The 56,915-nt window shown below is 71.0% G+C and carries 49 protein-coding genes and 3 pseudogenes (1 of these 52 running past the window's edge); 40 read left to right on the top strand and 12 right to left on the bottom strand.

The features are described from left to right. Both AC3ETA_RS38630 and AC3ETA_RS38625 read left to right on the top strand, forming a co-directional pair. A protein-coding gene (locus tag AC3ETA_RS38630; RefSeq protein ID WP_432197584.1) for an ABC transporter ATP-binding protein crosses the window boundary here: on the top strand, positions 1-1,253 show its 3' portion. It extends 118 nt beyond the left edge of the window; the window shows 1,253 of its 1,371 coding nt (coding positions 119-1,371); its start codon lies beyond the left edge, outside the window; the stop codon is at positions 1,251-1,253. Between the two features lie 63 nt (positions 1,254-1,316). Beyond that, entirely contained in the window at positions 1,317-1,973 is a 657-nt protein-coding gene (locus tag AC3ETA_RS38625; protein ID WP_432197583.1) for a trimeric intracellular cation channel family protein, read from the top strand. Here AC3ETA_RS38625 and AC3ETA_RS38620 read toward each other — a convergent pair. Continuing rightward, complete coding sequence (locus tag AC3ETA_RS38620; RefSeq protein WP_432197573.1) at positions 1,882-3,120, bottom strand: alpha/beta hydrolase; 1,239 nt, start codon at positions 3,118-3,120, stop codon at positions 1,882-1,884. The two genes, AC3ETA_RS38625 and AC3ETA_RS38620, sit on opposite strands and share 92 nt — an antisense overlap. A gap of 124 nt (positions 3,121-3,244) precedes the next feature. Here AC3ETA_RS38620 and AC3ETA_RS38615 point away from each other — a divergent pair, with 124 nt between their 5' ends. Further along, positions 3,245-4,108: a thioesterase family protein gene (locus AC3ETA_RS38615; RefSeq protein ID WP_432197572.1), complete on the top strand. Its 864-nt coding sequence runs from the start codon at positions 3,245-3,247 to the stop codon at positions 4,106-4,108. A gap of 776 nt (positions 4,109-4,884) precedes the next feature. Here the strand turns inward: AC3ETA_RS38615 and AC3ETA_RS38610 are convergent. Continuing rightward, positions 4,885-5,511 carry a TetR family transcriptional regulator gene (locus AC3ETA_RS38610; RefSeq protein ID WP_432197571.1) on the bottom strand — a complete coding sequence of 209 codons (627 nt, stop codon included), beginning with the start codon at positions 5,509-5,511 and terminating at the stop codon, positions 4,885-4,887. Between the two features lie 162 nt (positions 5,512-5,673). Here AC3ETA_RS38610 and AC3ETA_RS38605 point away from each other — a divergent pair, with 162 nt between their 5' ends. The 3 genes from AC3ETA_RS38605 to AC3ETA_RS38595 all read left to right on the top strand — a co-directional run bounded on the left by AC3ETA_RS38605 (position 5,674) and on the right by AC3ETA_RS38595 (position 7,462). Then, complete coding sequence (locus tag AC3ETA_RS38605; RefSeq protein ID WP_432197570.1) at positions 5,674-5,826, top strand: hypothetical protein; 153 nt, start codon at positions 5,674-5,676, stop codon at positions 5,824-5,826. A gap of 55 nt (positions 5,827-5,881) precedes the next feature. Beyond that, positions 5,882-6,160 carry a DUF4190 domain-containing protein gene (locus tag AC3ETA_RS38600; RefSeq protein WP_432197569.1) on the top strand — a complete coding sequence of 93 codons (279 nt, stop codon included), beginning with the start codon at positions 5,882-5,884 and terminating at the stop codon, positions 6,158-6,160. A gap of 126 nt (positions 6,161-6,286) precedes the next feature. Next, entirely contained in the window at positions 6,287-7,462 is a 1,176-nt protein-coding gene (locus AC3ETA_RS38595; protein WP_432197568.1) for a cysteine desulfurase family protein, read from the top strand. Positions 7,463-7,813: 351 nt separating this feature from the next. On the opposite strand, the gene AC3ETA_RS38590 is transcribed toward AC3ETA_RS38595, so the two are convergent. Beyond that, on the bottom strand, positions 7,814-8,479 hold the full coding sequence (locus tag AC3ETA_RS38590; protein ID WP_432197567.1) for an N-acetylmuramoyl-L-alanine amidase: 666 nt from the start codon (positions 8,477-8,479) through the stop codon (positions 7,814-7,816). Between the two features lie 60 nt (positions 8,480-8,539). Here AC3ETA_RS38590 and mnmA point away from each other — a divergent pair, with 60 nt between their 5' ends. Further along, a complete protein-coding gene (gene mnmA, locus AC3ETA_RS38585) occupies positions 8,540-9,670 on the top strand; it encodes a tRNA 2-thiouridine(34) synthase MnmA (RefSeq protein ID WP_432197566.1) in 1,131 nt (376 codons plus the stop codon). A gap of 210 nt (positions 9,671-9,880) precedes the next feature. Here the strand turns inward: mnmA and AC3ETA_RS38580 are convergent, their stop codons facing one another. Both AC3ETA_RS38580 and AC3ETA_RS38575 read right to left on the bottom strand, forming a co-directional pair. Further along, entirely contained in the window at positions 9,881-10,660 is a 780-nt protein-coding gene (locus AC3ETA_RS38580) for an alpha/beta fold hydrolase (protein WP_432197565.1), read from the bottom strand. A 37-nt stretch (positions 10,661-10,697) separates the two neighbouring features. Then, positions 10,698-11,021 (bottom strand): DUF427 domain-containing protein, encoded by a 324-nt coding sequence (locus tag AC3ETA_RS38575; protein WP_432197564.1) that lies wholly within the window; start codon positions 11,019-11,021, stop codon positions 10,698-10,700. A 51-nt stretch (positions 11,022-11,072) separates the two neighbouring features. Here AC3ETA_RS38575 and AC3ETA_RS38570 point away from each other — a divergent pair, with 51 nt between their 5' ends. The 10 genes and pseudogenes from AC3ETA_RS38570 to gatB all read left to right on the top strand — a co-directional run bounded on the left by AC3ETA_RS38570 (position 11,073) and on the right by gatB (position 22,305). Next, a complete protein-coding gene (locus AC3ETA_RS38570; protein WP_432197563.1) occupies positions 11,073-11,636 on the top strand; it encodes an LOG family protein in 564 nt (187 codons plus the stop codon). 18 nt (positions 11,637-11,654) lie between these two features. Beyond that, positions 11,655-12,353: an SDR family oxidoreductase gene (locus AC3ETA_RS38565; protein WP_432197562.1), complete on the top strand. Its 699-nt coding sequence runs from the start codon at positions 11,655-11,657 to the stop codon at positions 12,351-12,353. A gap of 119 nt (positions 12,354-12,472) precedes the next feature. Beyond that, positions 12,473-13,480: a methionine synthase gene (locus AC3ETA_RS38560; protein ID WP_432197561.1), complete on the top strand. Its 1,008-nt coding sequence runs from the start codon at positions 12,473-12,475 to the stop codon at positions 13,478-13,480. A gap of 14 nt (positions 13,481-13,494) precedes the next feature. Continuing rightward, positions 13,495-15,726, top strand: coding sequence for an NAD-dependent DNA ligase LigA (gene ligA, locus AC3ETA_RS38555; RefSeq protein ID WP_432197560.1), 2,232 nt, complete (start codon positions 13,495-13,497; stop codon positions 15,724-15,726). 272 nt (positions 15,727-15,998) lie between these two features. Continuing rightward, the gene (locus AC3ETA_RS38550) at positions 15,999-18,221 is read left to right on the top strand and encodes a putative bifunctional diguanylate cyclase/phosphodiesterase (protein ID WP_432197559.1); all 2,223 of its coding nucleotides are present in this window, start codon (positions 15,999-16,001) and stop codon (positions 18,219-18,221) included. Between the two features lie 59 nt (positions 18,222-18,280). Beyond that, a pseudogene (locus tag AC3ETA_RS38545) lies at positions 18,281-18,460 on the top strand (DUF4267 domain-containing protein); the annotation flags it as partial. 283 nt (positions 18,461-18,743) lie between these two features. Further along, positions 18,744-19,040, top strand: a complete 297-nt coding sequence (gatC, locus tag AC3ETA_RS38540; protein WP_007384860.1) for an Asp-tRNA(Asn)/Glu-tRNA(Gln) amidotransferase subunit GatC — start codon at positions 18,744-18,746, stop codon at positions 19,038-19,040. A 5-nt stretch (positions 19,041-19,045) separates the two neighbouring features. Continuing rightward, positions 19,046-20,539: an Asp-tRNA(Asn)/Glu-tRNA(Gln) amidotransferase subunit GatA gene (gene gatA / locus AC3ETA_RS38535; RefSeq protein ID WP_432197558.1), complete on the top strand. Its 1,494-nt coding sequence runs from the start codon at positions 19,046-19,048 to the stop codon at positions 20,537-20,539. Next, on the top strand, positions 20,536-20,775 hold the full coding sequence (locus AC3ETA_RS38530; RefSeq protein WP_432197557.1) for a hypothetical protein: 240 nt from the start codon (positions 20,536-20,538) through the stop codon (positions 20,773-20,775). Before gatA ends, AC3ETA_RS38530 begins: the two co-directional genes overlap by 4 nt. A gap of 15 nt (positions 20,776-20,790) precedes the next feature. Further along, on the top strand, positions 20,791-22,305 hold the full coding sequence (gene gatB, locus AC3ETA_RS38525; RefSeq protein ID WP_432197556.1) for an Asp-tRNA(Asn)/Glu-tRNA(Gln) amidotransferase subunit GatB: 1,515 nt from the start codon (positions 20,791-20,793) through the stop codon (positions 22,303-22,305). 59 nt (positions 22,306-22,364) lie between these two features. Here gatB and AC3ETA_RS38520 read toward each other — a convergent pair whose 3' ends face one another. After that, the gene (locus AC3ETA_RS38520; protein WP_432197555.1) at positions 22,365-23,171 is read right to left on the bottom strand and encodes an SAM-dependent methyltransferase; all 807 of its coding nucleotides are present in this window, start codon (positions 23,169-23,171) and stop codon (positions 22,365-22,367) included. A 208-nt stretch (positions 23,172-23,379) separates the two neighbouring features. Between AC3ETA_RS38520 and AC3ETA_RS38515 the strand changes: the two genes are divergently transcribed. The 7 genes from AC3ETA_RS38515 to AC3ETA_RS38485 all read left to right on the top strand — a co-directional run bounded on the left by AC3ETA_RS38515 (position 23,380) and on the right by AC3ETA_RS38485 (position 31,273). Further along, entirely contained in the window at positions 23,380-23,736 is a 357-nt protein-coding gene (locus tag AC3ETA_RS38515) for a hypothetical protein (protein ID WP_432197554.1), read from the top strand. 211 nt (positions 23,737-23,947) lie between these two features. Further along, positions 23,948-26,194 carry an MMPL family transporter gene (locus tag AC3ETA_RS38510; protein WP_432197553.1) on the top strand — a complete coding sequence of 749 codons (2,247 nt, stop codon included), beginning with the start codon at positions 23,948-23,950 and terminating at the stop codon, positions 26,192-26,194. Continuing rightward, positions 26,172-26,747 (top strand): GNAT family N-acetyltransferase, encoded by a 576-nt coding sequence (locus AC3ETA_RS38505; RefSeq protein ID WP_432197552.1) that lies wholly within the window; start codon positions 26,172-26,174, stop codon positions 26,745-26,747. Before AC3ETA_RS38510 ends, AC3ETA_RS38505 begins: the two co-directional genes overlap by 23 nt. Before the next feature lie 35 nt (positions 26,748-26,782). Then, the gene (locus AC3ETA_RS38500; protein WP_432197551.1) at positions 26,783-27,355 is read left to right on the top strand and encodes a hypothetical protein; all 573 of its coding nucleotides are present in this window, start codon (positions 26,783-26,785) and stop codon (positions 27,353-27,355) included. A gap of 206 nt (positions 27,356-27,561) precedes the next feature. Then, the gene (locus tag AC3ETA_RS38495; RefSeq protein WP_432197550.1) at positions 27,562-27,753 is read left to right on the top strand and encodes a hypothetical protein; all 192 of its coding nucleotides are present in this window, start codon (positions 27,562-27,564) and stop codon (positions 27,751-27,753) included. 200 nt (positions 27,754-27,953) lie between these two features. Next, positions 27,954-31,010: a helix-turn-helix transcriptional regulator gene (locus AC3ETA_RS38490; protein WP_432197582.1), complete on the top strand. Its 3,057-nt coding sequence runs from the start codon at positions 27,954-27,956 to the stop codon at positions 31,008-31,010. 38 nt (positions 31,011-31,048) lie between these two features. After that, entirely contained in the window at positions 31,049-31,273 is a 225-nt protein-coding gene (locus AC3ETA_RS38485) for a DUF6191 domain-containing protein (protein WP_432197549.1), read from the top strand. 17 nt (positions 31,274-31,290) lie between these two features. On the opposite strand, the gene AC3ETA_RS38480 is transcribed toward AC3ETA_RS38485, so the two are convergent. Together AC3ETA_RS38480 and AC3ETA_RS38475 are read right to left on the bottom strand one after the other, a co-directional pair. Next, entirely contained in the window at positions 31,291-32,430 is a 1,140-nt protein-coding gene (locus AC3ETA_RS38480; RefSeq protein ID WP_432197548.1) for a PQQ-dependent sugar dehydrogenase, read from the bottom strand. A 111-nt stretch (positions 32,431-32,541) separates the two neighbouring features. Further along, positions 32,542-33,540, bottom strand: a complete 999-nt coding sequence (locus tag AC3ETA_RS38475) for an aldo/keto reductase (RefSeq protein ID WP_432197547.1) — start codon at positions 33,538-33,540, stop codon at positions 32,542-32,544. Positions 33,541-33,721: 181 nt separating this feature from the next. Here AC3ETA_RS38475 and AC3ETA_RS38470 point away from each other — a divergent pair, with 181 nt between their 5' ends. The 6 genes from AC3ETA_RS38470 (at position 33,722) to serA (ending at position 43,971) form a co-directional block, all read left to right on the top strand. Beyond that, positions 33,722-34,672, top strand: coding sequence for a 2-hydroxyacid dehydrogenase (locus AC3ETA_RS38470; protein ID WP_432197546.1), 951 nt, complete (start codon positions 33,722-33,724; stop codon positions 34,670-34,672). A gap of 452 nt (positions 34,673-35,124) precedes the next feature. Beyond that, positions 35,125-38,226: a putative bifunctional diguanylate cyclase/phosphodiesterase gene (locus AC3ETA_RS38465; RefSeq protein WP_432197545.1), complete on the top strand. Its 3,102-nt coding sequence runs from the start codon at positions 35,125-35,127 to the stop codon at positions 38,224-38,226. A gap of 243 nt (positions 38,227-38,469) precedes the next feature. Beyond that, a complete protein-coding gene (locus tag AC3ETA_RS38460; protein WP_432197544.1) occupies positions 38,470-40,317 on the top strand; it encodes an acetolactate synthase large subunit in 1,848 nt (615 codons plus the stop codon). A gap of 21 nt (positions 40,318-40,338) precedes the next feature. Beyond that, entirely contained in the window at positions 40,339-40,863 is a 525-nt protein-coding gene (ilvN, locus tag AC3ETA_RS38455; protein WP_007496172.1) for an acetolactate synthase small subunit, read from the top strand. Positions 40,864-40,991: 128 nt separating this feature from the next. After that, positions 40,992-41,990, top strand: coding sequence for a ketol-acid reductoisomerase (ilvC, locus tag AC3ETA_RS38450; protein ID WP_432197543.1), 999 nt, complete (start codon positions 40,992-40,994; stop codon positions 41,988-41,990). Positions 41,991-42,381: 391 nt separating this feature from the next. Next, the gene (gene serA, locus AC3ETA_RS38445; RefSeq protein WP_432197542.1) at positions 42,382-43,971 is read left to right on the top strand and encodes a phosphoglycerate dehydrogenase; all 1,590 of its coding nucleotides are present in this window, start codon (positions 42,382-42,384) and stop codon (positions 43,969-43,971) included. Positions 43,972-43,987: 16 nt separating this feature from the next. On the opposite strand, the gene AC3ETA_RS38440 is transcribed toward serA, so the two are convergent. Continuing rightward, positions 43,988-45,538: an MFS transporter gene (locus AC3ETA_RS38440; protein WP_432197541.1), complete on the bottom strand. Its 1,551-nt coding sequence runs from the start codon at positions 45,536-45,538 to the stop codon at positions 43,988-43,990. A 122-nt stretch (positions 45,539-45,660) separates the two neighbouring features. On the opposite strand from AC3ETA_RS38440, the gene AC3ETA_RS38435 reads away from it, so the two are divergent. The 4 genes and pseudogenes from AC3ETA_RS38435 to AC3ETA_RS38420 all read left to right on the top strand — a co-directional run bounded on the left by AC3ETA_RS38435 (position 45,661) and on the right by AC3ETA_RS38420 (position 47,310). Beyond that, positions 45,661-46,245 carry a TetR/AcrR family transcriptional regulator gene (locus AC3ETA_RS38435; RefSeq protein WP_432197540.1) on the top strand — a complete coding sequence of 195 codons (585 nt, stop codon included), beginning with the start codon at positions 45,661-45,663 and terminating at the stop codon, positions 46,243-46,245. Between the two features lie 15 nt (positions 46,246-46,260). Further along, positions 46,261-46,788, top strand: a pseudogene (locus AC3ETA_RS38430) (FAD-dependent monooxygenase); the annotation flags it as partial. Beyond that, a pseudogene (locus AC3ETA_RS38425) lies at positions 46,671-46,916 on the top strand (hypothetical protein); the annotation flags it as partial. The pseudogenes AC3ETA_RS38430 and AC3ETA_RS38425, both read left to right, overlap by 118 nt. A 13-nt stretch (positions 46,917-46,929) precedes the next feature. Continuing rightward, positions 46,930-47,310 (top strand): FAD-dependent monooxygenase, encoded by a 381-nt coding sequence (locus tag AC3ETA_RS38420; protein ID WP_432197581.1) that lies wholly within the window; start codon positions 46,930-46,932, stop codon positions 47,308-47,310. Positions 47,311-47,319: 9 nt separating this feature from the next. Here AC3ETA_RS38420 and AC3ETA_RS38415 read toward each other — a convergent pair whose 3' ends face one another. Continuing rightward, on the bottom strand, positions 47,320-48,516 hold the full coding sequence (locus tag AC3ETA_RS38415) for a PucR family transcriptional regulator (RefSeq protein ID WP_432197539.1): 1,197 nt from the start codon (positions 48,514-48,516) through the stop codon (positions 47,320-47,322). A gap of 180 nt (positions 48,517-48,696) precedes the next feature. On the opposite strand from AC3ETA_RS38415, the gene AC3ETA_RS38410 reads away from it, so the two are divergent. Together AC3ETA_RS38410 and pruA are read left to right on the top strand one after the other, a co-directional pair. Beyond that, positions 48,697-49,677: a proline dehydrogenase family protein gene (locus tag AC3ETA_RS38410; RefSeq protein WP_432197538.1), complete on the top strand. Its 981-nt coding sequence runs from the start codon at positions 48,697-48,699 to the stop codon at positions 49,675-49,677. Positions 49,678-49,716: 39 nt separating this feature from the next. Further along, positions 49,717-51,348, top strand: a complete 1,632-nt coding sequence (gene pruA / locus AC3ETA_RS38405) for an L-glutamate gamma-semialdehyde dehydrogenase (protein ID WP_432197537.1) — start codon at positions 49,717-49,719, stop codon at positions 51,346-51,348. 76 nt (positions 51,349-51,424) lie between these two features. Here pruA and AC3ETA_RS38400 read toward each other — a convergent pair whose 3' ends face one another. Further along, complete coding sequence (locus AC3ETA_RS38400; protein WP_432197536.1) at positions 51,425-51,631, bottom strand: DUF5988 family protein; 207 nt, start codon at positions 51,629-51,631, stop codon at positions 51,425-51,427. A 93-nt stretch (positions 51,632-51,724) separates the two neighbouring features. On the opposite strand from AC3ETA_RS38400, the gene AC3ETA_RS38395 reads away from it, so the two are divergent. Both AC3ETA_RS38395 and AC3ETA_RS38390 read left to right on the top strand, forming a co-directional pair. Beyond that, on the top strand, positions 51,725-52,282 hold the full coding sequence (locus AC3ETA_RS38395) for a GNAT family N-acetyltransferase (RefSeq protein WP_432197535.1): 558 nt from the start codon (positions 51,725-51,727) through the stop codon (positions 52,280-52,282). A 258-nt stretch (positions 52,283-52,540) separates the two neighbouring features. Next, positions 52,541-52,681, top strand: coding sequence for a hypothetical protein (locus AC3ETA_RS38390; protein WP_432197534.1), 141 nt, complete (start codon positions 52,541-52,543; stop codon positions 52,679-52,681). Between the two features lie 57 nt (positions 52,682-52,738). Here AC3ETA_RS38390 and AC3ETA_RS38385 read toward each other — a convergent pair whose 3' ends face one another. Beyond that, positions 52,739-54,307, bottom strand: coding sequence for a purple acid phosphatase family protein (locus AC3ETA_RS38385; RefSeq protein ID WP_432197533.1), 1,569 nt, complete (start codon positions 54,305-54,307; stop codon positions 52,739-52,741). Positions 54,308-54,449: 142 nt separating this feature from the next. On the opposite strand from AC3ETA_RS38385, the gene AC3ETA_RS38380 reads away from it, so the two are divergent. Further along, on the top strand, positions 54,450-55,493 hold the full coding sequence (locus tag AC3ETA_RS38380; protein WP_432197532.1) for a 3-isopropylmalate dehydrogenase: 1,044 nt from the start codon (positions 54,450-54,452) through the stop codon (positions 55,491-55,493). 269 nt (positions 55,494-55,762) lie between these two features. Next, the gene (locus AC3ETA_RS38375; RefSeq protein ID WP_432197531.1) at positions 55,763-56,851 is read left to right on the top strand and encodes a branched-chain amino acid aminotransferase; all 1,089 of its coding nucleotides are present in this window, start codon (positions 55,763-55,765) and stop codon (positions 56,849-56,851) included. Positions 56,852-56,915: the final 64 nt, after the last annotated feature.

Raw genomic sequence — 56,915 nt, 5'->3', positions numbered from 1 at the left:
TCCAGCGGCAGACCGGCGCGGTGCGCGCGGTCGACGGCCTCGACTTCGAGGTCCGCAAGGGCGAGACGCTGGGCGTCGTCGGCGAGTCGGGCTGCGGCAAGTCGACGATGGGCCGGCTGATCACCAGGCTGCTCGAACCGACCGGCGGCACGGTCGAGTTCGAGGGCCGGGACATCACGCACCTCGGCGTCGGGCAGATGCGCCCGATGCGCCGTGACGTGCAGATGATCTTCCAGGACCCGTACTCCTCGCTGAACCCGCGGCACACCATCGGCACGATCGTCGGCGCCCCCTTCAAGCTCCAGGGCGTCATGCCGGAGGGCGGGGTGAAGAAGGAGGTCCAGCGGCTGCTGTCGGTGGTCGGTCTGAACCCCGAGCACTACAACCGCTACCCGCACGAGTTCTCCGGCGGTCAGCGCCAGCGCATCGGCATCGCGCGCGCCCTCGCGCTCAACCCGAAGCTGGTCGTGGCCGACGAACCGGTCTCCGCCCTGGACGTGTCGATCCAGGCGCAGGTCGTGAACCTGCTGGACGACCTCCAGGAAGAGCTCGGCCTCACGTACGTGATCATCGCCCACGACCTGTCCGTCGTACGGCACGTCTCGGACCGCATCGCGGTGATGTACCTCGGCAAGATCGTCGAGCTCGCCGACCGCGAGTCGCTCTACACGGCGCCGATGCACCCGTACACCAAGGCCCTGATGTCGGCGGTGCCGATCCCGGACCCCAAGCGCCGCGGCACCAAGAGCGAGCGGATCCTGCTGCGCGGCGACGTGCCCTCGCCGATCTCGCCGCCGAGCGGCTGCCGCTTCCACACGCGGTGCTGGAAGGCGACGGAGGTCTGCAAGACCACGGAGCCGCCGCTGCTGGAGCTGCTGCCCGGCCGGCGTGTGGCGTGCCACCACCCCGAGAACTTCGAGGACCAGCAGCCGCAGGAGACCGTCCTGCTGTCGGTGGCCAAGGAGGCGGCGGAGCTGTTGGCCGACGAGGTGCTCACGGAGTCGGCGGCCACGTCGGCGGCGGTCGCGGCGGAGGTCACGGCCACGGAGGCCGAGGACGCCGTGGCCGAGGACACATCGGTCGCTGAGGACGAGGCCTCCGAGGCTGAGGCGACATCCGAGGCTGAGGCGACATCCGAGGCTGAGGCGACATCCGAGGCTGAGGCGACATCCGAGGCTGAGGCGACCTCCGAGGCTGAGGCGACCTCCGAGGAGCAGGCCGGGGAGCCGTCCTCCGAAACCACCGAGAAGTAACCCAAGCCGGGCCCCTGCCTTCCTTTGCAAGGCGGGGGCTCTGTGCTGGGTGAGAATGTACGGGTGTTCCAGCAACTGTTCAGCCCGTCCGTCCAGCACACGCTCGACCTGATCGGCATCTTCGTCTTCGCGATCTCCGGCGCCCTGCTGGCCGTCCGCAAGAACTTCGACGTCTTCGGCATCGCCGTACTCGCCGAGGTCACGGCCCTGGGCGGCGGGCTGTTCCGGGACGTGGTCATCGGGGCCGTGCCCCCGGCCGCGTTCACGGACCTGGGGTACTTCCTCACCCCGCTGCTCGCAGCTCTCCTGGTCTTCTTCCTCCACCCGCACGTGGAGCGCATCCAGACCGGCGTGAACGTCTTCGACGCGGCGGGCCTCGGCCTGTTCTGCGTCGCCGGGACGGCGAAGGCGTACGACTACGGCCTCAACCTCACCGCCTCCGTCGCCCTGGGCCTGGCGACCGCCGTGGGCGGCGGTGTGCTGCGTGACGTCCTGGCCAACGAGGTGCCGTCACTGCTGCGCTGGGACCGTGACCTGTACGCGGTCCCGGCGATCGTCGGCGCCACGATGACCGTTCTGTGCATCCACTACGACGCCCTGAACCCGCTGACCAGTGCGCTCGCGGCCGTCACGGCCTTCGTGCTGCGTCTGCTGGCGATGCGCTTCCACTGGCGAGCTCCGCGTGCCTGGAACCGGCGGTCGACGGTGCGAGAGGAGTAGTCCCGGGCGCCGTGCCGGTGCGGTGCTCGTCGCCCATCACCTCGGTCAGCCAGCGGAAGGCGGGCACGACCTGCGGCTTCCACAGCGCCATGGTGTGGCCGCCGGCGTCCGTCGGGACGAACACGACGTTCACGGTCGTGGGCGCCTTCGCGATCCGCTGGAGGGCCATGGCCGCCTCGTAGCCGTCGTTCGGCTGACCGGACAGGTACAGCGCGACGCGCGGCGGGATGCGGGAGTCCTTCAGCAATTCGCAGGGGTTGTTCGCGGCCCGCAGCGCCGGGGACCTGCCGGCCAGCGACTGGGGCACCGCGGCGGGGTCGTTGTAGCCGGACATGCTGACCGCGGCCCGGTAGCGGTCGGGGTGGGCGACGGCGAGCTTCGCCGCGCAGTGCGCGCCCGCCGAGTACCCGGCCACCGCCCAGCCGTCCGGCGCGGCCTGCGCCCGGAAGTTGTCCCGGACCATCTTCGGCACGTCGACGCTGAGCCAGCTGTCGGCGTTGACCTTGCCCGGGATGTTCGCGCAGCCGGTGTCCTTGCCGGGCAGCAGCGCGGTGCGCGGCGAGACGATGATGAACGGCTCGATCTGCCCGCTGCGCATCAGCGGCGCCAGCTGCTGGGCCGCGTCCATCGTGCCGTACCAGGCCTTCGACGAGCCCGGATAGCCAGGCAGCACCTCGACGACCGGGAACCTGTGGTTGCGGTAGGCGGGCTGGTGGTACTGCGGCGGCAGCCAGACGTGGACCTCGGCGTGCACTCCGGACACCCGGCCCTTGAGGTGCGTGACGAGCACTCCGCCCTCCGCGCGCATGCCGGGCCCCTTCGCCTGCTTGAAGGTCTGCCGGACCTTGGGCAGCTTCTCCAGCGCGATCCCGCCCGTGCCGCTCGCCCCGAGATCGGCGGCCTCGTGCACATGGTCGCTGGAGCCGAGCAGGTCGCCCCAGTTGTCGTACAGCTGGTTGGAGTTGTTGACCAGCGTGAAGACCAGCGCGACGGCCGTGCCCTGGGCGAACAGCACCATCAGCACCCGGGCGGCGCCCCGCACGACCTTGGGGCCGCCCACCCGTGACCACAGGGCGAGCGGCAGCGCCACGGCGACGACGCACAGGACGACGAGTGTGTAGAGGAACGGGGCCCCGGTGAGACTCATGTCCTGATAGAGGGGGAGATCGGGCCCCGGGTTTCGGACGAGCCGGACACTTGCCGAAAAGTTGCCCGGATCTCACCAGATTCCAAAGCTACCGCTTAGTAGTTAGCTGTTGTACGGTTCATCCATGCCAGAAGCAGCCCCCGCCCCGACGGCCCAGCGGGCCACGATCGGCGACAGCGAGTTCGACCGCGACACCGCGCTCACCCGCCGCGAACCCGGCGTCTACGACATCGACCTCTCCGCCGGCTGGACCATCATCAGCGCCGTCAACGGCGGCTATCTGCTGGCGGTCCTCGGCCGCGCCCTCGCGGACGCCCTGCCGCACGCCGACCCGTTCACGATCTCCGCGCACTACCTCACCGCCTCCCAGCCGGGCCCGGCGGTCGTCCGCACGGACGTGGTGCGCACGGGCCGGACCCTGTCGACCGGCCAGGCCTCGCTCTTCCAGTACGACGAGCAGGGCCGCGAGGTCGAGCGGATCCGCGTCCTCGCCTCCTACGGCGACCTCGACTCCCTCCCCGACGACGTCCGTACGACGGCCAGGCCGCCCGTGATCCCGCCGATGGAACACTGCTTCGGCCCCGAGGACGGTCCCGCCCCCGTCGACGGCAGCTCGGCGATCACCGACCGTCTGATGCTCAAGCTCGACCCGGCCACCCTGGGCTGGGCGCTCGGGCAGCCCTCCGGCCGGGGCGAGATGCGCGCCTGGTTCGGCCTGGCCGACGGCCGTGCCGCCGACCCCTTCTCGCTGCTCCTCGCGGTGGACGCGCTGCCGCCGACCGCCTTCGAGATCGGCATCTCCGGCTGGGTCCCCACGGTCGAGCTGACCGCCCACATACGCTGCCGCCCGGCTCCCGGCCCGCTGCGGGTGTCGGTCACCACCCGCAACCTCGCGGGCGGCTTCCTGGAGGAGGACGCCGAGGTCTGGGACAGCGCCGACCGGCTGGTGGCCCAGTCGAGGCAGCTGGCGAGAGCACGGCTCAGCTGAGACGCGCCCTTCGGGGGCGCGGGGAACGGCGCGACAAGCCACGGGTGACCCGCGGCCGCACACGAACCGCGGTGGCAGCCCGGTAGGCGCACAGGCCGCCGACAGCGGATCCTCAGGTGGGCCCTGGCCGGGGTTGGTTGAGTTCCCGCTCCAGGACTTTTCTCATCCTCCATGGAGCGGTCTCTCATGAAGCGTGCGCGTCTCCTCCCCGCCGTGGCCCTGCTGGCGCTCTCGCCCCTGGCCCTGGTGGCCTGCGGGTCCGGCGACTCTTCGTCGACGTCGAACAGCGGCGGTTCCGGGCAGCGGCAGTCGTGCGGGCAGCCTTCGGGCGCGCCCTCGGACATGCCGAGCGGGGCGCCGTCGGGTGCGGCCTCGGATATGCCGAGCGGGGCGCCGTCGGGTGCGGCCTCGGCCGGTGCGGCTGGTGCTCCCGGTGCCTCCGGTGCGCCGTCGGGGGCGCCCAGTGGTGCGCCTTCGGGTGCGCCCAGTGGTGCTTCGAGCGGTGCTCCGGGCGGTGCGCCGAGTGGTGCTCCGAGTGGTGCTCCGGGCGGGGGGCAGGGTGCTCCCGGTGGGGGACCGGGCGGCGGCTGCGGCGGTGGTCCGGGTGGCGGGTCGGCGCCGAGTGGCGCCCCGAGTGGCGCCCCGAGTGGTGCCCCGAGTGGCGCGCCGGGCGTGGCGGGTTCCGCGACCGACGGCTGACGCGCGACGCGGTACGGCACGGATGAGGGCGGTACTCCCGGTTGCCGGGGGTGCCGCCCTGTTCGTGCTCCCCGGGCTCAGTCCAGCCAGTGCTCCCGGCCGATGCTGATCAGCCGCATCCGGCGGGTCGCGGCCTGCGCGACACGGTGCCGCTCGTCCTCCCGGGCCTCCAGCGCGTCCAGGAACAGCGAGGCCGTGATCAGCATCTGGTCGACGTAGAGGTGGGCGAGCATGAGGAGGTCCTCGTCGTTCCAGCCCTCGGAGAGCGGGTCCTTGGCGAGCGCTTCCTTCACTTCGCCCGCGAACCGGGCCAGTTGGTCCTGGATCGCCTCCCGAACGGACTGCACCCCGCCGTGCCGCTCGCGGGCGATGAAGCGCACATGCGCCGGATGCGTCTCGACATGGCCGGCGATCAGCTCGACGGCCCGCTCTATGCGTCGGTCGCTGTCGCCGACCGAGGAGACGATCGTGCGGATCATCGGGTGCAGACTGCCCAGCGCCTCCTCGACGAGGGCGACGCCGAGGTCGGCCGTGGAGCGGAAGTGCCGGTAGAAGGCGGTCGGGGCGACGCCGACCGCGCGGGTGACCTCGCGCAGGCCCAGGCTGCTCAGGCTCTGCTCCTCCAGCAGTCCCAACGCCGCGTCCAGCAGCGCCTGTCGGGTCTTCTGTTTCTGGGCCTGCCGAAGGCCGAGGGTGTGACTCATGCCATGCAGTTAACAACTGTTCTCTGGAATTGAAAAGCCGTGGGACACGCTAGACTTGGAGTCAGTGAACAGTTGTTACTACAACTGTTCACTCAAATGTAACGAGAGAGAGAATGCAACGAGAGAGATCGTCGCAAGAGATCTCGGAGGGGGATCCGACTCATGCTGTTCCTCGTCGCAGCGCTCCTGCTGCTGGGCGTGATGCTGGGCACCGTCGCCCACGCACCGCTCGCCTTCACCGTCGTCGCCGCCGGCGTGATCGCCGTCTGGCTGGCCGTCTTCGCCGCCCGAGAGCGGCACGCCCGTCGCGACTGACTCCACCGGTCGACTTCGCCGGCCGGACCGAACCGACACACAGGAGCTGACACCCATGCATCTCACCGCACCGGCCACCGCCCGCTCCGGCGCGCGCAGCCGCACCCGTGACGCCGACGGCATGGCCGTGGCGTCCTTCATCCTCGGCCTGCTCGGTCTGCTGGTCTTCAACGTGTTCCTCGGCCCGACCGCCATCGTCCTGGCCGCCGCGGCCCTGTGGCGCGGCACCGGCCGCAAGGGCCGGGCGTACCTGGGCATGGGGCTGGGCGTCGCCGACCTGCTGGTCCTGCTGGCGTTCATCCAGATGGACAGCACGCTGTCCTGGAGCTTCTAGGGGCGGTCGTCGCATGGGCGACGAGAGCACCGACTCCAGTGGGGAAGCCGTAGGGGCACCCCCGGCCGCAACCGGCCGACCTTGACACAAGGCCCCTTACCGGCGCCCTTTAGAATCGTGGCCACCATGGCTTACCTCGACCACGCCGCGACGACCCCCATGCTCCCGGAGGCGGCAGAGGCACTGACCGCCCAGCTGAGCGTCACGGGCAACGCCTCCTCCCTCCACGCATCCGGCCGCCGCGCGAGGCGCACCGTCGAGGAGGCCCGCGAGACCCTCGCGGAAGCGCTCGGCGCCCGCCCCAGCGAGGTCGTGCTGACCTCCGGCGGCACCGAGGCCGACAACCTCGCGGTCAAGGGCCTGTACTGGTCCCGCCGCGACGCCGACCCGGCGAGGACCCGCACCCGCGTCCTGGCCAGCCCCGTCGAGCACCATGCCGTCCTGGACGCCGTCCACTGGCTGGGTGAGCACGAGGGCGCCACGATCGAGTACCTCCCGGTCGACTCCCACGGGCGCGTCCACCCGGACGCCCTGCGCGAAGCGATCGCCCGCGACCCCCACGACGTCGCCCTGGCCACCGTGATGTGGGCCAACAACGAGATCGGCACCGTCATGCCGATCCGCGAACTGGCCGACGTGGCAGCCGAGTTCGACGTCCCCCTGCACGCCGACGCCGTCCAGGCCTTCGGCCAGGTCCCCGTCGACTTCGCCGCGTCCGGCCTCGCCGCCATGACCGTCTCCGGCCACAAGATCGGCGGCCCGTACGGCATCGGCGCCCTGCTGCTCGGCCGCGACCAGACCCCCGTACCCGTCCTGCACGGCGGCGGCCAGGAGCGCCATGTCCGCTCCGGCACCCTCGACGTCCCCGCCATCGCCTCCTTCGCGGTCGCCGGCCGCCTCGCCTCCGGACAACGCGAGTGGTTCGCCCGGGAGATCGGCGCCCTGCGCGACTCCCTGGTCGATGCGGTCCGTACGGCGGTCCCGGACGCGATCCTCGGCGGTGACCCGGCACCCGGCGGCCGTCTCCCCGCCAACGCCCACTTCACCTTCCCGGGCTGCGAGGGCGACTCCCTGCTTCTGCTGCTGGACGCCCAGGGCATCGAGTGCTCCACCGGCTCCGCCTGCACCGCGGGCGTCGCCCAGCCCAGCCACGTCCTGCTGGCCACCGGCACCGACCCCGACCTGGCCCGCGGCACCCTGCGCTTCTCCCTCGGCCACACCTCCACGGAGGCCGACGTCGAAGCGGTCGCCAAGGCGATCGGCCCGGCGGTGGAACGCGCGCGGGCGGCCGGTCTGACCTAGGGCCCCGGCCGGGTCCCATGGAGCGTCGACCGGGCCGCATGGTGTGTCGGCCGGGCCCCATGGTGCGTCGGCCGGTGTCGCTTGGAGCGCTGGCCGGTGTGGCGTGGTGCGCTGGACGGTGTGGCATGGAGCGCTGGCCGGTGTCGCATGGTGCGCCGGACGGTGTCGCATGGAGCGTCGGCCGTTGTGGCATGGTGCGCCGGACGGGCCCCATGGAGCGCTGGCCGGTGTGGCATGGAGCGTCGGCCGGTCTCCCATGGAGTGCCGGACTGTCTCCCGCGGAGTGCCGGCCGGTCTCCCGCGGAGTGCCGGACTGTCTTTCGCGGAGCGCCGGCCGGTCTCACGGGAGCGCTATGCGGGCGCCGTGTGCGCCGCTCGTACGAGCTTCATGTACCGGTCCCAGTCCCAGTGCTTTCCCGGGTCCGTGTGGTCGGTCCCCGGCACCTCCACGTGCCCGATGATGTGCTCGCGGTCGACGGGGATGTCGTAGCGCGCGCATATCCGGGCCGTCAGCCGCGCCGACGCCTCGTACATCTCGTCCGTGAGGTCCTGCGGGCGCTCCACGAAGCCTTCGTGTTCGATGCCGACACTGCGCTCGTTGTAGTCGCGGTTGCCCGCGTGGTACGCCACGTCCAGCTCGCGGATCATCTGCGTGATGCGGCCGTCCTTGCGGACGATGTAGTGCGCGGCCGCCCCGTGCTCCGGGTCCTGGAACACCTTCACCGCGCTGTCGAAGCTGCCCTGGGTGACATGGATGACCACCATGTCAATGCCGTAGTCGTCGGGCCGGTCCGCCCGCCGCCAGTTCGCGTCCGACGCCGCCACCCAGCGCGCGCCCGCGAAGTCGACCTCGCCCTCCTTGCGCGGCTTCTCCACGCCCGGCACCCGCCACCACAGGCGCGCCAACTCGTCCCGGGCCAGCACGGCCGAGCCCACCGCGGCCGCCGTCCCGCCGATGAGCAACGCACGACGCCCGACCTTCCGGTCGCCGTCCTTCGGAGCCTTCCGCTGTCCCATGTGATCGTCAACGGATACCCGGGGGCCCTGGTTCCCGCGCCCCCGTACCCTGGAAGGGTTATGACTGACACCGCGCAGCCCTCCCGCCCCCTCCGCGTCCTCGCCGCCATGTCCGGCGGGGTCGACTCCGCCGTCGCCGCCGCCCGCGCGGCCGAAGCGGGCCACGACGTCACCGGCGTCCACCTCGCGCTCTCCGCGAACCCTCAATCCTTCCGCACGGGCGCGCGGGGCTGTTGCACCATCGAGGACTCCCGCGACGCCCGCCGTGCCGCCGACGTCATCGGCATCCCGTTCTACGTGTGGGACCTCGCCGACCGCTTCCGCGAGGACGTCGTCGAGGACTTCATCGCCGAGTACGAGGCCGGCCGTACCCCGAACCCGTGCCTGCGCTGCAACGAGAAGATCAAGTTCGCGGCCCTCCTCGACAAGGCGCTGGCCCTCGGCTTCGACGCCGTCTGCACCGGGCACTACGCCACCGTCGTGCTGAACGACGACGGCACCCGCGAGCTGCACCGCGCCTCCGACATGGCCAAGGACCAGTCGTACGTCCTAGGCGTCCTGGACGAGAAGCAGCTGGCGCACGCGATGTTCCCGCTCGGCGACACGCTGACCACGAAGGACGAGATCCGCGCGGAGGCCGAGCGCCGTGGCCTCGCGGTCGCGAAGAAGCCCGACTCGCACGACATCTGCTTCATCGCCGACGGCGACACCCAGGGCTTCCTCGCACACCGCCTCGGCAAGGCCGAGGGCGACATCGTCGACGAGTCCGGCGCCAAGCTCGGCACGCACGAGGGCGCGTTCGGCTTCACCATCGGCCAGCGCAAGGGCCTGCGCATCGGCACCCCGGCCCCCGACGGCAAGCCGCGCTACGTCCTCGACATCTCGCCGGTGAACAACACCGTGACGGTCGGCCCGGCGGCCTCCCTGGACGTCGGCGCCCTCACCGCCATCAAGCCCCGCTGGTGCGGCGCCGCCCCGACCGGCCCCGGCACCTACACCGCCCAGCTGCGCGCCCACGGCGGCGAGACCGAGGTGACCGCCGAGCTGATCGACGGCTCCCTGGAGGTCACCTTCACCGAGCCCGTCCGCGGAGTGGCCCCCGGCCAGGCGATCGTCCTGTACGCCGACACGCGCGTGGTGGGCTCGGCGACGATCGCGTCCACGGTACGGGCGACACCGACGGCCGTCTGAGGCGACGGCCCGACGCCGGCGGGGCCGCGCGGTCACTCCGGTCGACGGTGCCGCGTGGTCACTTTGTCGGGCGGGTGGTCGGGTCATCTGGGTCGGAGGTGCCGTGCGGTCACTTTGTCGGGCGGGTCGTCGGGTCATCTCGGCCGACGTCCCGCGCGGTCACTTCGTCCGGCGAGTCGCCCGGTCACTTCGGCAGGCCGGGCCTCCGCGTCACTTCGCGAAGAACTCCGTCAGCACCGGCGCCAGCACGTCCGGCTCCACCATGTGGGTCTGCCCCTCAAGGCTCCGGTACGACCCGCCAGGCACCGTCTCGGCGACCGCGCGTGCCGCCTCGTGCATCCACGCGGGGCTCGCACTGCCCGCGACGGCCAGCACCGGCGCGGTGATCGACGCGAGCCGGTCCCGGGGCACCAGACCGTCGCCCATGACGGCGTTGTCGTAGGCCAGACTGGGCGCGATCGTCTCCATGCCGGCCCACATGGGGGACTGGCGGGCGCCCTGGATCATCTGCTCGGCCATCCCGGTCAGCCGCAGGAACAGCTCGACGGCGTCCCCGCGGCGGCCCTCGTCCAGCGCCTCGGTCAGCCGCTCGGTGTACTCGGCGCGCTCCTGCGCACCGCCCTCGTACACGGCGAACGGCACCTCGTAGACGGCGACCTGACGCACCGGCAGCCCGCTCGCCGCCGCCCGGAGCACCAGCGCGCCGCCCGAGGACGTGCCGTACAGCGCCGCCTCGCCGCCCAGCGCGTCGATCAGCGCGGCGAGATCCTCGACCTCGCGCTCCACCGCGTACGGCGACGCCGCACCGCTCGCGCCGCGCCCGCGCCGGTCGTACACAGCCACTCTGAAGTGCTTCGACAGGGGCACGGCCAGCGGCGCCACCGTGCCCCCGGTGGACATCGCCCCACTGACGAGGATCACCGCCGGGCCGTCACCGCTGGTCTCGTACGCGATGGAGGTGCCGTCGGCCGACTTGGTGTTCTTATCCATGTCTGTGGAGATTGCCGTACGGCGCGAAACTAATCGCTCACGACACTTCGACTTCGTAGAAGCAGAGGTGGTCCTTGATCTCTGCCACGTCCGGCTTCGGGTCCGGATAGGACCAGACGAGGTCCGTCGCGCCCGGCAGCGACCAGTAGGACGCCGTTCCCTTGAAGGGGCAGTACGTGTGGGTGTCGGAGGGGGTCAGCAGCTCCAGCCGTACGTCCTCGGCGGGGATGTAGTAGCGCGGGGGACAGCCCGTTTCGCGCAGGACGAGGGCGCGGTCGCTCTCCGCGAGGACCTGGTCGCCGTGCACGGCCCGCACGCGTCGCGTGCCCTGCTCGATCGTGATCGTGTGTCCATCAGCCATGACAGCGAAAGCGCTCGCGGGCGGCCGGTTCTTCCCGCGTACGGTGGCCGCATGCGAATCTGCGTCTTCCTCTCCGCCGCCGACCTCGACGACCGTTACACGCGCCCCGCGCGCGAGTTCGCGAAACTGCTGGGCAAGGGGGGTCACACGCTCGTCTGGGGCGGTTCCGACGTCGGACTGATGAAGGTCGTCGCGGACGGCGTGCAGGAGGCGGGCGGCAGGCTCGTCGGGGTCTCCGTGGAGTTCCTGGCCGCCAAGGTCCGCCCGGGCGTCGACGAGATGGTGGTCACCAAGGACCTCGCCGAGCGCAAGCGGCTGCTGCTGGAGAAGGCCGACGCCGTGGTGATCATGGTCGGCGGCACGGGCACGCTCGACGAGGCCACCGAGATCCTGGAGCTGAAGAAGCACGGCCACACGGACAAGCCGGTGGTCCTGCTCAACACCGCGGGCTTCTACGACGGCCTCAAGGAGCAGTTCCGCCGCATGGAGGACGAGGGCTTCCTGCCTCGTCCGCTGGCCGACCTGGTGTTCTTCGCCGAGGAGCCCGTCGGGGCGCTGGCGTACCTGGAGGCTGTGACGTCAGGGGCTCCCGCCGCGGACCGGGGCGTGGAGTGAATCCCCGCTGATGCGAGCATGGCGGGCATGGCTACACATGTGATCACCGGAGCCGGATCCGGCATCGGCGCGGCCGTCGCCCGCCGCCTGCACGCGCGCGGGGACGAACTCGTGCTCCACGCGCGCGACGCGGGCCGAGCGAAGGAAGTGGCGGCGGAGTTCCCCGGCGCGCGGACGCTCGTCGGCGACCTGGCGGACCCGGACAAGCTGTCCTGGGCCTTCTCCCACCAGTCGCTCCCGGACCGGGTGGACTCCCTGCTGCACATCGCCGGGGTCGTCGACCTCGGCCCGGTGGGCGACCTGACCCCGAAGACCTGGCGTCACCAGCTCAACGTCAATCTGATCGCCCCGGCCGAACTGACCCGGCACTTCCTCCCGCAGCTGCGCACCACCCGCGGCCACGTGATCTTCGTGAACTCCGGCGCCGGCCTCAACGCGCACGCCGACTGGTCCGCCTACGCCGCGTCGAAGCACGGCCTGAAGGCTCTCGCCGACTCGCTCCGCCATGAGGAGCACGGCAACGGCGTCCGCGTCACCTCGGTCTACCCCGGCCGCACGGCGAGTCCCATGCAGGCCAAGGTCCACCAGCAGGAGGGCAAGGAGTACGACGCCGCGAAGTGGATCGACCCCGAGTCGGTGGCGACGGCGATCCTGATGGCCCTGGACCTGCCGAGGGATGCCGAGGTCAACGACCTGACGGTGCGGCCGGGGCGCTGACACAGATCGACCTGACGGGCCCGGCCGGGGCGCTGACGCCGATCGGACTGACGGTGCGGCCGAGGCCGAACGGGCCGGACGGTTGAAGTCCGGTGCGCGGGGTTGCATAGGCTTCCCGGGTGAGTGAAAACAGCCCGTTCGCCTTCGCCCCCGCCACCGGCATCGGTTCCATGCCGGGCGGCGACGCCCGGGAAGCCGCCAAGACCGTCACCGGGTCCTTCGAGGACTTCCCGTTCCTCGCCGAACTGCCCGCCCGCGGGCCCGGTGCCGACATGATCGGGCGGACCGCCGGGATGCTCGTCGAGCTGTACGCGCGCGTGGAGCCCAGCGGCTGGCGGATCGGGGACCGCCCGGGGCGGGACACCAGGCGGGCCCGGTCCTGGCTGGGGGAGGACCTCGACGCGCTGGAGGAGTTCACCCAGGACTACGAGGGGCAGCTCAAGGTCCAGGCCGTGGGGCCCTGGACCCTGGCCGCCGCGCTGGAGCTGAAGAACGGCGAGGCCGCGCTCGGCGACCCCGGTGCCTGCCGCGACCTCGCCGCCTCGCTCGCCGAGGGACTGCGCCGGCACCTCGCGGAGGTCGGCCGCCGCGTGCCCGGCGCCCGGGTCGTGCTGCAGCTCGACGAGCCGTCCCTCACCTCCGTCCTGCGCGGGCAGGTGAAGACCGCCAGCGGATACCGGACATACCGTGCCGTGGACCGGCAGATCGTGGAGGCCGCGCTCCGCGACGTCGTCGGGGTTCACGGCGACGGGCCCGTCGTGGTCCACTCGTGCGCACCGGACGTCCCGTTCGTCCTGCTGCGCCGGGCGGGCGTGGCGGCGATCTCCTTCGACTTCTCCCTCCTCACCGAGCGTGACGACGACGCGATCGGCGAGGCGGTGGAATCGGGAACCCGGCTCTTCACCGGTGTCGTCCCGGGCACGGACGGCCCATTGTCAGACCCTGCCGGTAGCGTCATGGGTGTCAGGACGCTGTGGCGCAGGCTGGGACTGTCACCGGGGCTTCTCGCGGAGGCGGTCACCATCACGCCGTCGTGCGGACTCGCGGGGGCCTCTCCCGAGTACGCGCGCAAGGTTCTCGCCCACTGCGTCCGGGCGGCGAGATCCCTCGCGGACAACCCAGAGTAACGGGAGGAAACACGGTGGCCGGCGACAAGCAAGCGGAGACGACGGTGCCCACCGAGGCACGGGAGCAGCACGCGAAGCTCGCTGAGCAGATCGAGGAGCACCGCTTCCGGTACTACGTGAAGGACGCCCCGGTCGTCAGCGACGCGGAGTTCGACGAGCTGCTGCGCACCCTCGAAGCGCTGGAGGACGAGTACCCGCAGCTGCGCACCCCGGACTCGCCGACGCAGAAGGTGTCCGTCGAGTTCGAGACCGACCTGGCCGAGGTCGAGCACCGCGAGCGCATGCTCTCCCTCGACAACGTCTTCGACGACGCCGGGCTCGCCGCCTGGGCCGAGCGCGTCCACAAGGACGTCGGCACTCCCGGGTACCACTTCCTGTGCGAGCTGAAGGTCGACGGCCTCGCGGTGAACCTGACGTACGAGAACGGCAGGCTGACCCGCGCGGCCACCCGCGGCACGGGCCGGATCGGTGAGGACATCACGCCCAACGTGATGACGATCGCGGAGATCCCGCACCGGCTGACCGGCGACCACGTCCCCGGGCTCGTCGAGATCCGCGGCGAGGTCTACTTCCCGATGGAGGCGTTCGAGGCGCTCAACGCCCGCCGGGTCGCGGCCGGCGAGAAGCCCTACGCCAACCCGCGCAACTCCGCCTCGGGTTCACTGCGGCAGAAGGACCCGAAGGTCACCGCGACCCTTCCGCTGCACATGGTCGTCCACGGCATCGGCGCCCTGGAGGGCTTCGAGGGCCTGTCCCGGCTGTCCGGGGCGTACGACCTGCTCAAGTCCTGGGGCCTGCCCACCTCCCGGCACAACAGTGTGGTCGACGACCTCGACGGCGTCCGTGAGTTCATCGCGTACTACGGCGAGAACCGGCACTCCGTGGAGCACGAGATCGACGGGGTGGTCGTCAAGCTCGACGAGATCCCGCTCCAGGGCCGCCTCGGCTCGACCTCGCGCGCCCCGCGCTGGGCCATCGCGTACAAGTACGCGCCGGAGGAGGTCAACACCAAGCTCGTCAACATCCGTGTGGGTGTCGGCCGCACCGGCCGGGTCACGCCCTATGCCCAGGTCGAGCCCGTCACGGTCGCGGGCTCGGAGGTCGAGTTCGCCACCCTGCACAACCAGGACGTGGTCAAGGCCAAGGGTGTCCTCATCGGCGACACGGTGGTGCTGCGCAAGGCCGGTGACGTCATCCCGGAGATCCTCGGACCGGTCGTCGACCTGCGCGACGGCAGCGAGCGCGAGTTCGTGATGCCGGCCGAGTGCCCGGAGTGCGGCACGGCGCTCAGGCCCATGAAGGAGGGCGACGTCGACCTGCGCTGCCCGAACGCCCGCTCCTGCCCGGCCCAGTTGCGCGAGCGGCTGTTCTACCTCGCGGGCCGCAAGGCGCTGGACATCGAGCACTTCGGCTATGTGGCCGCGGCCGCGCTCACCAAGCCGCTGGAGCCCTCCCCCGAGCTCTCGGCTTCGCTCGAGCAGGGAGCACCCCCACCGCCGCCGCTGACGGACGAGGGCGACCTGTTCGACCTGAGTGCCGAGCAGCTGCTGCCCATCAGGGCGTACGTCCTCGACCAGGACAGCGGCCTGCCCAAGCGCGACCCGAAGACCGGCGAGGAGAAGATCGCCACGGTCTTCGCCAACCAGCAGGGAGAGCTCAAGAAGAACGCGGTTTCGATGCTGGAGTGCATCGCCGCCGCCAAGGAACGCCCGCTGGCCCGCGTCCTCACCGGCCTGTCGATCCGTCACGTGGGCCCGGTCGCCGCCGAGGCGCTGGCCCGTGAGTTCCGCTCCATCGAACGCATCGAGCAGGCGAGCGAGGAGGAGCTGGCGAACACCGACGGCGTCGGGTCGATCATCGCCGCCTCGCTCAAGGAGTGGTTCGCCGAGGAGTGGCACCAGGAAATCCTGCGCAAGTGGCGGGCGGCCGGCGTCCGCATGGAGGAGGAGGGCTCCGGGGAGGACGAGGGGCCGCGTCCGCTGGAGGGGCTCACGGTCGTCGTCACCGGCACACTGGAGCACTTCACGCGTGACGTGGCCAAGGAAGCGCTCCAGAGCCGCGGAGCGAAAGTAACCGGTTCCGTTTCGAAAAAGACATCTTTTGTTGTGGTGGGTGACAACCCCGGATCCAAGTACGACAAGGCGATGCAGGTGAAGGTGCCTGTCCTGAACGAGGACGGCTTCAATGTCCTGCTGGAACAGGGGCCGGAAGCGGCGGCCGAAGTTGCCCTCCCCGTGGAGGAGTAACGGTTGAAGGTGCCCCGATCGGCGCATATCAGATGCATACGGGTGGCTGGGGCGCATTCGGGCAACCGTCGACGACCGCTGCCCGTGGAAGCCTTCTGCGGCCTACTGTTGAGATGTGCGCCTGCCGTGCCCAGCTGCGGTTGGGGCATCCCCTTGCTCTTGAAGGGCTTTGAAGGGTGAGGGGAAGGGCTTTCCGACGCGGTGCCGTTGAAGGTCGATTTCGGGCATCGGGCCGCGTGGCGTGGGCACCGCCGGCTGTGAGAGGGACGGGAATGGAACCGACCGAGAGCGCCGCCCCGCACTCACGGTTGCGCCGGCTGACCGGCGCATGGCGAGGGTGGGCGGCGCGGACCGCGGAGCGTTCGCGGGCGGAAAGAGTCGCGGGGGCGCGCACCGTGCCGGACGGCCGCACCGCCGTACAGATCGGCGTCGAGCCGGCTGCCGGGCCGGCGCACCCCGACCACGAACGCCATCTGTCCTGGCCCGCGCTGCCCGCGGCGGTCGTCGCGGCGGCCGGGTTCGTCCTCGGCGCCGGGTTCTACCGGGCGTTCACGGACCATCATGCCCTCTTCCCGTCGGGCACGGTCGGCTGGTCGCTGGCCGTGCTGACCGGCGTCATCGTCGGCCATCTGGTCGCCCTCGGCCGCGCCCGCTGGTGGGGCGGCACCGGCTCCGGCGCCGCGCTGACCCTCGCCGTGCTGATGCTGTACGGCTGGGTGCCGGCCGGCATGGTCAGCCTCACCGTCGTCGTCCTGGTCGGCGTGGCCCGCCGCAACCGCTGGCGCCAGGGCGTGCTGCACGGAGCGGTGGACATCCTCGGCATCGCCGCCGGAGCCCTGGTGCTGGCTGCCTTCGGCCGGGTGCCCACCGTCGAGACCCCCTGGAACCCGGACACCTGGACGCTCTACACCGCGCCCGGCGTGGTGCTCGTCGCCGCCGCCTACCTCGCGGTCACCCGGGTCCTGCTCTGGTACCTCCAGGCCCCGCGCGGCGGCCTGCCCACCGTGGAGCGCACCGCGCTCGTCCGGCAGGGCCTGGTCGCGGTCGCGCTGCTGGGCATAGCACCGCTGGTGTGCGTCGTCGCCATCGCCAAGCCGCTGCTGCTGCCGCTGTTCGCCATTCCGCTCGTCGCCCTCGACTCCACCCTGTGGATAGCCCGGGCCCGGGCGGAGGAGCAGTTGCGCGATCCGCTCACCGGGCTGCCCAACCGGCAGTGGCTGCTGGAACGCATCTGGACCGCACTGGACGACGCCGAGCGCATCGGCGCCCGGTCCGCCCTGATGCTGATCGACCTCGACCGGTTCCGATCGGTCAATGACACGCTCGGTCATCTCGCCGGTGACCGGCTGCTGTTGCAGATAGCTGACCGGCTGCGGTTGGCCCTGCCGCGAGGGGCGGAGGCCGCGCGGCTCGGCGGTGACGAGTTCGCCGTCTTACTGCCGGTCGCCGACTCCACGACGTCCGCGACCCGGGTCGCCCGCGGTCTTGTCACCGCCCTGAGCTCCCCGCTCGACCTCGACGGCCTCACCCTGGTCCTGGAGGCCAGCGCCGGCGTCGCCGTGTTCCCGGACCACGCCCTCGACGCCGAGGGGCTGCTGCGGCGCGCGGACGTGGCGATGTACCAGGCGAAGCGGGACCGCACCGGCGTCGAGGTCTACGAGTCCAAGCGCGACTCGAACACCCCCGACCGGCTGGGCCTGCTGGGCGATCTGCGCCGCGCCCTCGACGCGCACGAGGTCGAACTGCACTACCAGCCCAAGGTCCGCTTCGACGGCCAGGTGGCGGGTCTTGAGGCTCTGGTCCGGTGGGTGCACCCGGAGCGCGGGAAGGTGCCGCCGGACGAGTTCATAGCGATCGCCGAGTCCTCTGGCCTGATGCCGCATCTGACGGAGTACGTGCTGGAGACCGCGCTCGCTCAGGTCGCGCGCTGGCGGGCCCAGGGGCTGCATGTCCCCGTGGCGGTCAACGTCTCCCCGCGCGACGTCCACACCCCCGGCTTCGCGGGCTCCGTCGCCGCGCGGCTCGCCCGGCACGGTGTCCCGGCGGGAGCGCTGCAACTGGAGATAACGGAACACGTCCTGCTGGAGGACCCGCAGCGGGCCGCGGACACGCTGGCCGGGCTGACCGGGCACGGCGTGAAGATGTCTTTGGACGACTTCGGCACGGGCTACTCCTCCCTGGTGCATCTCAGACGGCTGCCGGTGAGCGAGCTGAAGATCGACCGGTCGTTCGTGGCCCGGCTGGCGGTGGACAACGAGGACGCCGAGATCGTGCGCTGCACCGTCGATCTGGCGCACTCGCTGGGTCTGCTCGTGGTCGCCGAGGGCGTCGAGGACGACGAGACCTGGGAGCGGCTGCGCGACCTGCGCTGCGACGCCGTACAGGGCTGGCTGGTGGCCGCCGCGATGCCGCCGGAGGAGACCACGGCATGGCTGCTGGCGCGAGGGTCGCGAGGCTGGCAGCGGCCGCGTGCGGCACTGCCGGCCGCCGAGTAGGCAAGTGCCGCGAGAGGTGGTGCGGCGGCTGCGGCGCCGTCGTGGCCGGTCGCGCCCACGCGGCGGTAGCCGCTGCCGGGGCCCGCGCCGAGGTCTGGTTCATGCTCGCCGTGGCGCTCATCCCGCTCTTCGACACACTGATGGTGCTGCGGCACGGCGGCGCGAAGACCGTGGCCTTCGGGATCCACTTCGCCACGGCGGTCCTGGTCTTCATCAGTGCCGTCCTGCTGTTCCTCGTCCGAGCACGCCGACACCGATCTCGCACCGGGGGTCCGAGACATGTCGCCGGAGGCCACCGTGGAGAGCCTGCTGGAGGTGCAGGACCTCTACGACAACCCCTTCATGAAGAGCGAGGTCCGGGACGGGCGCCGCGGGTGACCACGAACGGGGCGGGGGAAACCGTTTCACGGCCACCGCTCCCCGCCCCATAGGATTGGGGCCAGCCGTCACAATCCCGTCGATCGCGAGAATGTGACGACTGGCCCCGCCCCGAACCACACACTCACCCCAGAGGATCGCTGCATGCCTGGCATCACGCGCGAGGAGGTCGCCCACCTCGCCCGGCTGGCGCGTCTGGAGCTGAAGCCCGAAGAGCTCGAACACTTCGCGGGACAGCTGGACGACATCATCGGCGCGGTCGCCCGCGTCAGCGAGGTCGCCGACCAAGACGTACCGCCGACCTCGCACCCGCTCCCGCTGACGAACGTCATGCGGGCGGACGAGGTCCGTCCGTCGCTCACCCCCGAGCAGGCGCTCTCCGGCGCCCCGGCCCAGGAGCAGCAGCGTTTCAAGGTGCCGCAGATCCTGGGGGAGGACTAATCGCCATGACGGACATCATCAAGCTCACGGCCGCCGAGACGGCCGAGAAGATCGCCTCCGGCGAGCTCACGGCCGTCCAGGTCACCGAGGCCCACCTCGCCCGGATCGAGGCCGTCGACGAGAAGGTGCACGCCTTCCTGCACATCGACCGCGAGGGCGCCCTCGCCCAGGCCCGTGCCGTGGACGACAAGCGCGCCAAGGGCGAGAAGCTCGGCCCGCTGGCCGGCGTCCCGCTCGCGCTCAAGGACATCTTCACCACCGAGGGCATTCCGACGACCGTCGGTTCGAAGATCCTCGAGGGCTGGATCCCGCCCTACGACGCGACGCTCACCAAGCGCCTCAAGGCCGCCGACGTCGTCATCCTCGGCAAGACCAACATGGACGAGTTCGCCATGGGGTCGTCGACGGAGAACAGCGCCTACGGGCCGACCGGCAACCCGTGGGACCTCACCAAGATCCCCGGCGGTTCGGGCGGTGGCTCCTCCGCCGCGCTCGCCTCCTTCCAGGCCCCCCTCGCCATCGGCACCGACACCGGCGGCTCCATCCGCCAGCCGGCCGCCGTCACCGGCACGGTGGGCGTGAAGCCGACGTACGGCGCGGTCTCCCGCTTCGGCATGGTCGCCTTCTCCTCCTCCCTCGACCAGGGCGGCCCCTGCGCCCGCACGGTCCTGGACGCGGCCCTGCTGCACGAGGTCATCGCCGGGCACGACCCGCTCGACTCCACCTCCATCGACGCCCCGGTCCCGCCGGTCGTCGAGGCCGCCCGCAACGGCAGCGTGCAGGGCATGCGCGTCGGCGTCGTCAAGCAGTTCCGCGGCGAGGGCTACCAGGCCGGCGTCATCCAGCGCTTCGACGAGTCCGTCGAGGTGCTGAAGGAGCTGGGCGCCGAGATCGTCGAGCTGGACTGCCCGTCCTTCGACCTCGCCCTGTCGGCGTACTACCTGATCGCCCCGTCCGAGTGCTCCTCGAACCTCGCCCGCTTCGACGGCCTGCGCTACGGCCTGCGGACCGGCGACGACGGCACGCACTCCGCCGAGGAGGTCACCTCCCTCACCCGTGAGGCGGGCTTCGGACCCGAGGTCAAGCGCCGCATCATGCTCGGCACGTACGCCCTGTCGAGCGGCTACTACGACGCGTACTACGGCAGCGCCCAGAAGGTCCGCACGCTCATCACGCGCGACTTCGAGAAGGCCTTCGAGCAGGTCGACGTGATCGTCTCCCCGACGACCCCGACCACCGCCTTCGCGATCGGCGAGCGCGCCGACGACCCGATGGCGATGTACCTCGCCGACCTGTGCACCATCCCCACCAACCTCGCGGGCAACGCGGCCATGTCGCTGCCGTGCGGTCTGGCCCCGGAGGACAACCTCCCGGTGGGCCTGCAGATCATCGCCCCGGCACTGAAGGACGACCGTCTTTACAAGGTCGGGGCGGCCGTCGAGGCGGCCTTCGTGGAAAAGTGGGGGCACCCGCTCCTGGAGGAGGCACCGTCGCTGTGAGCAAGCTGTCGAAGGCCAAGGACTTCAAGAAGTCCAAGTCAGGTCTGTACCTGTCCATGGCCACCACCGCGTTCGGTGCGGTCAGTGTCGCCAAGCAGGCCAGGAAGGCCCGCACGGAGAGCGACACGCTGCGCCTGATCGACGCCGCCGTGTCCGCCGCCGCCATCGCCACCGGCCTCGCCATCCTCTACCGCGAGCTGAAGCGGCTGGGCGACGACGACGTCCTGCTGGGCTGAGAGGGAAGTTTCACCGTGACCACCACGACCGACCTGGTGTCGTACGAGGACGCACTCGCGTCGTACGACCCCGTCATGGGCCTTGAGGTCCATGTCGAACTCGGCACCAAGACCAAGATGTTCTGCGGCTGTTCGACCGAGCTCGGCCAGGACGCCAACACGCAGACCTGTCCCACCTGCCTCGGCCTGCCCGGCGCGCTCCCGGTCGTCAACGCGACCGGCGTCGAGTCCGCGATCAAGATCGGTCTCGCGCTGAACTGCGAGATCGCCGAGTGGTGCCGCTTCGCCCGGAAGAACTACTTCTATCCGGACATGCCGAAGAACTTCCAGACCTCCCAGTACGACGAGCCGATCGCCTTCAACGGCTTCCTCGACGTGCAGCTGGAGGACGGCGAGACCTTCCGCGTGGAGATCGAGCGCGCCCACATGGAGGAGGACACCGGCAAGTCGACGCACGTCGGCGGCGCGACGGGCCGTATCCACGGCGCCTCGCACTCGCTGCTCGACTACAACCGCGCCGGCATCCCGCTCATCGAGATCGTCACCAAGCCGATCGAGGGCGCGGGCGAGCGTGCTCCCGAGGTGGCGAAGGCGTACGTCCGTGAGCTGCGCGAGCTCATCCGGGCGCTCGGTGTCTCCGAGGCCCGGATGGAGATGGGCCAGATGCGCTGTGACGTGAACCTGTCGCTGCGCCCGAACGGCACCGAGAAGTTCGGCACCCGCTCGGAGACGAAGAACGTCAACTCGCTGCGGTCCGTGGAGCGCGCGGCCCGCTTCGAGATCCAGCGGCACGCGGCCGTGCTGTCGTCCGGCGGCACGATCGTCCAGGAGACCCGTCACTTCCACGAGGACACCGGGTCGACGACCTCGGGCCGCGTGAAGGAGGAGGCCGAGGACTACCGGTACTTCCCGGAGCCCGACCTGGTCCCCGTCGCCCCCTCGCGCGAGTGGGTCGAGGAGATCCGGGCGGCCCTGCCCGAGCTGCCGCTGGCCCGTCGTACCCGGCTCCTCGCGGAGTGGGGCATCACCGCCCTCGACATGCAGGCGATCCTCAACGCCGGTGCCCTGGACCCGATCGTCGCCACGATCGACGCCGGTGCCGACGCCGCCTCCGCCCGCAAGTGGTGGATGGGTGAACTGGCGCGCAGCGCCAACGAGTCGGGCAAGCCGCTGGACGAGCTGTCGATCACGCCGGTCGAGGTCGCCCGCGTCTCCGAGCTGGTCTCGAAGGGCGACCTGAACGACAAGCTGGCCCGTCAGGTCATCGAGGGCGTTCTCGCGGGCGAGGGCACCCCGGACGAGGTCGTCGACAAGCGCGGTCTGAAGGTCGTCTCCGACGAGGGCGCCCTGGGTGCCGCCGTCGACGAGGCCATCGCCGGCAACCCGGGCATCGCCGACAAGATCCGCTCCGGCAAGGTCGCCGCGGCCGGTGCCCTGGTCGGCGCGGTCATGAAGGCGACCCGGGGGCAGGCCGACGCGGCCCGCGTCAAGGAGCTGATCCTTCAGAAGCTGGGCGTCAGCGAGGGCTGACCCGGTAGCCGTACACCGCGAGGGGGACGCATCGACCGTGATGCGTCCCCCTCGGCGCGTCATCGTACGCGGCGACCCACCAGCCGTACGAAGCCCAGCGCGCGGCCCTCGTCCCGCCGCACCATCTCGCCGACCCTGCGGGCCGTCGTGCGGTGGAACTCCTCCGGGCTCTCCTCGGCGACCACCTCGCACCACAGCAGCCAGTCCCGCCAGCCCTCGTCCAGCCAGTCGGCGGCCTCGACCTCGACGGCCCCGCTGCGGGTCCAGTGGCGGCGCCACCAGTCGGCGGAGTGGAAGCACCAGTAGTCGGGCTCCCACCACGGTGCGAGGTGCTCCGGCGGTTCGAGGCCGTCCGGCTCCTCCCGCAGCGCCGGCACGACGACGCCGATCCGGCCGCCCGGCTTCAACAGCCGGGTGAGCGTGGGCAGGTAGAGATCGTCGGTGCCGAAGTACTGATACGCGTCCACGCTGACGATCGTGTCGAAGCTGCCTTCGGCGAACGGCAGATCGTGGGCCTCGGCCTTGACGGGCAGGACCCGGTCGGCGAAACCGGCCTCCGCCACGCGCCGGGCGTTGTCGTCGGGCTCGATCCACAGGTCGGCGGCAGTGACCTGGGCGTCGTACTCCCTGGCCAGGAAGACGGAGGTCATTGCCCGGCCGCAGCCCAGGTCCAGGACACGGGCGCACGGGCGCAAGGTGTCCAGGCCGAGGGCGGGGGCCAGCCACTCCAGCAGCCAGAGGGCGTTGGGGCCCATCTGGTTCTCGACGACCCAGCGGGGGTCGTAGCTGTTACTGCGCGGGTGGCCGGGGTGGGTCAGGCGCTTGGCGAGGTCCTCGTCCGAGGTCCTCGGGGTGATGTCTGGCATCGGTGAACGGGCTCCTTGAGTCCGGGGAAGCGGAAAGGGATACGGAGGAGCTCGGTCCGACGCTCAAACAACTCGGTCCGACGCTCAAACAACGCACCTGCCCAGGTCGGCGGCGGTGTGTCGCGGGACGGTCGACCTCCGGAAACCAACAGCGGGCCGCACGGCCCCGCATCGGGTTTCCCGGCGCGACGCGCTACGCTCGCCCGCCATGAGTGGACGCGGTGATTCCGAGATATCCGAGACGGGGGAGGAGCAGCACGCCGAGAGTGCCCAGGACGTCGAGGACCTTGAGGATCTTGAGGACCCCGGCGATCCGGAGTACGTGGCGCGGCGGGCCCGCTGGACGGCCGCCGGGAGCGGGGCGCTGCTCGCTCTCGCCGGGCTGGCCGCCGCGGTGCTGCGGGTCACGGGCTCGGCCCCGGCTCTCGTTCCGGCGGCCTACGCCTTCGGTGCCGGCTTCTGCGCGTTCGCCGCGTTCCTCGGCTCCCGGGGGCGCACCCGGCGGGCGCTGTGGGTGCTCGTGGCCGGAGTGATGGTGATGGCGCTCGGAGACCAGTTCGACTGATGTGACAGCTGCCACTCGGCAACGACAGGGTGACCGTTACTGTCCTGTGATCTGCCTCCCACTCCTGTGAATAAGCCCACGAACAGGGCAAATGATCTCCCTCGTTTGCGAGAGTTTGCATCACATCGCTCATGCGTTCTTTGCGGGCTGTTCATTTTCTGAACGACTGATCCCGGTCAAAGATCCATAAATCGTCCCCGGGAGCACGTTCGTGGCAGCTCTAGCACGCTGGTGTGTCCAACGCCGCCTCGTCGCCGTACTGCTCTGGCTCCTCGCCTTCGGCGGGGTGACCGCGGCCGCCGCCGTGACGGGCACCGCGTACTCGAACGACTACGAGGTCCCGGGCACCGAGTCCGGCCGTGCCACGCAGCTCCTTCAGGACGGCTTCCCCGGCCTGGGCGGCGACAGCGACACCGTCGTCTGGCACACCCCGTCCGGCACCGTCCGCGCCACCGACGTCGAACAGGCCATGACGCGGACCCTGGACGAGATCGCCGGACTGCCCGGTGTCGCGGCCGTGGGCAGCCCCTACGACAAGCCCGGCTCCGTCCAGATCAGCGGGGACGGGCACACGGCGTACGCCACCGTCACCTTCGACGACAGCGCCGAGAACATCGACAAGGGCGAGGCGCAGGCGGTCGTATCAGCGGCCAAGGACGCCGAGACCGACGGGCTCCAGGTGGAGCTGGGCGGCAGCGCCATCGGGCTCACCGAACCGAGCGGCGGGCACATCGCCGAGATCGTCGGCGTGGCCGTCGCCGCGGTCGTGCTGTTCCTCGCCTTCGGCTCGCTCGCCGCCTCCCTGCTGCCCATCGCCACCGCTCTGGTCAGCGTCGGCACCGCCTACGCCGGCATCGCCCTCCTCGGGCACGCCATGACCGTGGCCGACTTCGCGCCGATGCTCGGGATGCTCATCGGGCTGGGCGTGGGCATCGACTACGCCCTGTTCATCGTCACCAGACACCGGCGCGGACTGAAACGCGGGCTGTCCGTCACCGAGTCGATCACGAACGCCGTGGCGACCACCGGACGAGCGGTGGTGTTCGCAGGAGCGACGGTGTGCATAGCCCTGCTCGGGATGCTGATCCTGCAGCTGAGCTTCCTGGGCGGCGTCGCGATCGCCGCCTCGCTGACCGTGGTCCTCACGGTCACCGCCTCCGTGACCCTGCTGCCCGCCCTGCTGTCGTTCATCGGCATGCGCGCCCTCAGCCGCCGCGAGCGGCGCCGGCTGGCCGAGCACGGCCCCGAGCCCGAGGTGCCCACCGGGTTCGCCGCGCGCTGGTCGGCGTTCGTGGAGCGCCACCCGAAGGTGCTCGGCGCCATCGCCCTGGCCGTCATCACGGTCCTCGCACTGCCCACCCTCGGGCTGCGCCTGGGCACCTCCGACCAGGGCAACGGCCCGCAGACCTCCACCACCCGCCAGGCCTACGACCTCCTCGCCGACGGATTCGGGCCCGGCGTGAACGGCCCGCTCACCCTGGTCACCGAGGTCGACGGCGGCGACGACAAGCTCGCCCTGGACAACCTCGACGCCGCTCTGCGGAACACCGAGGGCGTCGCGTCGGTGACCCCGGTGACCTACAACGCCGGCGGCGACACCGCGTACCTCACCGTCGTACCCGAGTCCTCCCCGCAGTCGCAGCAGACCAGCGACCTGGTGGACCGGCTGCGCGGCGACGTCCTGCCTCGCGCCGAGACCGGTACCTCGCTCGACGTGCAGGTCGGCGGCATGACCGCCGGCTACGACGACTTCGCCGACGTGATCGTCGGCAAGCTGCCGCTGTTCGTCGGGGTCGTCATCGGCCTGGGGTGTCTGCTGCTCCTGCTCGCCTTCCGCTCGGTCGGCATTCCCCTGAAGGCCGCCGCGATGAACGTGGCCGCCGTCGCCGCCGCCTTCGGAGTGGTCGTCGCGATCTTCCAGTGGGGCTGGGGCAGCGAACTGCTGGGGCTGGGCCGGGCGGGCCCGATCGAACCGTTCCTCCCGGTGATCATGGTCTCGGTGCTCTTCGGCCTGTCCATGGACTACCAGGTCTTCCTGGTCAGCCGGATGTACGAGGAGTGGCTGGAGACCGGCGACAACCGGCGCGCCGTCCGGATCGGCCTAGCCGAGACCGGCCGGGTGATCAACTCCGCGGCGGTCATCATGATCTCGGTCTTCCTCGCCTTCGTCCTCAGCGGCGACCGCGTGATCGCCATGTTCGGCATAGCGCTGGCCGCAGCCGTCGCCCTGGACGCCTTCGTCCTGCGCACGCTCCTGGTCCCCGCCCTCATGCACATGCTCGGCGGCGCCAACTGGTGGCTGCCGCGCTGGCTCGACAAGCGCATGCCCCGCATCAGCATCGAGCCGCCCGAGTCCCGCGCCGCCCATGAGAGGCTGGCCGCCGCGACGGACGCCGAGGTGGCGGACGTGCTGGCCGAGGAGGAGCGACAGCGGGATGTACGCGATATCGCTGGGTGACGACGGAGCCGAACTGCGCCCGCTGGAGCCCTGGCACGCCGAGGAGTTCCTGGCCCACCTGGAGCGCGGACGGGAGTTCATCAACCAGTACATCCCCTTCGGGGCGCAGGCCACGGACGTGGACTCCGCACGCGAGGCGCTCCAGCGCTACGCCGACATGCGCGCCGCCGACACCGGCTCCCTGCACGGCCTGTGGCTGGACGGGAAGCTGGTCGGCGGGGTGCTGTTCCTGAACTTCGACGCCGCGAACGCCAACTGCGAGGTCGGCTGCTGGCTGGAACCCGCCGGCACCGGACGCGGGCTCGTCACACGCGCGATGCACGTGCTCATCGACTTCGCGATCGAACGGCGCGGCATCCACCGCGTCGAGTGGATCGCCGCCGCCGGGAACACGCCGAGCCTGAACGTGGCACGACGACTCGGGCTGACCCGGGAGGGCGTGCGCAGGGAGAGCTACCCCTATCGTGGGGTGCGGCACGACCTCGAGGTGTGGTCGATTCTGGCCCCCGAGTGGCGTCAGGCACGCGCGCGTGCCGCTCACAGGGATCATTAAGAAAGCTCTCAGACAGCGTCCGTACGGTGCGAGGCATGGGAACGAAGACAGTGGACGAGACCGGGGCCGAGACGGGCACCGACGCGAAGACCGACGAGGAGAAGGTGGACGTCACCAAGACGGCCGACGCCACCGACTCCACCGCTGCCGACGAGGCGGCGGAGACCGAAGAGAGCGATGAGGAGGTGGCCGCCGAGGCGACGGAAGCGGCCCCCGCCGGTGTCGGCCAGGGCGCCGCAGCGGTCGTCTCCGCGGCACTCGGCCTCGTCTCCCTGACCGGCGGCTGGATCGGCACGGTCGCCGCCGCGCGCGAGACCCTCATCGGCCAGCTGGAGACCGCCTCCAACGCGAGCGTGTCCCAGCAGATCAAGGAGGTCTACGGCGACGCCTGGCAGACCTCCGCGCTGTGGGCCGGCGTGTTCGCGCTGGCCGCGCTGATCGTCGGCGTCGTGGTGCTGGCCCGTCCCGCGTTCGGGACGCCCGGCAAGCCTCAGGCCGTGTGGATCAAGTCGGTCGCCTGGGGCGGCGTCGCACTGGGCGTCATCGGCCTCCTGCTGGCCGTCCTCAAGTACACCGACGCACTGCTCGGCCTGCCCTCGGCAGGCTGAGTCACCGCAGATCCGAAGGGGCCTCAGAGCCGCCGTAAGCACCTTAGACGGCGCCCTGAGGCCCCTTACGCATGTCTGAGGCCCCTTCGGCGGGCGAAGATGCGGAACTCTCCCGATGTGGCGGACCCCCCTGGGAGAGGAAGGTTGAGGCATCGCGGAAAGCGACGCAGGAAACCACCTCTCACCAGGAAAACGAGGGATCGACCATGTACGGGTACGAACTCCACCACATCCGTTCCGCCGAACTGATCCGCCGGGCCGAGCACGAGCGCCTGGTCCGCGAGGCCGTCCGGGGCCGCCGGGCGGCCCGCCGCCGGGAACGCGCCGTCCAGGCCGCCGAGGAGCCGGAGTCTCATACGTCCCGCCTCCGCAGGCACCGGCCTCCACGCGCCGCGTGACGGCCCACGGCGGTCCCACCCCGCCGATCCGTGCCGCACGGCACGCGAAGCCGGTCCAGGCAATATCAGCCCGTCCGGCGCTTGAGGACGAGGCCCCTTCAGGGCCGAAGCGGGGGTACGGGGGCGGCAGCCCCCGTACGACCGCGGGCCCCGCGCCGGGCCCGGCGAAAACCGGTGCCCTCCTGTCCGTGCCGCGTGCGATGCTCGCCCCCGTGGAGAGCAGGTCCGTAAGTCCCGTGTTCGTCGGCCGTACGGCCGAGTTGGAGACGCTGAACGACGCGCTCGCCCGTGCCGCCGCGGGCGAGCCGCAGGCATGGGTGCTCGGCGGTGAGGCCGGGGTCGGCAAGACCCGGCTCGTCGAGGAGTTCGCGTCCGCAGCCGCCCGTGAGGGCGCCGTCGTCGTGCTCGGCGGCTGTGTCGAGATCGGCGCCGACGGCCTGCCGTTCGCCCCGTTCTCCACCGCGCTGCGTGCCCTGCGCCGCGAACTGCCCGACGAGCTGGCCGCCGCGACAGCCGGGCAGGAGGAGGAACTGGCCAGGCTACTGCCCGAGTTGGGCGAGAGCACTCCTTCGGGCGGACCCGACCGCTCCGACGAGGAGGGCATGGCCCGCCTTTTCGAACTCACCGCCCGCCTCCTGGAACGCGTCGCCGCGGGCCGCACGGTCGTCGTGGCCCTGGAAGACCTGCACTGGGCCGACGCCTCCACCCGCCACCTCCTCGCCTACCTCTTCCGCACCCTGCGTACCGGCCGACTGATCGTCCTCGCGACCTACCGCTCCGACGACATCCACCGCCGCCACCCGCTGCGCCCCCTCCTCGCCGAACTCGACCGGCTGCGCACCGTCCGCCGGATCGAACTCGGCCGCTTCAACCGCGCCGAGGTCGGCCGCCAGATCGCCGGCATCCTGGCCTGCGAACCCGACCCGGCCCAGGTCGACGAGATCTTCGAACGCTCCGACGGCAACGCCTTCTTCGTCGAGGAACTCGCCGTCGCCGCCCACGAGGGCAGCTGCACCGGACTCACCGACTCCCTGCGCGACCTGCTCCTGGTCCGTGTCGAGAGGCTGCCCGAGAGCGCCCAGCGGGTCGCCAGGATCGTCGCCGAGGGCGGCTCCACCGTCGAGTACCGGCTGCTGGCGGCCGTCGCCCAGCTCGCCGAGGACGACCTCATCGAGGCGCTGCGGGCCGCCGTGGGCGCCAACATCCTCATCGCCGCGCCCGGCGACGACGGCTACCGCTTCCGGCACTCCCTGGTCCGCGAGGCCGTCGGCGACGACCTGCTTCCCGGCGAACGCTCCCGCCTCAACCGCCGCTACGCCCAGGCCCTGGAGGCCGACCCGACGCTCGTCCCGGCCGGCGAGCGCGTCATGCGGCTGGCCAGCTACTGGTACCACGCCCACGACCCCGCCAAGGCCCTGCCCGCCGTCCTGGACGCCTCCGTCACCGCCCGCCGCCGGCACGCCCACTCCGAGCAACTACGGCTGCTGGAACGCGCGATGGAGCTCTGGGACTCCGCCCCCGAGGACATCCGCGCCACGCTGCGCCCGGTCGACTACACCGAGGTCTACCCTCCCTGCGGCTGCGACCCCACCACCACTGCGCTGCGCTATCTCGACCTGATGGCCGAGGCCGCCGTCGCCGGCCGGCGCTGCGGGGAACGCGAACGTGCCCTGAAGATCACCAAGCGGGCACTGCACCTGCTGGAGGACGACGGCGAACCCCTGCGCGCCGCCTGGTTCTGGGTCCAGCGCTCCCGGCTGGTGCAGGCCATGGCCCGCGGCGACGGCTGGAAGGAACTCGGCACCGCCCAGGAGCTGGTGCGCGGCCTGCCGCCGTCCGAGGTGCACGCCGAGGTGCTGGCCACCGCGGCCAACTGGTCGATGCTGCGCGCCCCCGGCCCCGACGCCATGTCGGCCGCCGAGCGGGCCGTCGAGTACGCCCGCATGGTGGGCGCCGAGGACATCGAACTCAACGCGCGCCTCACCCTCGGCGGCCTCATGGTCGAATCCGGTGACATCGACGCCGGACTGACCCAGATGTACGAGGTCAAGAAGGAGGTACTGACCCGCGGCCTCACCGCGGTCGTGGGCCGCAGCCATGTGAACCTCCCTTCCGCCCTCGAAGGCATCGGCCGCTCGCAGGAGGCCGTCGTCATCCTGCGCGAGGGACTGCACCTCACCCAGGAGTGGGGCCTGCGCGACTCCGAGGCCTGGATGTGGACGAACCTCGCCGAGTCGCTGATCTCGCTGGGCCAGTGGGACGAGGCCGCCGAGGCCGCGGTGAACGCCCAGCGCACAGGACAGTCCGCCAAGCCGCACGGCGGAGCCTCCAACCGGCTCGCCCAACTCGCCCTCGCCCGCGGTGAGATCGCCGAGGCCGCCCGCCATCTCGCCGCCGCCCGTGCCTCCTACGGCACCCACGACCCCATGCCCCAGAACAACCTGCCGATGTCCCTCCTCGCCCTGGGCACGGCCGCCGCCGAGGGCCGCCTCCTGGACGCCCGCGCGGAAGCCGACCGGGCCCTGGACGCCGGCTTCCCGCCCGGCACCCACCGCTACGCATGGCCGGTGCTGCTGGCCGCCGCGGTCTCCGAGTCCGACGCCCGAGCCCAGGCACTGCCCACCGCGCAGGAGGGCCGCGCAGCCTTCCTGCAACGCCTCTTCGAGGCCGTCCGCACACTCACCACCGGCGCTCCCGTATGGCTGGCGTACGAGAAGTGGACCCGGGCCGAACTCGACCGGGCCGACGGCCGGACCACCACCGAGACCTGGTCCGACGTGGTCACCGCCTTCGAGGCCCTGGAACGCCCCTACGACCTCGCCCAGGTCCGCCACCGCCTGGCGGAGGCCCTGCTCGCCGTCGGCGGCGACGACGAACGCGCCCGCGCCACCGAGCTGCTCCGCCTCACCCGGGCCACCGCCACCCACCTCGGCGCCCGCCCGCTCGCCGACGCCGCGTCCCACCTGGCCCAGCGGGCCCGCCTCAGCCTCACCGCGGCCCCGCACCGGCCCACGGCCGACCCCGCCGACTCCCTCGGTCTCACCACCCGCGAACGGGACGTCCTGCGCCTGGTCTCCGTCGGCCGCACCAACCGCCAGATCGCCGAGGAACTCTTCATCTCCCCGAAGACGGCCAGCGTCCACGTGTCGAACATCCTCGGCAAGCTCGGCGTCTCGGGGCGGGGCGAGGCCGCCGCCGTGGCCCACCGGATGGGGCTGTTTCCGGCCGAGACGCTCACCTCAGGGACGAGCGGCTGAGGCATACGCTGTAAGGGACGTCGACTCCGGGAGGTTCCGTGTTCAACGCGTTCGAGGAACTCTTCGCCCCCGGCCGAAAGCACACCCGCGACGAACAGAACCGCCTCGAACTGACCCGCGAGGATGTCGGCGACAACGACCCCGGACGCGGTCCGATAGACCTCGCCTCCGGGAAGGTCGTCGTGCGACCGCCCGAGCCCTCGCCCGAGGGAGACGAGGCCGACGGGGCCGAGGGCGCAGAGGGAGCCGACGGCAAGGCGTAGCCAGAAGTCGGCGCCGCTCAGGTCACCTGGAGCTCCAGGATCCGGTCGTCCCCGTCCTTCGGGTCGCCCCGCCCGTCCGTGTTGCTGGTCACCAGCCACAGCTTGTCGCCGCCCGCCGCGACGACCGTCCGCAGCCGGCCGTACTCACCCTCCAGGAAGGCCTGCGGGTCCGCCGAGGCCTCCGTGCCGTTCAGAGGGATGCGCCACAGGCGCTGCCCCTTCAGCCCGGCCATCCAGACCGAGCCCTCGGCGTAGGCGATGCCGCTGGGGGAGGCGTCATCGGTGCCCCACTGGGCCAGGGGGCTGTGAAACGCGCTGTCGTCCGACTTGCCCTCGGCCTCCGGCCAGCCGTAGTTGTCGCCCGGCTTGATCGCGTTCAGTTCGTCCCAGGTGTCCTGGCCGAACTCCGAGGCGAACAGGAGCTGCTTGGAGTCCCAGGCCAGGCCCTGCACATTGCGGTGGCCGTAGGAGTACACGGGGGAGTCGGGGAAGGGATTGCCCGGCGCCGGCTCGCCCTCCGGTGTCAGCCGCAGGATCTTGCCGCCCAGGGACTCCTTGTCCTGGGACAGGCCCGTGTCACCGCTCTCCCCGGTGCCCGCGTACAGCATCTTGTCCGGGCCGAAGGCGATTCTGCCGCCGTTGTGGATGTAGCCCTTGGGGATGCCCTTGAAGACCGTGTCGGGTGCCCCCAGCTGATCACCGGCCGCCCGCTGCTCGTCGTACACCATGCGGACGATGCGGTTGTCCGAGGCCGAGGTGAAGTACGCGTAGATCATGTGGTCGGAGGCGTAGTCCGGGGACAGCGCCAGGCCCATGAGGCCGCCCTCGCCCGCCGGGGAGACCCCCGGCACCTCGCCCAGTTCGGTCTTCTTGCCGGTCTCGCCGTCGACACGGGTGATCGTGGCGTCGTCACGGGAGGAGACGAACAGGTCGCCGTCGGGGAGCGGGGCCAGGCCCCAGGGGGTGCTCAGGCCCTCGGCGACCGTGCGTACCACCTTCACCGTGCCCTTTGCCGGCGGGGTCTCGGCCGCCTGACGGGTGGGCGAGGCCGTGGTCCCGCTCGGCGCCCGGTCTCCGCCCTTGCCCGGCGCGTCCCCGTCGCCGGAGGAGCAGCCGGCCGTCAGCAGGAGTGCGGCCGCGGCCAATACGGCCGACACAGCTCGACGTTGCACGATCACGGTCCCTTCGATGCGGCGGGTTCTACTGTTCTTACACCGCTCGCGCCTCAGAGGTTCCCGATCCGCGAACCTCGAATCGGCGCCACCCCGTCAGTCCCAGGATCCCTGCGCCCCCGGCAGCCCCGCCACCTCGGCCAGGTCCTGCCTGGACAGCCGCAGCGCCTCGGCGCCCGCGTTCTGCGTCACCCAGCGCTCCTGCTTGGTGCCCGGTGTCGCGACGACGTGCCGGCCCTGGGCGAGGGCCCACGCCAGCGCCACCTGCGCCGGCGTGACCTCCTCGCCGTGCCGGGCCGCGACGCGGCGCAGGCCGGCCACGATCGGCTGGTTCGACGCCATCATCTCCGCGGTGAACCGTGGGTGCCGGGCCCGTACGTCGTCCGGTTCGAAGCCCTGGCCCGGGGTGAGCGTGCCGGTGAGGAAGCCGTTGCCCAGCGGCATCGCCGCCAGGAAGCCGATCCCGCGGGCCTCGCACCACGGCAACAGCGCCTCCAGAGCCTCGGGCGACCACACCGACAGCTCGGCCTGCACCGCGCTCACCGGAAAGACCTGCTGCACCCGCTGCAACTGCCGGATCGTCGCGTCGTGCAGGCGGGTGCCGAGCCGGCGGCCACCTCGCGCGCCCACCGCGCACAACCCCAACGCCCTCACCTTTCCGGCCCGGACGAGTTCCGCCATCGCGCCCCACGTCTCCTCGACGGGGACCTCGGGGTCGGCGCGGTGCAGTTGATAGAGGTCGATCACGTCCGTCTGGAGGCGGCGCAGGGAGGCGTCGCAGGCACGTTTCACATAGCCGGGGCGGCCGTTGGCCACGATGTGCTGTTCGCCGACCAGCAGACCGACCTTGGTCGACACGAACGCGTCCTGCCGACGTTCCTTCAACACCCGCCCCACCAATAGCTCGTTGGTGAACGGGCCGTACATGTCGGCCGTGTCCAGCAGCGTCGAGCCGAGATCGAGCGCCCGGTGCACCGCCCTGACCGACTCCTCGCCCCGCTGCCGCGACGAGCTGTAGGCCCAGCTCATCGGCATGCACCCGAGCCCGACGGCTCCCACCGCGAGTGCCGCCGCGCCGATCGTCCTGCGCTCCACCTGGCCGTAACCCTCCCTCTTCCGGCACCCCAACCTAACCTCTGCGCTCCGGTTCGCCCGACCTAGGGCCCGCTCGACGGTGCCGCCGGGGTCGCGGGCACTCCATCCCGCTCACCAGCGAAGATCGGGTGCCGTCACCTTTCCTCGGCCTGATCCGCCTCAAGGCTCTAGCCTCCTGACCATGACTGCTGACGTGTGGCTCCCCATCCCGCCGGAAGAGATCGAGGGTCTGCCCGAGGGCCCCGCCTACCGCTTCTGGAACGGCGCCGAGGAATTCCCCGCGGACCCGGCCCAGTGCGCGTTCTACGTCGTCCCGTACATGAAGCCGCCCGGTCTCGGACAGCGTCCCCTGCCGCAGATGACGCACCTGGAGGTCGTGCAGACGCTCTCCGCCGGCACCGACCACGTGGAGCCGGGCCTCAAGCACCTGCGTCCCGGCGTACGTCTGTGCAACGCGCGCGGAGTGCACGAGGCGAGCACCGCCGAGCTCACGCTCACCCTGATCCTCGCCTCGCTGCGCGGCGTCCCCGACTTCGTGCGGGCGCAGGACAGGGGGGAGTGGCTCGGCGGCTTCCGTCCCGCGCTGGCGGACAAGAACGTCCTCATCGTGGGATACGGCTCGATCGGCGCCGCCATCGAGGACCGGCTCGCACCGTTCGAGGTCGCGCGGGTGGCGCGCGTCGCGCGCTCGCAGCGCACCACGGCGCGCGGCGAAGTGCATCCGCTCACCGAACTGTCCGCTCTGCTTCCGGAAGCCGACGTCGTCATCCTGTCCACGCCCTTGACGGAAACCACCCGTCACCTGGTCGACGCCGGCTTCCTCGCCCGTATGAAGGACGGCGCGCTGCTGGTCAACGTCGCCCGCGGAGGCGTGGTGGACACCAAGGCGCTGCTGGCCGAACTGGAGACCGGGCGCATCACAGCCGCCCTCGACGTCACCGACCCCGAACCGCTGCCGCGCGAGCACCCCCTGTGGCGGGCGCCGGGCCTGCTGATCAGCCCTCATGTGGGCGGTCCGACGTCCGCGTTCCTGCCGCGCGCCAAGCGGTTGCTGGTGGACCAGTTGACTCGTCACGTGAACCGGGAGCCGTTGCGCAACGTGATCCTTACGACGGGCGCGACGCACACGTGACGCTCACGGGTTGAGTATCGCCAAGACGCCGCGCGTGTCGCGCGTAACAAGCCCATAATCCGGTTCGAGTACGGTCCGCAACCCCACGGAAGCGGTGCGTACTCGCATATGCGCTGGTCGTCACGGAGCGTAGAGGTGCTATGTCCCTGAGTGACGAGACTGGTGTATCGTCCCGACAGGGGCAGCGCCGCGTGGCTTGGGGCGCCGGGGATGGACATTTCAGATTTGTGAGGGGGGCGACGGGCGATGCACGGCCTATGGACGAGCGATCCGACGCGACGGGGTCGCCGGCGGCGACCCTGGCGAGCGGCCGCGCGCAGACGCGGCCACCACGGCATCCACGGCTGCCGTCACAACCATCACCAGCGCAGGCACAGCAGCCGCAGGCGGCAGGCGCCCCCGCTGCAACGGGACCCTCGGGAGCCGCGAGCGGTGCGGACCGGGAGGGACCGGTGAGCTCGCCACCGCCCCCCACGACGACGCTCGACGGAGCGCTGCGGGCACAGCGGCCGTCGGCTGTGACGCTGCCTCGTCCCTCGTCGAGCGGCAACGGCTCGGGACTGTTCCCGCAACTGACCCTGGCGCTGGCGTGCGCGGGATACGCCGTCGGTGCCGCGTTCGGCTGGGGATCGGAGCAACTGGCCCTGATCATGGGCGACTTCGGGCTGGCGGCCGCGGCCGCAGCGGCCGCCGCGTCCTGCTTCCGCTACGCCAGAAGCCGCCGTATCCGCTTTCGACCCGCATGGCTGCTGTTCGCCCTCTCCTCGGCCATGGCGGCCCTCGGCAACCTGGTCTGGGGGTGGTACGAGGTCGTCCTGGAGCGGCCCGTCCCCAGCCCCTCCTACGCCGACGGGTTCTTCCTGTGCTTCGCGCCGCCCGCCATCGTGGGACTCCTGGTGCTGGCCAAGCGCCCGGTGACCAAGGCGGGCTGGGTCTGCCTGGGGCTCGACGCCTGGCTGATCGGCGGCTCGCTGCTGACGCTGGCCTGGAGCCTCGCCCTGGCCCAGGCCGCCAAGATCGACGCCGGAGGCGGGGCGAGCGTGGCGCACACCGCGCTGTCGCTGGCCTACCCGCTGCTCGACATCGCGCTGGTCAGCATGGTGCTCGCGCTGCACTTCCGGCGCTCCTCGGCCAACCGCACCGCGGTCAACACCGCGATCGGCGCGCTCGCCCTGACCGTGATGTGCGACGCCCTGTTCACCTCGCCGCTGCTGCACAACAGCTACCGCTCCGGCCAGCTGCTCGACGCGGGCTGGTTCGCCGGCTCCCTGCTCCTGGCGTACGCCCCGTGGGCCACGCCCCGGCACGGGTCCGAGGAATGCGACCGGCACGGCCCGGCGGGGCACACACGCGTGGTGCACGAGCATCTGCCCGGACAGCGGGGCGGGGGCCATCATCCCAACCCCGCACAGGGGGGTGATCACACCCGGTACCCGGTCACCCGGCCGATCGCCGGCTCCCTGGCCGCGCTCACGCCGTACCTCGCCGCCGCGGTGTGCACCCTGGGGATCCTTTACAACGTCCTCAACGGCCGCAGCGTCGACCGCGTGGTGCTGATCACCGGCGGCACCGTCGTACTGGCCCTCGTGGTGCGCCAGGGCATCATGCTGCTCGACAACATCACCCTCACCCAGGAACTGGCGCAGAAGGAGAACCACTTCCGTTCCCTGGTGCAGGGCTCCAGCGACGTCATCATGATCGCCGCACCCAACGGCATCCTCCGGTACGTCTCCCCGGCCGCCGCCGGGGTCTACGGCCGCACCGCCGAGGATCTGGTGGGATCGGAACTGGCCAGTCTCATCCACCCGGAGGACCTGGGCTGCGTGGTGCACGAGGTGCGCCGCTTCCTCGCCGCCAGCCCGCTCGAGGAACCCACTACGCGCATCGAGTGCCGCTTCAAGTCCGGGAACGGGGGCACCTCCCGCTCAAGCGACGCCGAGAGCGGGGGAGGCTGGCTCAACGTCGAGTCGACCGTCAACCGGCACCACGGCGGCCTCATCTTCAACAGCCGGGACGTGACCGAGAGAGTGCGTCTCCAGGCACAGCTCCAGCACAACGCAGAGCACGACCCGCTCACCGACCTGCCCAACCGCGCGCTGTTCACCAAGCGCGTCCAGCAGGCCCTGTCCGGCCGACGGGCCTCCGACCGGGGCCTCGCCCTGCGCAACACCGCCGTCCTGTTCATCGACCTCGACGGCTTCAAGGGCGTCAACGACACGATCGGGCACCAGGCCGGGGACGAGCTCCTCGTCCAGGCCGCCCGCAGGCTCCAGGAGGCCGTCCGGCAGGGCGACACCGCCTCCCGGCTGGGCGGCGACGAGTTCGCGGCCCTGATCGTCGGGGACAACACCCGTGACCGCACGGCACGTGAACGACACATCCTGGAGCTCGCCGACCGCCTCAGGATGACGCTGTCCCAGCCGTACCTCATCGACGGCAACGATGTCCGGGTCAACGCCTCCATCGGCGTGTCCTTCGCCGAACCGGGCCTCGGCGCGGGGGAGTTGCTGCGCAACGCCGACCTGGCCATGTACCGCGCGAAGGCGGGCGGCAAGGGCCGCGTCGAGCTCTACAGGCCGCAGATGCAGCAGGACGTCGTACGCAAGGCGGAGCTGGCCACGCGGCTGCGTGCCGCGCTGCACGACGGCGAGTTCGCGCTGCTGCACCAGCCGGTGGTGTCTCTGGAGGACGGCCGGATCGCATCGGTCGCCGCCCAGGCGCGCTGGCGGTCCTCGCAAGGGGTGCTGTTCACGCCGGCCGAGTTCCTGCGGGTGGCCGAGGACAGCGACAAGACCGCCGAGCTGGGCCGCTGGATGCTGGAGGAGGCCGTCGAGCAGGCCGCCGAGCGCACCGCGACCGGGCTCGCCGTGCCCATCGCGGTCCGGATGAGCGCGCGCCGGCTGCTGGACAGGTCCATGCCGCTCGGCTCGATCGAGGCGCTGCTGACCCGGCACGGGCTGCCGTCCGGCTCGCTCGTCATCGAACTGTCCGACCTCGACCCCCGGATCGGGCTGGACGACCTGGAGCGCCGCCTGAGCGGCCTGCGCAGACTCGGCGTCCGGGTGGCCCTGGACGGCTTCGGCAGCGGGTACGCCGCGATCACCGCGCTGCGCAGACTCCCCGTGGACGTCCTCAAGCTCGACCGCGGGCTGGTCGAGGGCGTCGTCGAGTCGGCGCGGCTGCACAAGATCACCAGTGGGCTGCTGCGGATCGCCGGCGACCTCGGGCTCCAGTCCGTGGCCGACGGCGTGGACCTGCCCGAGCAGGTGGTCGCACTGCGGGCGATGGGATGCACGCACGGGCAGGGCATGGCCTTCTCCGGGCCGCTGGACGAGTACCGGCTGCGCCGGGCGCTCAGTTCCGGCCACTATCCGGTGCCGCACGGGCCGGTGGAGCCGGCGTTCGCCGGCGGGGGCGCGAGAGAACCGCAGGGGCGTCCCGGAGGTGAACGAGCCAAAAGAGGCACAGCGGTGTACACCAGTGGTGTCCCCGCTGTTCTCGGAGGCGGCAGTGCCCTTCGCTCACATAATGAGACTCCCGTCCCACCCACTTGACACCGGGTGTGCGCCGGGGGGAGGGTCTGTGCCATGCGCACCCGAATTCTCGTACTTGGAAAGCGCGTCGGCTGAAGCTGGTGACGTCCGGACAGACCCGGAACTCCCAGCGACCACCACCGGCGCGCTCCCCTCGCTTGCCTTACGGCACGAGGGGTTTTTTGTTGCACAGGCACCAGTCGTGCAGCATCGAAACTCCGCTCAAACTTCGCAAAAACCCTCAGCATCGAGAAGAGAATGCCGATGACCGAGCAGGCCTCCGGGGCCCATCATCCGCAGCCGCGGCCCCGATCCGGAGGACACCAGTCCGCCCCCGAGCACGTCACGGGTGCGCAGTCCCTCATCCGTTCGCTCGAGGAGGTCGGCGCCGACACGGTATTCGGCATTCCCGGTGGCACCATCCTGCCGGCGTACGACCCGATGATGGACTCCAAGCGGGTGCGCCACGTGCTGGTCCGCCACGAGCAGGGGGCCGGACACGCGGCCACCGGTTACGCGCAGGCCACCGGCAAGGTCGGCGTCTGCATGGCGACCAGCGGCCCCGGTGCCACCAATCTGGTGACGCCGATCGCCGACGCGATGATGGACTCGGTGCCGCTCGTCGCGATCACCGGTCAGGTCGTCTCCAAGTCGATCGGCACGGACGCCTTCCAGGAGGCGGACATCGTCGGCATCACCATGCCGATCACCAAGCACAGCTTCCTGGTCACCAAGGCGGAGGACATCCCCCGGGCGATCGCGCAGGCGTTCCACATCGCCGCCACCGGCCGTCCGGGACCGGTCCTGGTCGACATCCCCAAGGACATCCTCCAGGCGAGGACCACCTTCTCGTGGCCGCCGGCCATGGACCTGCCCGGCTACCGGCCCGTCACCAAGCCGCACGCAAAGCAGATCCGCGAGGCCGCGAAGCTGATCACCTCCGCCAAGCGGCCGGTCCTGTACGTCGGCGGCGGTGTGATCAAGGCCGGCGCCACCGCCGAGCTGAAGGTCCTCGCGGAACTCACCGGAGCGCCCGTCACCACCACCCTGATGGCGCTCGGCGCATTCCCCGACAGCCACCCGCTGCACGTGGGAATGCCGGGCATGCACGGTGCGGTCACCGCCGTCACCGCGCTGCAGAAGGCCGACCTGATCGTCGCCCTCGGCGCCCGCTTCGACGACCGTGTCACCGGCAACCTGGACAGTTTCGCCCCGTACGCCAAGATCGTCCACGCCGACATCGACCCGGCCGAGATCGGCAAGAACCGGGCGGCCGACGTGCCGATCGTCGGGGATGCCCGCGAGGTCATCGCCGACCTGGTCCAGGCCGTCCAGAAGGAGCATGCCGAGGGCCACAAGGGCGACTACACCGCCTGGTGGAAGGACCTCAGCCGCTGGCGGGACACCTACCCGCTCGGCTACGACCAGCCCGAGGACGGCTCGCTGTCCCCGCAGCAGGTCATCGAGCGCATCGGCCAACTCGCCCCCGAGGGCACGGTCTTCGCGGCCGGCGTCGGCCAGCACCAGATGTGGGCCGCGCACTACATCCAGTACGAGAAGCCGGCCACGTGGCTGAACTCCGGCGGCGCCGGAACCATGGGCTACGCGGTCCCCGCGGCGATGGGCGCCAAGGCCGGGGTCCCGGACCGGACCGTCTGGGCGATCGACGGTGACGGCTGCTTCCAGATGACCAACCAGGAACTCACCACCTGCGCCCTGAACAACATCCCGATCAAGGTCGCCATCATCAACAACGGCGCCCTCGGGATGGTCCGCCAGTGGCAGACCCTCTTCTACAACCAGCGCTACTCCAACACCGTCCTGCACTCCGGGCCCGACGACGTCAACCCGGAGGCCAGGGGCACCCGCGTCCCCGACTTCGTGAAGCTGTCGGAGGCCATGGGCTGCTACGCGATCCGCTGTGAGGACCCCGCCGACCTCGACAAGGTCATCGAAGAGGCGAACTCCATCAACGACCGCCCGGTCGTCGTGGACTTCATCGTCCACGAGGACGCCATGGTGTGGCCGATGGTCGCCGCCGGCACCTCCAACGACGAGATCATGGCCGCCCGGGACGTGCGCCCCGACTTCGGCGACAACGAAGACGACTGAGCGAGAGAGACGTAAAAGACCATGTCCAAGCACACGCTCTCCGTCCTGGTGGAGAACACGCCGGGCATCCTCGCCCGGATCGCCGCCCTGTTCTCCCGCCGCGGCTTCAACATCGACTCGCTCGCGGTGGGCGTCACCGAGCACCCCGACATCTCCCGCATCACCATCGTGGTGAGCGTCGCCGACCTCCCGCTGGAGCAGGTGACGAAGCAGCTCAACAAGCTCGTCAACGTGCTCAAGATCGTCGAGCTGGAGCCGGGTTCGGCCGTGCAGCGCGAACTCGTCCTGGTGAAGGTGCGCGCCGACAACGAGACCCGCTCCCAGATCGTGGAGATCGTCCAGCTGTTCCGCGCCAAGACCGTCGACGTCTCTCCGGAGGCCGTCACCATCGAGGCCACCGGCTCCAGTGACAAGCTGGAGGCCATGCTGAAGATGCTGGAGCCGTTCGGCATCAAGGAACTCGTCCAGTCCGGCACCATCGCGATCGGCCGCGGCGCGCGCTCGATCACGGACCGTTCGCTGCGCGCGCTCGACCGCTCGGCATAGGACGCGTTCGGACGGTCGGGTGACACCGGCCGTCCGGATCCCGCCCGTATGGCGAGACCCCGAAACTTCCCTTCCCCCCACCGTCATACGGTGGGACGCAACACCTGCACACAAGGAGAGAACCCAAAGTGGCCGAGCTGTTCTACGACGCCGACGCCGACCTGTCCATCATCCAGGGCCGCAAGGTCGCGGTCATCGGTTACGGCAGCCAGGGCCACGCCCACGCGCTGTCGCTCCGTGACTCGGGTGTCGACGTGCGTGTCGGTCTGCACGAGGGCTCCAAGTCCAAGGCCAAGGCCGAGGAGCAGGGCCTGCGCGTGGTGACGCCGTCGGAGGCCGCCGCCGAGGCCGACGTCATCATGATCCTGGTGCCGGACCCGATCCAGGCCCAGGTCTACGAGGAGCACATCGCCCCGAACCTGAACGACGGCGACGCCCTGTTCTTCGGGCACGGCTTCAACATCCGCTTCGGCTTCATCAAGCCCCCGGCCGGCGTGGACGTCTGCATGGTCGCCCCGAAGGGCCCGGGCCACCTGGTGCGTCGCCAGTACGAGGAGGGCCGCGGCGTTCCCTGCATCGCGGCCGTCGAGCAGGACGCGTCCGAAGGCGCCTTCGCGCTCGCCCTGTCGTACGCCAAGGGCATCGGCGGCACCCGCGCCGGCGTCATCAAGACGACCTTCACCGAGGAGACCGAGACCGACCTGTTCGGTGAGCAGGCCGTCCTCTGCGGTGGTACGGCCGCGCTGGTCAAGGCCGGTTTCGAGACGCTGACCGAGGCCGGCTACCAGCCGGAGATCGCGTACTTCGAGTGCCTGCACGAGCTGAAGCTGATCGTGGACCTCATGTACGAGGGCGGCTTGGAGAAGATGCGCTGGTCGATCTCCGAGACCGCCGAGTGGGGCGACTACGTCACCGGCCCGCGGATCATCACCGACGCCACCAAGGCCGAGATGAAGAAGGTCCTCGCCGAGATCCAGGACGGCACCTTCGCCCAGGCCTGGATGGACGAGTACCACGGCGGTCTGAAGAAGTACAACGAGTACAAGCAGCAGGACGCCGAGCACCTCCTCGAGACCACCGGCAAGGAGCTGCGCAAGCTCATGAGCTGGGTCAACGAGGACGCGTAAGCCTCTGCCGACGGGACCGGAGCATGGCGCTCCGGTCCCGTTGTCCATCCCGTCGCATCACGGACGGGTGATCCTTCCGAAGAGGCGCAGGACGACTCCCCCAGCGCCACTACACTGCCGTACTACATACGCGTCAGGCCCACAGCGTCGTGCGTCTTCCACGCGGCTAAGCGACACCGAGAAATTTCCGGCACACCCCCGCGCCGCCCGGCACGCACTCTCGCCGCACCGGCCAAGGGCCCTGGTAGCTCCGCTACGAGGACCTTCGTCCGGCACGCCGAGAGCACGCACCGAACGACACGGGAGCGCACCGGAAATTCCCCGGCGACGCTCCCCTCCACCGCATGCGGCCGTCGGGACGGCCGTCCGCATTGGACATGTGAGGACTCACGTGAGCTCGAAACCCGTCGTACTCATCGCTGAAGAGCTTTCGCCCGCGACCGTGGACGCCCTTGGTCCGGACTTCGAGATCCGGCACTGCAACGGCGCCGACCGGGCCGAGCTGCTGCCCGCCATCGCCGACGTGGACGCGATCCTGGTCCGCTCCGCCACCAAGGTCGACGCCGAGGCCGTCGCCGCCGCCAAGAAGCTCAAGGTCGTCGCGCGAGCCGGCGTCGGCCTGGACAACGTCGACGTCTCCGCCGCCACCAAGGCCGGCGTGATGGTCGTCAACGCCCCCACCTCGAACATCGTGACCGCCGCCGAGCTCGCCTGCGGTCTGCTGCTCGCCACCGCCCGCAACATCCCGCAGGCCAACGCCGCGCTGAAGAACGGCGAGTGGAAGCGCAGCAAGTACACGGGCGTGGAGCTCGCCGAGAAGACCCTCGGTGTCGTCGGCCTCGGCCGCATCGGCGCGCTCGTCGCGCAGCGCATGTCCGCCTTCGGCATGAAGGTCGTCGCCTACGACCCCTACGTGCAGCCCGCGCGCGCCGCGCAGATGGGCGTGAAGGTGCTGTCGCTGGACGAGCTGCTCGAGGTCTCCGACTTCATCACCGTCCACCTCCCCAAGACCCCCGAGACGCTCGGCCTGATCGGCGACGAGGCGCTGCGCAAGGTCAAGCCGAGCGTGCGCATCGTCAACGCCGCGCGCGGCGGGATCGTCGACGAGGAGGCGCTGTACTCCGCCCTCAAGGAGGGCAGGGTCGCCGGCGCCGGTCTCGACGTGTACGCGAAGGAGCCCTGCACGGACTCCCCGCTGTTCGAGTTCGACCAGGTCGTCTCCACCCCGCACCTGGGCGCCTCCACCGACGAGGCACAGGAGAAGGCCGGTATCGCGGTGGCCCGCTCGGTGCGCCTCGCCCTCGCCGGCGAGCTCGTGCCGGACGCGGTCAACGTCCAGGGCGGCGTCATCGCCGAGGACGTCAAGCCGGGTCTGCCGCTCGCCGAGCGCCTCGGCCGTATCTTCACGGCGCTCGCCGGCGAGGTCGCGGTCCGCCTCGACGTCGAGGTGTACGGCGAGATCACCCAGCACGACGTGAAGGTGCTGGAGCTGTCCGCCCTCAAGGGTGTCTTCGAGGACGTCGTCGACGAGACCGTGTCGTACGTCAACGCCCCGCTGTTCGCGCAGGAGCGCGGTGTCGAGGTGCGGCTGACGACCAGCTCGGAGGCGACCGACCACCGTAACGTCGTCACCGTGCGCGGCACGCTCGCGGGCGGCGAGGAGGTGTCGGTCTCCGGCACGCTGGCCGGCCCCAAGCACCTCCAGAAGATCGTCGCGGTCGGCGACTACGACGTGGACCTCGCGCTGGCCGACCACATGGCCGTGCTGCGCTACGAGGACCGTCCCGGTGTCGTCGGCACCGTCGGCCGCATCCTCGGCGAGGCCGGGATCAACATCGCCGGCATGCAGGTGTCGCGTGCGGTCGCCGGCGGCGAGGCGCTGGCCGTTCTCACCGTCGACGACACGGTGCCCTCCGGGGTGCTGGCCGAGGTCGCGGCGGAGATCGGCGCGACGTCCGCTCGCGCGGTGAACCTGACCTGAGCAACGGGCCTCGCCCTCAAACGCCGGACGGGCTGAGCTTGCTCGGTTCGTCCGGCGTTTCGCATGTCTGCTTCCGGACCTCGACCCGCCGCAGCGTGACGGACGCCAGCACCGCCGCTCCGGCCAGCAGCACCGCACCCGCGATCGCCGCCCCCTGCATCCCGCTGGTGAACGCCTCCCGCGCGGCAGTGGCCAGGCCCGGGGCGCCGTCGGCGACCGCCAGCGCTCCGCCCAGCGTCTCGCGGGCGGCCTCGGGGGCCGAGTCCGGGATCTCGTGGCGGTAGATCGCCGTGCCGATCGAGCCGAGCACCGCCATGCCGAGCGCGCCGCCGAACTCCGCGCCGGTCTCCATCAGGGAGGACGCGGAGCCCGCCCGCTCCAGCGGGGCCGTGCCCATCGCCAGGTCCATGATCTGGGACATCACCACGACGCCGCCGACGGCGAGCACAGCGCACGCGACCAGCACCAGCACCATCGAGTCCGTCCCCGCGAGGGACAGCACCCCGAAGCCGGACGCGGCGATCAGGAAGCCCGCGGTGACGACGTAGCCGCGGTCGACGCCCTTCTGGACCAGCTGGGTCGCGACCGGGGCCGCCGCGCCGATCGGCACCGACGGCAGCAGCGCCCACAGGGCCGCTTCCAGGGCGCTCTTGCCGAGCACCGACTGGAGGTACTGCGTGGTGAAGTAGGCCGAGCCCATGATGCCGAACGCGGAGACGAGGTTCAGGGCGACCGAGGGGGCGAAGCCACGGCCGCGGAACAGGGCCGGGGAGATCATCGGTGCGGTCGCCGTGCGCTGGCGGTGCACGAAGAGGGCCGCGAACAGCAGGCCGACGGTGATCGGGACGACGTAGCGGACGTTCCAGCCCTCGGAGGGGATCTCCTTCAGGCCGTAGATCACGGGGAGCACGGCGGCCATGGACAGCGGGACGCTCGGCCAGTCGAAGCGGCCGGGCTCGGGGTTGCGCCACTCGGGGAGCATGATCGGGCCGAGCGCCAGCAGGAGCGCCATCGCGGGCAGGTTGACCAGGAAGACCGAGCCCCACCAGAAGTACTCGACCAGCAGCCCGCTCATCACCGAGCCGAGCGCGATCCCGGCCGTCATCACGCCGGACCACAGTCCGATCGCCTTCGCGCGCTGGCCGGGGTCGGTGAACATCGTGCGGGTCATGGCCATCGTCGACGGCATCAGGGTCGCGCCGCCGATGCCGAGGACCGCGCGGGCCGCGATCAGGATCTCGGCGCTGTTCGCGTACGCCGCCGCCAGTGAGGCCGCGCCGAAGGCGGCGGCGCCGACCAGGAGGAGCCGGCGGTGGCCGATGCGGTCGCCGAGCGAGCCCATCGTCATCAGCAGCCCGGCCAGGACGAAGGCGTAGATGTCGAAGATCCACAGCTGCTGGGTGCCGCTCGGCTCCAGGTCCGCGCTGATCGCCGGGATCGCGAAGTAGAGGACCGAGACATCCATCGAGACCAGCAGCAGCGGCAGCATCAGCACGCCGAGCGCGGTCCATTCGCGGCGGCCGGCGCGGGCCGGCGGAGAGGTGGTGCCGGTCGGGTTCGTTGTCATGACGGCGAATGTACGCGCGTCTTAAACGACTGTCTAGAACATACGTATAGGACGGACGTATGGGACGTCTGTATAGGACGTCTGTATAGGACGGTTGTATGGATCGGCGGTAGGGTGGCCCCATGGGACACCGTGAGGATCTGCTGGAGGGCGCCAAGCGCTGCCTGCTCGACAAGGGCTTCGCGCGCACGACGGCGCGGGACATCGTCAAGGAGTCGGGGACCAACCTGGCCTCGATCGGCTACCACTACGGCTCGAAGGACGCGCTGCTCGCGCAGGCCTACGTCTCGCTGGTCGAGGGGATGGGAGACGCCTTCGAGGGCGACCGAACCGCCGGGCTCACCACCGAGCCCGGCTCCACCGCACGGTTCCAGGAGGTGTGGTCGAACATCATCGGCACCATGCGCGCACCCGGTTCGATGTGGCGGCTCAGCATGGAGATCGTCGTCATGGGCGACCAACTGCCCGAGCTCCGCGACCATCTGGCGGCGGCTCAGCGGGAGGCCGCGCGCGGGCTGATCCCGCTGCTCATGGGCGGACGGGAGGAGGACGTCCCGGAGGACGTCGTGGACACCCTGGGCACTTTCTACGTGACCTTGATGACGGGCCTCATCGCGCAATGGCAGTTCGACCCGAAGACCGCCCCCGGCGCGGAACAACTCACCGAAGGGCTGCGGCAGGTCATCGAGGCGGCCACGAGGAAATGACGCGGCCGGGTCCGCATGCTCCGGCCCTCGCCTGTCGTTGCGGTCGTGGGCTGCGCGCGGATGGATCCCATGCAGTCCGACATGCCCGAGGCGGACGCCGGGGCGGAGGTTCTGATCGTCGGTGGCGGGTCCGTCGGGCTCACCGCCCGGGCGCTGCTCGCACGCTGGGGCGTACGGACCCTGCTGGTCGAGAAACACCGTGAGCTGTCGCCGTTCCCGCGGTCCCGGCTGATCGACGTGCGCACGATGGAGATCTTCCGGCAGCTCGAACTCGCCGAGCGGATCACGGCGGCCGCGTTCGCGCCGGAGTACGGCCGCATCCGCTTCCGGGGCACGCTGCACGCCCCCGGCTTCGCCTCGGCCGCGATGATCGGGGTCACGGGACCCGTGCCGGAGAGCCCGGTGACCGGCGTGGTCACCTCGTCCTGCGAGGTGACCGGCGTGGTCACCTCGCAGGACCGACTGGAGCCCGCTCTGCTCGGCGCCGCCGCCTCCGAGGTGCGGTTCGGGGTCGAACTCCTCGGCCTGGCGGAGGAGTTCGACGATGTCGCGGCCTGCTCGCCGATCGCGGCAGCGCGGAGGGCACCCGCGTTCGCGCCCGCCACGTACCGGCCGCCGACGGCGCCGACTCCACCGTGCGGGAACGGCTGGGCACCGGCACCGAGGGCCCCGGCGCGGTCGGCCGTGTCACCACCGTCGTCCTCGACGCCGACCTCGGCCACTGGTCCGCCCGGCAGCGTCCACCTCACCTCGCAGGGGTCGTTCCTGCCGCTGTACCCCGAGGGCGGCTGGGCCCGGTTCACGCCCACGCCCGAGGACCCCGACGCCGCCGACCGGCCCGGCCTCGTCGTGCGCTCCCTCGGCGCCGACGCGAAGGTCGACGTCCTGCGCGTGCAGCGCTGGGCGGTGAACGCCTTCGTCGCCGAGCGCTTCCGGCACGGCAGAACCCTGCCGGCCGGCGACGCCGTCCACGCGATCCCGCCCGCCGGCGGTCTTGGCATGAACCTCGGCGTCGCCGGGCGACAGCGCCCCCACCGCGCCCTCGACGCCATCACCCCGGGCTGAGCGGGCCGGCTACAGCCGCGCCCCCTTGAGCGCCATGTGCAGCAGCAGCCGGTCCTCGCCGTCGTCGAGGTCCAGACCCGTGAGCTGTTCGACGCGGGAGAGGCGGTAGTACAGGGTCTGGCGGTGGATGCCCAGCTCGGCCGCCGTGCGGCCGGCCTGGCCCGCGCAGTCGAGATAGACCTCGGCGGTGCGGGCGAGTTCCCGCTGGGCGGGGGAGAGGAGCGGGGCGACCACGGGGTCGTGGACCGTCGGCGGGGACAGCGAGGTCAGCAGGCGGTACGGGCCGATGAGCGACCACTCCGCCACCGGGCCGAGCCGCGGTTCCGCGAGGGCCGCGCGAGCGGCGGCCGACGCCTCCTGCCAGAGCGACCCCAGCTCCGCGAGGCCGGTGCGCGGCTCGCCGAGACCGGCCGCGACCTGCGCCCGGCCCTTCTTGGGCGGCCGGGCGGCCGGGGCCTCCTTCAGCAGCCGGGACGCCGCCGCCTGCGCCGCCGTGCGCACCTCGGGCGAGCGCAGCCGTACGAGCACGGCCAGGCTCTGCCCGGACGCGCCCCACGGCACCGTGCACAGCGCGGTCGCGTGCGGCACCGTCCGCACCGACGGGGCGTCGTCGGGGTCGGCCGAGGGCCACGGAGCCACGCAGACGACCGTGTGGACACCGTCCGCGCGCGGGCCGAGGGCCGTGCGCAGCTCGGCGACCGCCATGTCGCCCTGCCAGCCGCGCTCGGCGGTCAGCGCGGCCCGCAGCTCCCGGCTCAGGTCCGCACCGTGCTGCGCCTCGTCCGCGAGCAGGGCGCCGATCCGGGCGGCCACCTCCATGGCGGCCGCCAGCTGCTGGTCGGTGGGCCCGGGATCGTCGTCCAGGAGCCAGACGTAGCCCCGTACGACACCCCGGTGGCGTACCGGCAGGCAGATTCGTCCGCGGTACACCCCCGCCTCCGGAGTGCGCGGGATCCGTACCGGCCCGGTGGCGCGCGTGATGCCGAAGCCCTCGAACCAGGTCCTCACGGCCGACGTGGAGCGGCGCGTCAGGATCGAGCGGGCGCGCACGGGGTCCAGGGCCGACGCGTCGAGTTCGTCCTCGCTGTCGTAGGCCCCGAAGGCGATCAGCTCGAAGTCCCGGTTCTCCAGCGTCGCGGGGGCGCCCAGGAGCTCCGAGATCTCGTCGACCAGCTCCTGGTAGTCACCCTTGAATTCCGACGTCACCCGGGCATTCTCCCGCATTCCCCGGGACCCTTCATACATCTGTCTGAGATCTCCGGCACGGATGCGTGACAGCTGTCGATGGCCGACGATCGGAGGGATCCTTAGGTTTCACGGTGGTTCTCCGTGCCGTACCCGAATGGTTGGGATTCGGCTGCTTTTCTGCTCCTGTGGAGGTGCCCCGTGCTGGGTCCCGTGATTCTTGCCGCGTCGCGCAGCGACCGGATGCGACGCCTGATCTCGGCGGCCCCGGTGACCAGGCAGGTCGTCGACCGCTTCATCCCGGGCGAGACGGTCGACGAGATCGTGCCGATCGTCCAGGACCTCAGCGACCGGGGTCTGGAGCTGACGATGGACGTCGTCGGCGAGGACATCACCCGCCCGGAGCAGGCCGCCGCCGCCCGGGACGCCTATCTGGCGCTCATCGACCGGCTGGGGGAGCTGGAGCTGGGCACCAGGGCCGAGATGTCCGTGAAGCTGTCGATGTTCGGGCAGTCCCTCCCGTCGCCCGCCACCACCCTCAACCGAGGGCCCTCCGGGCCCGCCCCTGCATTCCAGGGCGGCCACGAGCTGGCCCTCGCCAATGTCCGGCCGGTCGTCGAGGCCGCCGCCGCGATCGGCACCACCGTCACCCTCGACGCCGAGGACCACACCACCCTCGACTCGATGTTCGCCATCCACGAGGAGCTGCGGAAGGACTTCCCGCAGACCGGCTGCGTCATCCAGGCCTACCTCTTCCGCACCGAGGCCGACGCCCGCCGCCTCGCGGAGAGCGGCAGCCGGGTCCGCCTCGTCAAGGGCGCCTACAAGGAGCCCGCCGAGGTCGCCTACCAGCAGAAACACGAGATCGACAAGGCGTACGTCCGGATCCTGAAGATTCTGATGGAGGGCGCCGGGTACCCGATGATCGGCTCCCACGACCCCCGCCTGATCTCCATCGCCCAGGAACTGGCCCGCACCGCCGGGCGCAAGCTCGACGAGTACGAGTTCCAGATGCTGTACGGCATCCGCAGCGACGAGCACCTGCGCCTCGCCGCCGAGGGCCACCGCATGCGCGTCTACACGGCCTACGGCACCGACTGGTACGGCTACTTCATGCGCCGGCTCGCGGAGAAGCCGGCGAACCTGCGCTTCTTCGTCCGCTCGATGATCAGCAAGGGCTGAGCCCGAACACCCGCTCAAGTTCAAGGAGTTACGGATCTCATGGACGCTGTGACCCAGGTCCCCACCCCCGTCAACGAGCCGGTGCACGGCTACGCCCCCGGCTCGCCCGAGCGCGCCCGGCTGGAGGTCAAGCTCAAGGAGCTGGCCGAGAACCCGATCGACCTGCCGATGACCATCGGCGGCGAGAAGCGGTTCGGCGGCGGCGAGCGCGTCGACGTCGTGCAGCCGCACAACCACAAGGCCCGCATCGGCACCTACGGCAACGCCACCCAGCAGGACGCCCAGGACGCCATCGACGCGGCCCTGGCCGCCGCGCCGGCCTGGCGCGCGATGTCCTTCGACGACCGCGCCGCGATCATCCTGCGCGCCGCCGAGCTGCTCGCCGGCCCCTGGCGCGAGACGCTGGCCGCCTCCACCATGCTGGGCCAGTCCAAGACCGCCCAGCAGGCCGAGATCGACACCCCCTGCGAGCTCGTCGACTTCTGGCGCTTCAACGTCAAGTACGCCCGTGACCTGCTCGCCGAGCAGCCTCCGGCGAACTCCCCGGGCGTGTGGAACCGCCTCGACCACCGCCCGCTGGAGGGCTTCGTCTACGCGATCACGCCGTTCAACTTCACGGCCATCGCGGGCAACCTGCCGACCGCCCCGGCCCTCATGGGCAACGTCGTCGTCTGGAAGCCGTCCCCGACGCAGACCCACGCCGCCGTGCTGCTCATGCAGCTCCTGGAGGAGGCCGGGCTGCCCAAGGGCGTCATCAACCTCGTCACCGGCGACGGCATCGAGGTCTCCAAGGTCGCCCTCGAGCACCGCGACCTCGCCGGCATCCACTTCACCGGCTCGACCAGGACCTTCCAGTACCTGTGGAAGACGGTCGGCAGCAACATCGAGAAGTACCGCTCCTACCCGCGCATCGTCGGCGAGACCGGCGGCAAGGACTTCGTCGTCGCCCACCCGAGCGCCGACAAGGCGGTGCTGAAGACGGCGCTGACCCGTGGTGCCTTCGAGTACCAGGGCCAGAAGTGCTCGGCGACCTCCCGGGCGTACATCCCGGCGTCGATCTGGAACTCCGGCTTCAAGGAGGAGTTCGCGGCCGAGGTCGACTACATCACCATGGGTGACGTCACCGACCTGTCCAACTTCATCGGCGCCGTCATCGACGAGCGTGCCTTCGCCAAGAACAAGGCCGCCATCGACCGCGCCAAGCAGGACGACACCTGCACGATCGTCGCGGGCGGCTCCTACGACGACTCGGTCGGCTACTTCGTCCGCCCGACCGTCATCGAGTGCAGCGACCCGGAGAACGAGGTCTTCACGACCGAGTACTTCGGCCCGGTCCTCGCCGTGCACGTCTACGAGGACGACAAGTACGACGAGATGCTGGACCAGATGGAGTCGGTGTCCGCCTACGCGCTGACCGGCTCGGTCATCTCCGCCGACCGCGCCGCCACGGCGTACACGATGGACAAGCTGCGCTACGCGGCCGGCAACTTCTACATCAACGACAAGTCGACCGGTGCCGTCGTCGGCCAGCAGCCCTTCGGCGGCGGCCGTGCCTCCGGCACCAACGACAAGGCCGGCGCGCCGCAGAACCTGATGCGCTGGACGCTGACCCGCGCCATCAAGGAGACGCTGGTCGCGCCGACCGACTACACGTACCCGCACATGGGCTGACGGCAAGTCGGCATGCAGGAGGGGCCGGGCGTCTCGCCCGGCCCCTTCGCCGTGCTCCGGCGCGCCGGACGGGGCGCTAGCCGGGCATCTCCGTCCGCTCCCACCACTCGTACACGGTGAGGCTGCCCTCGGACGTGTCCGCCCGGCGCGCGGTCGGTCTGAAGTGTTCGTAGCCGTTGCGGAGCTCGATCTTCACATCCGGCCCGGGGGACGGGACGGGGACGATCCGGTCGGGCAGGTCGTCCGGGCCGCCCTCCAGGAACACTTTCGCCGTGTCGTTCATGACCTCACCGTTCCCCTCGCCGTGACCGTCTGTCCCGTGCGGCGCGGAGGATCAGCCGAGTGGGCGATCGCCGGCCGCGCCGATACTGGTCGGATGACCACGACCGCCTCCGCACCCACGCCCCGCACCGCGCACACCGCCGACCTCACCCCGGCCGAACTGCACGCGATCCGCGTCCTGTTGGACGACGCCTTCGACGGCGACTTCTCCGACGAGGACTTCGAGCACGGCCTCGGCGGCATGCACGCCCTCGTGCACGACGAAGCCGGGCTGCTCGTCGCGCACGGCTCGGTGGTCATGCGGCGGGTGCGGCACCGGGAGAGATGGCTGCGGGTCGGATACGTCGAGGCGGTCGCCGTACGGCCGGACGCGCGCCGCACCGGGCTCGGCGGCCGGGTGATGGCCGAGCTGGAGCGGGTCGTCGACCGGGCCTACGACGCGGGGATGCTCTCCGCGAGCGACGAGGGGGCCGCGCTGTACGCCGCCCGGGGCTGGCAGGTGTGGAGCGGGCGGGTCTGCGGGCTCGGCCCCGGCGGGGTCGTCCACCTCCCGGACGAGGAGGGCAGCACCTTTGTGCGGACCGCACTCGCCGGGCCGCTGGATCCCGCGTTCGAGCTGGTCTTCGACTGGCGGGACGGGGATGTGCTGTGACGGGCCGTCGGTAGAAAGTGCAGGTCAGTGGCGTGTGACCCACTCCACCGTCTCAGATAGTAGGAAGTCCGAGTAATTGTGGAGACAGACGCGCTGTCCTCCCTTAGCTTTGTAGAAGCCGAACGTCTCGCTCGATCAAGCGAATGGCGGTCGTGAGCCGGGCCCCGTGCAGGCAACCCCTGCGGCCCGCTCCCCGCCCCACCCGGCGTCTCGAAACCCCTCTGTGCACTCCCCGATTGTCGAAGGAGTCGATTTCCCATGGCCGAGACGACCGCCCGCCGTCGAGTCCGTCACCTCTCCCGTACGAGCGATTCCGACCGCAAGAACGCGGCCGCCGCCCTCCAGCGCGCCCTCGACCGCAGGGACAACGGCGGCAGCACGGGCCACCAGGCCGCCTGACGCCTCAACGCACCCAGGAGCCGGGAGCCGCACCCGATCGAGGTGCGGCGCGCGGGCTCACGCCCCGCGCCGCACCTCGAAGTGGTCGATGCGCTCCCCGCTCTGCGCCAGTGCCGACACGTTCAGCCGGGGCTTCGCGCCGCTCTGCGCCTCCACGCTGAGGAACGAGAAGCCCCGGTAGCGAACGCGCGACCACTGCACGCTCTCCGCCTTGGTGTTCCGTGACTTGGTCCACTTGAAGGTGTCGACCGACTCCCGGTCGGTCACGTGCCCCTCGTAGCTCTCCTCGGTGCCCGGGGGGAAGCCGTACAGCTCCTTGCCGCCCCCGCCCGCCGTGACGTACACGATGCCGTCGCGCGTCGGGTCCGTCTGCGCGCCGATGGGCACCTGCCTGCCGACCTCGCCGTTCTTGATGGCGTCGGTCCGCTCGTAGACGTGGTTGTGCCCGTTGATCACCAGGTCCACCTGGTGCCGGGCGAACAGCGGCACCCACTCGGCCCGCACACCCCCGTCGGACGCGTGCGAGGACGTCGAGTAGGCGCAGTGGTGGAAGAAGACGACGATGAAGTCCACTCCCTTCGCCGCCCGCAGTTCACCGAGCCGCTCGTCCAGCCAACCGGTCTGACGGCCGCCCGTGTAGCCCTGGTTGGCGGGGATCTCGTACGACACGTCGTTAGCGTCCAGCGCCACGAAGGCGACGTTGCCGTAGGTGAAGGAGTACACACCAGGGGCCGTACGGGCATCGAAGCCGCTGTCCGGCAGGGACCAGCGGGCCAGCTGGCCGCCGTAGCCGTCCGGCGAGTACCAGGCCTCCATGTCGTGGTTGCCCGTCGTCACCATCCACGGCACCGTCCTGGCCACCGACTCGGTCTGCTTGAGGTAGCCGTCCCAGTGGCCGGGGTCGTAGGCGTCCGACTTCTCGCCCAGCCCCTTGATGTTGGCGTAGCAGATGTCGCCGGCGTGGAGGTGGAAGGCAGGGCCCTGGCCCAGCAGGAGCTTGTCGTTGGTGGCGGCCGCCTCGCTGACGCCCTGGTCGCCGAAGGCCGTGAAGGTGAAGGTCTCCGGGCTCGCCGGAGCCGTGCGGAACGAGGCGATCGTCGCGCGGTTCCCCGGGGCCGCCGGGTCGAAGCCGTCATGGCCCACGCCGTAGTAGTACGTCGTGCCGGGGCGCAGGGAGTCCAGTGCCGCGTGGATGTAGTACTGCTCCAGCGCCGCGCGGATGCCCTGCAGTTCGGGGGTGTACAGGTCGCGGATCTCGGCGTCGATCCTGCGGCTCAGGTCCTCGGGGCGCAGACCGATCCGGACGTACGGCTTCTGCACCGCGGTCGGCACCTGCCAGGAGATCCGCATCTGCGACTTCGGGTCGGCGCCGAAGGCGAGATGGCGGCCGAAGGGGGTGACGGCGGAGCCCGCGACCTTGGTGGAAACGGACGGGGAGGGCCGTGTGCCCGCCGGTCCCGAACTCCGTTCCGACCCCGAGCAGCCCGTCAGCAGCCCGCTCGCGACGGCGCCCGCGGTCACCAGCGTGCGGCGCCGGGTCAGCCTGGCGCGCAGGTACTCGTGCTGCTCCGCCATGCTCATGCGGCGGGCCAGCTGCGGGGGGATGCCGAAGTCGGGAAGGTCCATGGTGGGAAAGTTCCCAGCGAAGGCCAACGCCCGTCCTGCGTACGGGTGAACGGCGATCGAAGCGCAGGAATCCTCGCCCGTCCGGCTGTCCGCATGGCGGACACCGCATGTCATCCCATGGGACGAGGAGTAGGGTGCCGACATGTCTCGCAGCCTCAATCTCGCAGTGATTCCCGGTGACGGCATCGGCCAGGAGGTCGTGACCGAAGGTCTGAAGGTCCTCTCCGCCGTCCTTCCGCAGGATGTGAAGCTGGAGACCAAGGAGTACGACTTCGGCGCCCGGCGCTACCACGCCACCGGTGAGACCCTCACCGACGCCGATGCCGAGGCGCTGAAGCAGCACGACGCCATCCTTCTGGGCGCCATCGGTGACCCGTCGGTCCCCTCCGGCGTCCTGGAGCGCGGCTTCCTGCTCAAGCTCCGCTTCCTCTTCGACCACCACGTCAACCTGCGTCCGTCGAAGCTCCTGCCGGGTGTCGCCACCCCGCTCGCCGGCCAGCCCGAGATCGACTTCGTCGTGGTCCGCGAGGGCACCGAGGGCCCCTACACCGGCAACGGCGGCACCATCCGCAAGGGCACCGAGCACGAGGTCGCCACCGAGGTCTCCGTGAACACGGCCTACGGTGTCGAGCGGGTCGTCCGGGACGCCTTCGCCCGCGCCCAGGCCCGCCCGCGCAAGAAGCTGGCGCTGATCCACAAGAACAACGTGCTGGCCTTCGCCGGTCACCTCTGGACGAACATCTTCAACAAGGTGGCCGAGGAGTTCCCCGAGGTCACCACCGAGTACATGCACGTCGACGCGGCCACGATCTACCTGGTCACCCAGCCCGAGCGCTTCGACGTCATCGTCACCGACAACCTCTTCGGCGACATCATCACCGACCTCGCCGCGGCCGTCTCCGGCGGCATCGGCGTCGCCGCGAGCGGGAACATCAACCCCAGCGGCGCGTTCCCGTCCATGTTCGAGCCGGTCCACGGCTCGGCCCCGGACATCGCCGGCCAGGGCAAGGCCGACCCGACGGCCACGGTCCTGTCCGTCGCCCTGCTCCTGCGCCACCTCGGCCACGACGCCGAGGCGACCCGCATCGAGGACGCCGTCTCGGCCGACCTCGCGGAGCGCACCGGCAAGCCCGCCCGCAGCACGTCGGAGATCGGCGACGCGCTGGCCGTACGAGTAGCCGGCTGACCCGCCGCGCCATTCGAACTTCGAAGCCGCCGGGTCATATCGCCCCCGGCGGCTTCCACATGTCCGCCGCCGGGTGGCACCATCGATCCCCGGGTCGCGTTTTCTCGCCGATCACGCCGAACAGGCCGATTTCTTCCACGGCTGCCGCTTGCGATAATCGAACGCGGAGCCGCGGAATGAGGGAATGCTCGGACGTCCTAGCACTGGCCACTGGCAGTACTGGCGTGAGCGCGGCCCGCCACAACCTAACCGGTGAAGGACACCTACTCATGACGACGCCCACGATCGAGCTCAAGCCCTCCGCCAGCCCGCTCGCCGCCGCAGAGCGCGAGGCGATACTGGCCAACCCGGGGTTCGGCCGCCACTTCACCGACCACATGGTGACGATCAAGTGGACCGAGGGCCGCGGCTGGCACGACGGCGAGCTCGTGCCGTACGCGCCGCTCTCCCTCGACCCGGCCACCATGGTGCTGCACTACGCGCAGGAGATCTTCGAGGGTCTGAAGGCCTACCGCCAGCCGGACGGAACCGTCGCCTCCTTCCGCCCCGAGAAGAACGCCCGGCGCTTCCAGTCCTCGGCCCGCCGGCTCGGCATGCCGGAGCTGCCGGTCGAGACGTTCATCGAGGCGTGCGACGCGCTGGTCAGGCAGGACGCGGACTGGGTGCCGGCGCACGGCGGTGAGGAGTCCCTCTACCTGCGCCCCTTCATGTTCGCCACCGAGGTCGGCCTGGGCGTGAAGCCGGCCGGCGAGTACCTGTTCATCGTCATCGCCTCGCCGGCCGGCGCCTACTTCCCCGGCGGCGTGAAGCCCGTCTCCATCTGGGTCTCCGAGGACCACGTCCGGGCCGTGCCGGGCGGCATGGGCGACGCAAAGACCGGCGGCAACTACGCCGCGTCCCTGCTGGCCCAGGCCGAGGCCGCCGCCGAGGGCTGCGCCCAGGTCTGCTACCTCGACGCGGTGGAGCGCAAGTGGGTCGAGGAGCTCGGCGGCATGAACCTGTACTTCGTGTACGGCGACAAGATCGTCACGCCCTCCCTCACCGGTTCCATCCTGGAGGGCGTCACCCGTGACTCCCTCCTCCAGGTCGCCCGCGACCTCGGCTACGAGGCGGAGGAGGGCCGGGTCTCCGTCGACCAGTGGCAGCGCGACTCCGAGAACGGCACCCTGACCGAGGTCTTCGCCTGCGGTACGGCGGCCGTCATCACCCCGGTCGGCGTCGTCAAGCGCACGGGTACGGAGTGGCGGCAGGGCGACGGCGAGCCCGGCGAGGTCACGATGAAGCTGCGCCGGGCTCTCCTGGACATCCAGCGGGGCACTGCCGCGGACCGGCACGGGTGGATGCATCGCCTGGGCTGATCAGTGCTCGGCGCTGAGGCCGGGGGTCGGGGGGGGGGGGGGGGGGGGGGGGGGGGGGGGGGGG

Source organism: Streptomyces sp. bgisy027 (assembly GCF_057710365.1).
The sequence above is the reverse complement of the archived record's forward strand: the minus strand, read 5'-3'. Positions and strand labels throughout refer to the sequence as shown.

What these genes read in the sequence shown, in the direction of transcription:
- AC3ETA_RS38620 (WP_432197573.1), bottom strand. Translation starts at nt 3,120, where the DNA reads ATGAGTCTCACCGGGGCCCCGTTCCTCTACACACTCGTCGTCCTGTGC.
- AC3ETA_RS38615 (WP_432197572.1), top strand. Translation starts at nt 3,245, where the DNA reads ATGCCAGAAGCAGCCCCCGCCCCGACGGCCCAGCGGGCCACGATCGGC.
- AC3ETA_RS38610 (WP_432197571.1), bottom strand. Translation starts at nt 5,511, where the DNA reads ATGAGTCACACCCTCGGCCTTCGGCAGGCCCAGAAACAGAAGACCCGA.
- AC3ETA_RS38605 (WP_432197570.1), top strand. Translation starts at nt 5,674, where the DNA reads ATGCTGTTCCTCGTCGCAGCGCTCCTGCTGCTGGGCGTGATGCTGGGC.
- AC3ETA_RS38600 (WP_432197569.1), top strand. Translation starts at nt 5,882, where the DNA reads ATGCATCTCACCGCACCGGCCACCGCCCGCTCCGGCGCGCGCAGCCGC.
- AC3ETA_RS38595 (WP_432197568.1), top strand. Translation starts at nt 6,287, where the DNA reads ATGGCTTACCTCGACCACGCCGCGACGACCCCCATGCTCCCGGAGGCG.
- AC3ETA_RS38590 (WP_432197567.1), bottom strand. Translation starts at nt 8,479, where the DNA reads ATGGGACAGCGGAAGGCTCCGAAGGACGGCGACCGGAAGGTCGGGCGT.
- mnmA (WP_432197566.1), top strand. Translation starts at nt 8,540, where the DNA reads ATGACTGACACCGCGCAGCCCTCCCGCCCCCTCCGCGTCCTCGCCGCC.
- AC3ETA_RS38580 (WP_432197565.1), bottom strand. Translation starts at nt 10,660, where the DNA reads ATGGATAAGAACACCAAGTCGGCCGACGGCACCTCCATCGCGTACGAG.
- AC3ETA_RS38575 (WP_432197564.1), bottom strand. Translation starts at nt 11,021, where the DNA reads ATGGCTGATGGACACACGATCACGATCGAGCAGGGCACGCGACGCGTG.
- AC3ETA_RS38570 (WP_432197563.1), top strand. Translation starts at nt 11,073, where the DNA reads ATGCGAATCTGCGTCTTCCTCTCCGCCGCCGACCTCGACGACCGTTAC.
- AC3ETA_RS38565 (WP_432197562.1), top strand. Translation starts at nt 11,655, where the DNA reads ATGGCGGGCATGGCTACACATGTGATCACCGGAGCCGGATCCGGCATC.
- AC3ETA_RS38550 (WP_432197559.1), top strand. Translation starts at nt 15,999, where the DNA reads ATGGAACCGACCGAGAGCGCCGCCCCGCACTCACGGTTGCGCCGGCTG.
- gatC (WP_007384860.1), top strand. Translation starts at nt 18,744, where the DNA reads ATGCCTGGCATCACGCGCGAGGAGGTCGCCCACCTCGCCCGGCTGGCG.
- gatA (WP_432197558.1), top strand. Translation starts at nt 19,046, where the DNA reads ATGACGGACATCATCAAGCTCACGGCCGCCGAGACGGCCGAGAAGATC.
- AC3ETA_RS38520 (WP_432197555.1), bottom strand. Translation starts at nt 23,171, where the DNA reads ATGCCAGACATCACCCCGAGGACCTCGGACGAGGACCTCGCCAAGCGC.
- AC3ETA_RS38515 (WP_432197554.1), top strand. Translation starts at nt 23,380, where the DNA reads ATGAGTGGACGCGGTGATTCCGAGATATCCGAGACGGGGGAGGAGCAG.
- AC3ETA_RS38505 (WP_432197552.1), top strand. Translation starts at nt 26,172, where the DNA reads ATGTACGCGATATCGCTGGGTGACGACGGAGCCGAACTGCGCCCGCTG.
- AC3ETA_RS38500 (WP_432197551.1), top strand. Translation starts at nt 26,783, where the DNA reads ATGGGAACGAAGACAGTGGACGAGACCGGGGCCGAGACGGGCACCGAC.
- AC3ETA_RS38495 (WP_432197550.1), top strand. Translation starts at nt 27,562, where the DNA reads ATGTACGGGTACGAACTCCACCACATCCGTTCCGCCGAACTGATCCGC.
- AC3ETA_RS38490 (WP_432197582.1), top strand. Translation starts at nt 27,954, where the DNA reads ATGCTCGCCCCCGTGGAGAGCAGGTCCGTAAGTCCCGTGTTCGTCGGC.
- AC3ETA_RS38470 (WP_432197546.1), top strand. Translation starts at nt 33,722, where the DNA reads ATGACTGCTGACGTGTGGCTCCCCATCCCGCCGGAAGAGATCGAGGGT.
- AC3ETA_RS38460 (WP_432197544.1), top strand. Translation starts at nt 38,470, where the DNA reads ATGACCGAGCAGGCCTCCGGGGCCCATCATCCGCAGCCGCGGCCCCGA.
- ilvN (WP_007496172.1), top strand. Translation starts at nt 40,339, where the DNA reads ATGTCCAAGCACACGCTCTCCGTCCTGGTGGAGAACACGCCGGGCATC.
- AC3ETA_RS38440 (WP_432197541.1), bottom strand. Translation starts at nt 45,538, where the DNA reads ATGACAACGAACCCGACCGGCACCACCTCTCCGCCGGCCCGCGCCGGC.
- AC3ETA_RS38435 (WP_432197540.1), top strand. Translation starts at nt 45,661, where the DNA reads ATGGGACACCGTGAGGATCTGCTGGAGGGCGCCAAGCGCTGCCTGCTC.
- pruA (WP_432197537.1), top strand. Translation starts at nt 49,717, where the DNA reads ATGGACGCTGTGACCCAGGTCCCCACCCCCGTCAACGAGCCGGTGCAC.
- AC3ETA_RS38400 (WP_432197536.1), bottom strand. Translation starts at nt 51,631, where the DNA reads ATGAACGACACGGCGAAAGTGTTCCTGGAGGGCGGCCCGGACGACCTG.
- AC3ETA_RS38395 (WP_432197535.1), top strand. Translation starts at nt 51,725, where the DNA reads ATGACCACGACCGCCTCCGCACCCACGCCCCGCACCGCGCACACCGCC.
- AC3ETA_RS38390 (WP_432197534.1), top strand. Translation starts at nt 52,541, where the DNA reads ATGGCCGAGACGACCGCCCGCCGTCGAGTCCGTCACCTCTCCCGTACG.
- AC3ETA_RS38385 (WP_432197533.1), bottom strand. Translation starts at nt 54,307, where the DNA reads ATGGACCTTCCCGACTTCGGCATCCCCCCGCAGCTGGCCCGCCGCATG.
- AC3ETA_RS38380 (WP_432197532.1), top strand. Translation starts at nt 54,450, where the DNA reads ATGTCTCGCAGCCTCAATCTCGCAGTGATTCCCGGTGACGGCATCGGC.
- AC3ETA_RS38375 (WP_432197531.1), top strand. Translation starts at nt 55,763, where the DNA reads ATGACGACGCCCACGATCGAGCTCAAGCCCTCCGCCAGCCCGCTCGCC.